The organism is Streptomyces sp. NPDC005017 (genome assembly GCF_042873115.1).
Classification (GTDB): Bacteria; Actinomycetota; Actinomycetes; order Streptomycetales; family Streptomycetaceae; genus Streptomyces.
Window position 1 is genome coordinate 1 of sequence record NZ_JBIALD010000002.1, and the last position, 56,201, is coordinate 56,201.

The 56,201-nt window shown below is 72.9% G+C and carries 45 protein-coding genes, 1 tRNA gene and 1 pseudogene; 20 read left to right on the forward strand and 27 right to left on the reverse strand.

What is annotated here, in order from left to right; all coding sequences use genetic code 11:
* Positions 1-314 precede the first annotated feature (314 nt).
* On the forward strand, positions 315-2,108 hold the full coding sequence (locus ACFYR0_RS02820; protein WP_389321149.1) for a coagulation factor 5/8 type domain-containing protein: 1,794 nt from the start codon (positions 315-317) through the stop codon (positions 2,106-2,108).
* Positions 2,109-2,357: 249 nt separating this feature from the next.
* Here the strand turns inward: ACFYR0_RS02820 and fusA are convergent, their stop codons facing one another.
* From fusA to ACFYR0_RS02845, 5 genes are all read right to left on the reverse strand, one after another.
* Positions 2,358-4,421 (reverse strand): elongation factor G, encoded by a 2,064-nt coding sequence (gene fusA / locus ACFYR0_RS02825; protein ID WP_389321152.1) that lies wholly within the window; start codon positions 4,419-4,421, stop codon positions 2,358-2,360.
* Positions 4,422-4,767: 346 nt separating this feature from the next.
* Positions 4,768-5,469, reverse strand: coding sequence for a DNA polymerase beta superfamily protein (locus tag ACFYR0_RS02830; protein WP_389321155.1), 702 nt, complete (start codon positions 5,467-5,469; stop codon positions 4,768-4,770).
* Positions 5,470-6,136: 667 nt separating this feature from the next.
* Positions 6,137-6,224: transfer RNA gene (locus ACFYR0_RS02835), tRNA-Leu, on the reverse strand.
* 370 nt (positions 6,225-6,594) lie between these two features.
* Complete coding sequence (locus ACFYR0_RS02840; RefSeq protein ID WP_389321158.1) at positions 6,595-7,272, reverse strand: GntR family transcriptional regulator; 678 nt, start codon at positions 7,270-7,272, stop codon at positions 6,595-6,597.
* 102 nt (positions 7,273-7,374) lie between these two features.
* Entirely contained in the window at positions 7,375-8,322 is a 948-nt protein-coding gene (locus ACFYR0_RS02845; RefSeq protein WP_389321161.1) for a beta-ketoacyl-ACP synthase III, read from the reverse strand.
* 411 nt (positions 8,323-8,733) lie between these two features.
* On the opposite strand from ACFYR0_RS02845, the gene fdhD reads away from it, so the two are divergent.
* Together fdhD and ACFYR0_RS02855 are read left to right on the forward strand one after the other, a co-directional pair.
* On the forward strand, positions 8,734-9,579 hold the full coding sequence (fdhD, locus tag ACFYR0_RS02850) for a formate dehydrogenase accessory sulfurtransferase FdhD (RefSeq protein ID WP_389321164.1): 846 nt from the start codon (positions 8,734-8,736) through the stop codon (positions 9,577-9,579).
* Between the two features lie 101 nt (positions 9,580-9,680).
* Positions 9,681-10,907, forward strand: coding sequence for a DUF4185 domain-containing protein (locus ACFYR0_RS02855; RefSeq protein WP_389321167.1), 1,227 nt, complete (start codon positions 9,681-9,683; stop codon positions 10,905-10,907).
* On the opposite strand, the gene ACFYR0_RS02860 is transcribed toward ACFYR0_RS02855, so the two are convergent.
* Positions 10,843-11,883 carry a bile acid:sodium symporter family protein gene (locus ACFYR0_RS02860; RefSeq protein ID WP_389321170.1) on the reverse strand — a complete coding sequence of 347 codons (1,041 nt, stop codon included), beginning with the start codon at positions 11,881-11,883 and terminating at the stop codon, positions 10,843-10,845. The two genes, ACFYR0_RS02855 and ACFYR0_RS02860, sit on opposite strands and share 65 nt — an antisense overlap.
* Positions 11,884-12,038: 155 nt before the next feature.
* Here ACFYR0_RS02860 and ACFYR0_RS02865 point away from each other — a divergent pair, with 155 nt between their 5' ends.
* The 3 genes from ACFYR0_RS02865 (at position 12,039) to ACFYR0_RS02875 (ending at position 16,116) form a co-directional block, all read left to right on the forward strand.
* Entirely contained in the window at positions 12,039-12,920 is an 882-nt protein-coding gene (locus tag ACFYR0_RS02865; protein ID WP_389321173.1) for a LysR substrate-binding domain-containing protein, read from the forward strand.
* A gap of 426 nt (positions 12,921-13,346) precedes the next feature.
* Positions 13,347-15,173, forward strand: a complete 1,827-nt coding sequence (locus ACFYR0_RS02870; protein WP_389321176.1) for an AMP-dependent synthetase/ligase — start codon at positions 13,347-13,349, stop codon at positions 15,171-15,173.
* A gap of 106 nt (positions 15,174-15,279) precedes the next feature.
* Entirely contained in the window at positions 15,280-16,116 is an 837-nt protein-coding gene (locus ACFYR0_RS02875; RefSeq protein ID WP_389321178.1) for an aldo/keto reductase, read from the forward strand.
* A gap of 48 nt (positions 16,117-16,164) precedes the next feature.
* On the opposite strand, the gene ACFYR0_RS02880 is transcribed toward ACFYR0_RS02875, so the two are convergent.
* Entirely contained in the window at positions 16,165-17,079 is a 915-nt protein-coding gene (locus tag ACFYR0_RS02880; protein ID WP_389321181.1) for a class I SAM-dependent methyltransferase, read from the reverse strand.
* A gap of 203 nt (positions 17,080-17,282) precedes the next feature.
* A complete protein-coding gene (locus tag ACFYR0_RS02885; protein ID WP_389321184.1) occupies positions 17,283-19,013 on the reverse strand; it encodes a glycoside hydrolase family 6 protein in 1,731 nt (576 codons plus the stop codon).
* A 712-nt stretch (positions 19,014-19,725) separates the two neighbouring features.
* On the opposite strand from ACFYR0_RS02885, the gene ACFYR0_RS02890 reads away from it, so the two are divergent.
* Both ACFYR0_RS02890 and ACFYR0_RS02895 read left to right on the forward strand, forming a co-directional pair.
* A complete protein-coding gene (locus ACFYR0_RS02890; protein WP_389321954.1) occupies positions 19,726-22,563 on the forward strand; it encodes a glycoside hydrolase family 48 protein in 2,838 nt (945 codons plus the stop codon).
* A 170-nt stretch (positions 22,564-22,733) separates the two neighbouring features.
* The gene (locus tag ACFYR0_RS02895) at positions 22,734-23,066 is read left to right on the forward strand and encodes an SCO0607 family lipoprotein (protein WP_389321187.1); all 333 of its coding nucleotides are present in this window, start codon (positions 22,734-22,736) and stop codon (positions 23,064-23,066) included.
* Positions 23,067-23,231: 165 nt separating this feature from the next.
* On the opposite strand, the gene ACFYR0_RS02900 is transcribed toward ACFYR0_RS02895, so the two are convergent.
* Positions 23,232-24,200 carry a helix-turn-helix transcriptional regulator gene (locus tag ACFYR0_RS02900; RefSeq protein ID WP_389321189.1) on the reverse strand — a complete coding sequence of 323 codons (969 nt, stop codon included), beginning with the start codon at positions 24,198-24,200 and terminating at the stop codon, positions 23,232-23,234.
* A gap of 40 nt (positions 24,201-24,240) precedes the next feature.
* Here ACFYR0_RS02900 and ACFYR0_RS02905 point away from each other — a divergent pair, with 40 nt between their 5' ends.
* On the forward strand, positions 24,241-24,720 hold the full coding sequence (locus tag ACFYR0_RS02905) for a hypothetical protein (RefSeq protein ID WP_389321191.1): 480 nt from the start codon (positions 24,241-24,243) through the stop codon (positions 24,718-24,720).
* A 32-nt stretch (positions 24,721-24,752) separates the two neighbouring features.
* On the opposite strand, the gene ACFYR0_RS02910 is transcribed toward ACFYR0_RS02905, so the two are convergent.
* Both ACFYR0_RS02910 and ACFYR0_RS02915 read right to left on the reverse strand, forming a co-directional pair.
* On the reverse strand, positions 24,753-25,490 hold the full coding sequence (locus ACFYR0_RS02910; protein ID WP_389321193.1) for a class I SAM-dependent methyltransferase: 738 nt from the start codon (positions 25,488-25,490) through the stop codon (positions 24,753-24,755).
* Between the two features lie 39 nt (positions 25,491-25,529).
* Positions 25,530-25,835, reverse strand: coding sequence for a 4a-hydroxytetrahydrobiopterin dehydratase (locus tag ACFYR0_RS02915; protein ID WP_389321195.1), 306 nt, complete (start codon positions 25,833-25,835; stop codon positions 25,530-25,532).
* A gap of 68 nt (positions 25,836-25,903) precedes the next feature.
* Here ACFYR0_RS02915 and ACFYR0_RS02920 point away from each other — a divergent pair, with 68 nt between their 5' ends.
* Complete coding sequence (locus tag ACFYR0_RS02920; RefSeq protein WP_389321198.1) at positions 25,904-26,734, forward strand: helix-turn-helix domain-containing protein; 831 nt, start codon at positions 25,904-25,906, stop codon at positions 26,732-26,734.
* Here ACFYR0_RS02920 and ACFYR0_RS02925 read toward each other — a convergent pair.
* Positions 26,716-27,141, reverse strand: a complete 426-nt coding sequence (locus ACFYR0_RS02925) for a hypothetical protein (protein ID WP_389321201.1) — start codon at positions 27,139-27,141, stop codon at positions 26,716-26,718. The genes ACFYR0_RS02920 and ACFYR0_RS02925 overlap by 19 nt on opposite strands.
* A 384-nt stretch (positions 27,142-27,525) precedes the next feature.
* Between ACFYR0_RS02925 and ACFYR0_RS02930 the strand changes: the two genes are divergently transcribed.
* From ACFYR0_RS02930 to narI, 6 genes are all read left to right on the forward strand, one after another.
* Positions 27,526-28,389: a helix-turn-helix domain-containing protein gene (locus tag ACFYR0_RS02930; RefSeq protein ID WP_389321204.1), complete on the forward strand. Its 864-nt coding sequence runs from the start codon at positions 27,526-27,528 to the stop codon at positions 28,387-28,389.
* A gap of 204 nt (positions 28,390-28,593) precedes the next feature.
* Positions 28,594-29,394, forward strand: a complete 801-nt coding sequence (locus ACFYR0_RS02935) for an SAM-dependent methyltransferase (protein WP_389321207.1) — start codon at positions 28,594-28,596, stop codon at positions 29,392-29,394.
* A 138-nt stretch (positions 29,395-29,532) separates the two neighbouring features.
* Positions 29,533-33,204, forward strand: coding sequence for a nitrate reductase subunit alpha (locus ACFYR0_RS02940; protein WP_389321210.1), 3,672 nt, complete (start codon positions 29,533-29,535; stop codon positions 33,202-33,204).
* A complete protein-coding gene (narH, locus tag ACFYR0_RS02945) occupies positions 33,204-34,823 on the forward strand; it encodes a nitrate reductase subunit beta (protein ID WP_389321213.1) in 1,620 nt (539 codons plus the stop codon). Before ACFYR0_RS02940 ends, narH begins: the two co-directional genes overlap by 1 nt.
* Positions 34,823-35,317: a nitrate reductase molybdenum cofactor assembly chaperone gene (narJ, locus tag ACFYR0_RS02950; protein ID WP_389321216.1), complete on the forward strand. Its 495-nt coding sequence runs from the start codon at positions 34,823-34,825 to the stop codon at positions 35,315-35,317. The genes narH and narJ overlap by 1 nt, the downstream gene beginning before the upstream one ends.
* The gene (gene narI, locus ACFYR0_RS02955; protein ID WP_389321219.1) at positions 35,314-36,036 is read left to right on the forward strand and encodes a respiratory nitrate reductase subunit gamma; all 723 of its coding nucleotides are present in this window, start codon (positions 35,314-35,316) and stop codon (positions 36,034-36,036) included. The genes narJ and narI overlap by 4 nt, the downstream gene beginning before the upstream one ends.
* Before the next feature lie 59 nt (positions 36,037-36,095).
* Here the strand turns inward: narI and dnaK are convergent, their stop codons facing one another.
* The 7 genes from dnaK to ACFYR0_RS02990 form a co-directional block, all read right to left on the reverse strand.
* Entirely contained in the window at positions 36,096-37,961 is a 1,866-nt protein-coding gene (gene dnaK / locus ACFYR0_RS02960) for a molecular chaperone DnaK (RefSeq protein WP_389321221.1), read from the reverse strand.
* 134 nt (positions 37,962-38,095) lie between these two features.
* Positions 38,096-39,502, reverse strand: a complete 1,407-nt coding sequence (locus tag ACFYR0_RS02965; protein ID WP_389321224.1) for a hypothetical protein — start codon at positions 39,500-39,502, stop codon at positions 38,096-38,098.
* A 70-nt stretch (positions 39,503-39,572) separates the two neighbouring features.
* Complete coding sequence (locus tag ACFYR0_RS02970) at positions 39,573-39,998, reverse strand: OsmC family protein (RefSeq protein WP_389321226.1); 426 nt, start codon at positions 39,996-39,998, stop codon at positions 39,573-39,575.
* A 74-nt stretch (positions 39,999-40,072) separates the two neighbouring features.
* Positions 40,073-41,860, reverse strand: a complete 1,788-nt coding sequence (locus ACFYR0_RS02975; protein WP_389321229.1) for a hypothetical protein — start codon at positions 41,858-41,860, stop codon at positions 40,073-40,075.
* On the reverse strand, positions 41,857-42,918 hold the full coding sequence (locus ACFYR0_RS02980) for an ATP-binding protein (protein ID WP_389321956.1): 1,062 nt from the start codon (positions 42,916-42,918) through the stop codon (positions 41,857-41,859). Before ACFYR0_RS02980 ends, ACFYR0_RS02975 begins: the two co-directional genes overlap by 4 nt.
* Before the next feature lie 174 nt (positions 42,919-43,092).
* On the reverse strand, positions 43,093-45,141 hold the full coding sequence (locus ACFYR0_RS02985) for a phage holin family protein (RefSeq protein ID WP_389321231.1): 2,049 nt from the start codon (positions 45,139-45,141) through the stop codon (positions 43,093-43,095).
* Between the two features lie 270 nt (positions 45,142-45,411).
* Positions 45,412-45,849: a hypothetical protein gene (locus ACFYR0_RS02990; RefSeq protein WP_389321234.1), complete on the reverse strand. Its 438-nt coding sequence runs from the start codon at positions 45,847-45,849 to the stop codon at positions 45,412-45,414.
* 84 nt (positions 45,850-45,933) lie between these two features.
* Between ACFYR0_RS02990 and ACFYR0_RS02995 the strand changes: the two genes are divergently transcribed.
* Both ACFYR0_RS02995 and ACFYR0_RS03000 read left to right on the forward strand, forming a co-directional pair.
* Positions 45,934-46,707: an MBL fold metallo-hydrolase gene (locus ACFYR0_RS02995; RefSeq protein WP_389321237.1), complete on the forward strand. Its 774-nt coding sequence runs from the start codon at positions 45,934-45,936 to the stop codon at positions 46,705-46,707.
* Positions 46,704-47,324, forward strand: a complete 621-nt coding sequence (locus ACFYR0_RS03000; protein ID WP_389321240.1) for a DedA family protein — start codon at positions 46,704-46,706, stop codon at positions 47,322-47,324. Before ACFYR0_RS02995 ends, ACFYR0_RS03000 begins: the two co-directional genes overlap by 4 nt.
* Positions 47,325-47,360: 36 nt before the next feature.
* On the opposite strand, the gene ACFYR0_RS03005 is transcribed toward ACFYR0_RS03000, so the two are convergent.
* The 5 genes from ACFYR0_RS03005 to ACFYR0_RS03025 all read right to left on the reverse strand — a co-directional run bounded on the left by ACFYR0_RS03005 (position 47,361) and on the right by ACFYR0_RS03025 (position 51,790).
* Complete coding sequence (locus tag ACFYR0_RS03005; protein WP_389321243.1) at positions 47,361-48,461, reverse strand: MBL fold metallo-hydrolase; 1,101 nt, start codon at positions 48,459-48,461, stop codon at positions 47,361-47,363.
* Positions 48,458-49,705, reverse strand: a complete 1,248-nt coding sequence (locus tag ACFYR0_RS03010; RefSeq protein ID WP_389321245.1) for an aminotransferase class I/II-fold pyridoxal phosphate-dependent enzyme — start codon at positions 49,703-49,705, stop codon at positions 48,458-48,460. Before ACFYR0_RS03010 ends, ACFYR0_RS03005 begins: the two co-directional genes overlap by 4 nt.
* A 130-nt stretch (positions 49,706-49,835) precedes the next feature.
* Positions 49,836-50,540, reverse strand: a complete 705-nt coding sequence (locus ACFYR0_RS03015) for a hypothetical protein (protein ID WP_389321247.1) — start codon at positions 50,538-50,540, stop codon at positions 49,836-49,838.
* 139 nt (positions 50,541-50,679) lie between these two features.
* A complete protein-coding gene (locus ACFYR0_RS03020) occupies positions 50,680-51,468 on the reverse strand; it encodes an RNA polymerase sigma factor SigF (protein WP_389321249.1) in 789 nt (262 codons plus the stop codon).
* 172 nt (positions 51,469-51,640) lie between these two features.
* Positions 51,641-51,790, reverse strand: a complete 150-nt coding sequence (locus ACFYR0_RS03025) for a hypothetical protein (protein ID WP_389321251.1) — start codon at positions 51,788-51,790, stop codon at positions 51,641-51,643.
* 136 nt (positions 51,791-51,926) lie between these two features.
* Here ACFYR0_RS03025 and ACFYR0_RS03030 point away from each other — a divergent pair, with 136 nt between their 5' ends.
* The gene (locus ACFYR0_RS03030; RefSeq protein ID WP_389321253.1) at positions 51,927-52,316 is read left to right on the forward strand and encodes a DUF2795 domain-containing protein; all 390 of its coding nucleotides are present in this window, start codon (positions 51,927-51,929) and stop codon (positions 52,314-52,316) included.
* A gap of 74 nt (positions 52,317-52,390) precedes the next feature.
* Here the strand turns inward: ACFYR0_RS03030 and ACFYR0_RS03035 are convergent.
* From ACFYR0_RS03035 to ACFYR0_RS03045, 3 genes and pseudogenes are all read right to left on the reverse strand, one after another.
* Positions 52,391-52,707 (reverse strand): annotated as a pseudogene (locus tag ACFYR0_RS03035) (DUF6158 family protein).
* Between the two features lie 101 nt (positions 52,708-52,808).
* On the reverse strand, positions 52,809-54,428 hold the full coding sequence (locus tag ACFYR0_RS03040) for an ABC-F family ATP-binding cassette domain-containing protein (protein ID WP_389321255.1): 1,620 nt from the start codon (positions 54,426-54,428) through the stop codon (positions 52,809-52,811).
* 42 nt (positions 54,429-54,470) lie between these two features.
* Positions 54,471-55,124, reverse strand: a complete 654-nt coding sequence (locus ACFYR0_RS03045) for a histidine phosphatase family protein (protein WP_389321257.1) — start codon at positions 55,122-55,124, stop codon at positions 54,471-54,473.
* 204 nt (positions 55,125-55,328) lie between these two features.
* Between ACFYR0_RS03045 and ACFYR0_RS03050 the strand changes: the two genes are divergently transcribed.
* Entirely contained in the window at positions 55,329-56,150 is an 822-nt protein-coding gene (locus ACFYR0_RS03050; RefSeq protein WP_389321259.1) for a class I SAM-dependent methyltransferase, read from the forward strand.
* Positions 56,151-56,201: the final 51 nt, after the last annotated feature.

Here is a 56,201-nt window from a genome sequence, read left to right on the forward strand (position 1 = left end):
ATCGTCCGACCCGCCGCCCGAGGACGAACCGCCCCCACAGGCCGCGGTGACGAGAGCGAGAGACAAGGTGACGGCACCTGCGGCCGCGGCTCTGAGGTTGCGCATGGTTCGGCTCCCGAATGCCATCATGGCTTAATTTAGGACGTGAGTTAAACCCTCGGAAACAGCCGCGTCAAGGGTTACGACAGGATCCGCGCGGATCCGTGAGGTCGCGTCACAGCCCTTGACGGATGCGTTCGAACAGTTGAAACATCATCGGCGAGAGAGCGCTCTCACAGCACCCTCCGTTCACTTTCTGAACCAGGAGCCGTCCCATGTCCGATGCCTCCCCGCAACCGCACGACCTGCGCCGATCCACCGTCGGCCGCCGCGCCGTGCTGGCCGCCGCGGCCGCCGCGGCACCCGTTCTCGCCGGTGTCACCACGCCCGCCTCGGCGGCCCCCCGCGCCCGCCGCCGTGCCCTGCCCGGCGGCGGGGACCTCGGTCCCAACGTCCTGGTCTTCGACCCGTCCACACCGGACATCCAGGCCCGGCTGGACGAGGTCTTCCGCCTTCAGGAGTCCGCGCAGTTCGGCTCCGGCCGCTACGCGCTGCTGTTCAGGCCCGGCACCTACCAGGGCCTGAACGCACAACTCGGCTTCTACACCTCGATCGCCGGACTCGGCCTCTCCCCCGACGACACCACCATCAACGGCGACGTGACGGTCGACGCGGGCTGGTTCGGCGGCAACGCCACGCAGAACTTCTGGCGCTCCGCGGAGAACCTCGCGCTCGTGCCCGCGAACGGCGCCAACCGCTGGGCCGTCGCCCAGGCCGCGCCCTTCCGCCGGATGCACATCCGCGGCGGCCTGAACCTCGCTCCCTCCGGCTACGGCTGGGCCAGCGGCGGCTACATCGCCGACAGCCGCGTCGACGGCCAGATCGGCCCGTACTCGCAACAGCAGTGGTACACCCGCGACAGCTCGATCGGCAGCTGGCTCAACGCCGTGTGGAACATGGTGTTCTCCGGCGTCGAGGGCGCTCCGGCGCAGAGCTTCCCGAACCCGCCGTACACCACGCTGGACACCACGCCCGTCTCACGGGAGAAGCCGTTCCTGTACGTCGAGCGCGACGAGTTCCGGGTGTTCCTGCCGGAGAAGCGGGTGAACGCACGCGGGGTGTCCTGGGGGAACGGCACCCCGCGCGGGACCTCGCTGCCGCTGTCGCGGTTCTACGTCGCCCGGCCCGGCGTGTCCGCCGCCACGCTCAACCAGGCGCTCGCGCAAGGGCTGCACCTGCTGCTGACACCGGGCGTCTACCACCTGGACCGGACGGTCCGGGTCGACCGCGCCGACACCGTGGTGCTGGGCCTGGGTTACGCGACCCTGGTGCCCCAGGGCGGGGTCACCGCGCTCAAGGTCGCCGACGTCGACGGGGTCCGGCTCGCCGGGTTCCTGATCGACGCGGGGCCGGTCAACTCCCCGACCCTGCTGGAGGTAGGCCCGCGCGGCGCCAAGCGCGACCACTCCGCCAACCCCACCACCGTCCAGGACGTGTTCATCCGCATCGGCGGCGCCGGCCCCGGCAAGGCCACCACCAGCATGGTGATCAACAACCGCCACACCATCGTCGACCACACCTGGGTCTGGCGCGCCGACCACGGCGAGGGCGTCGGCTGGGAGACCAACCGCGCCGACTACGGCGTCGTCGTCAACGGCTCCGACGTCCTCGCCACCGGCCTGTTCGTGGAGCACTTCAACAAGTACGACGTGCAGTGGTTCGGCGAGCGCGGCCGCACGGTCTTCTTCCAGAACGAGAAGGCGTACGACGCCCCGGACCAGGCCGCGATCCAGAACGGCGCCGTGCGCGGCTACGCCGCCTACCGGGTCGGCGACCGGGTCACCACGCACGAGGGCTGGGGACTGGGCAGTTACTGCTACTACAACGTCGACCCCACGATCGTGCAGGAGCACGGCTTCGCCGCTCCGGTGCGGCCCGGTGTGAGGTTCCACGGCCTGTCGGTCGTGTCCCTCGGCGGCAACGGCCAGTACGCGCATGTCATCAACGGCATCGGCTCGCCGACCTCGGGCACGTCCACGGTGCCGTCGACGGTGGTGTCCTACCCGTGATGTGACGGCCGACTGGTCCGCCGGTGGCTCGGGGGCGGGTGGTGGATCGGGTACGGCTGGTGGCTGGGGTACGGGTGGCGGCTCGGATACGGGTGGCGGCTGGGGTACGGGTGGCGGCTGGGGTATGGGTGGCGGCTGGGGTATGGGTGGCGGCCCCGCCCTTGGGGGTGGGGCCGCCGCCCATGCGCGGGTGTGCCGGGGCGATGGCGGCCTCTCCTTGGGGGGTGGGGCCGCCTGCCCGGCTGTGGGCTAACGCGTCGCGGTGGCCGTCGCCGGGGCCTGTGCGTAGCCGGTCGGGCGGGCCGTGAACGTGCCACGGCCCTGGGTGCGGCCGCGCAGACGCGTCGCGTAGCCGAACAGTTCGGCCAGCGGCACCGTCGCGGTCACGACCGCCGCCCCGCCGCGCTGCGCCTGGCCGGTGACCCGGCCGCGGCGCGCCGCGAGGTCGCCGAGCACACCGCCGACGGCGTCCTCGGGGACCGTGACGGTCACCTCGGCGACGGGTTCGAGCAGCACCATGTCGCAGGCGCGCAGGGCCTGGCGCAGCCCGAGCCGGCCCGCCGTGCGGAAGGCCATCTCCGAGGAGTCCTTCACATGGGTCGCCCCGTCGGTCAGCGTGACCCGCAGCCCGGTGACCTGATGCCCGTCGAACGGCCCCGCCGCGAGCGCGTCACGACAGCCCGCCTCCACGGCACGGACGTACTCCTGCGGCACCCGGCCGCCGACCACCGCCGAGCGGAACTCGAAGCCGGTGCCGCCCGGTTCACCTGACAGCGGCTCCACGTCCAGCACGACATGGGCGAACTGGCCCGCGCCACCGTCCTGTTTGACGTGCCGGTACACCGAACCGGACACGCCTCGCACGACGGTCTCGCGGTAACTCACCTTCGGACGGCCCACGTTGACCTCCAGTCCCAGTTCGCGGCGCATCTTCTCCACCGCGACCTCCAGATGCAGTTCGCCCATGCCGGACAGCACCGTCTGCCCCGTCTCCGCATCGGTGCGCACCCGCAGGGACGGGTCCTCCTCGGCGAGCCGGGCCAGCGCGGCGGACAGCCGGCCCGAGTCACGGGAGGTGAGCGCCTCCACGGCCACGGACACGACGGGGTCGGCCACACCCGGCGGTTCGAGGACGACCGGGGCGTCCGGCGCGCAGAGCGTCGAGCCCGGACGGGCCGCCTTCAGCCCGACCACGGCCACGATGTCACCGGCCACGGCCTGGTCCAGCGGAGCGTGGCGGTCGGCCTGCACCCGCAGGATGCGCCCGATCCGCTCGGTGCGCCGGGTGCCCGGGTCCCACACCGTGTCGCCCTTGTCCAGCGTGCCCGAGTACAGCCGCAGGAACGTCAGCCGCCCGGTCGGGGTGGCATGCACCTTGAACGCCAGCGCGGCGAGCGGTGCCGCCGGGTCGGCGGGGCGCTCCCGTTCCTCGCCCTCGTGCTCACCGCGTACCGGCGGCACGTCGAGCGGGGACGGCAGATACGCCACCACCGCGTCCAGCAGCGGTTCGATCCCGCGGTTGCGGTAGGCCGAGCCGCACAGCACCACGACCCCGTCCCCGCCTCGGGTGAGGTCCCGCAGCGCCGCGGTCAGCGTCGTCGCCGACAGCGTCTCCCGGTCGCAGAACTCCTCCAGCGCGGCCGGGTGGCGTTCGGCCACGGCCTCCTCCAGCAGGCGACGTCGTCGTACGGCCTCCTCGTGCAGTTCGGGTGGCACCGGGCCCTCCTTCGGCGCCTCGGCGCCTTCCGCCCAGACCAGGGCACGCATCGCAACCAGGTCGACGACGCCCCTGAAGCCGTCCTCGGCGCCGATGGGCAGCTGCACCACCAGCGGGGCCGGGTGCAGCCGGTCGCGGATGGAGTCCACGGCCCGGTCCAGGTCGGCGCCCGCGCGGTCCAGCTTGTTGACGAAGGCGATCCTCGGTACGCCGTAGCGCTCGGCCTGGCGCCACACCGACTCGCTCTGCGGCTCCACGCCCGCCACCGCGTCGAACACCGCGACCGCGCCGTCCAGCACCCTCAGCGAGCGCTCCACCTCGTCGGCGAAGTCGACGTGGCCCGGGGTGTCGATCAGGTTGACGCGGTGGCCGTCCCAGGCGCAGCTGACGGCGGCGGCGAAGATGGTGATGCCACGGTCGCGTTCCTGCGGGTCGAAGTCGGTGACGGTGGTGCCGTCGTGGACCTCGCCGCGCTTGTGGGTGGTGCCGGTGGCGTACAGGATCCGTTCGGTGACGGTGGTCTTGCCCGCGTCGACGTGGGCGAGGATGCCCAGGTTGCGGACGGTGGCGAGAAGGTTGGTGACGTTGGCGCGCACGGCCGTTGCCTTTCGGGTGTCTCCGAGTGGGTGCGGCGCGATTCACCATGACGACGGCATGGCCTGACGATCGGTCAGAGTCGTTGTCGAACCGTGGTGGTGGTCGTCACGGCGTCCGGTGGCCGCCGCGCAGCGGGCACCGGGCGGACGGAGACACCAGGATCACCTCGGACCGGGAGGGGGGAACGACGACAGCGGTGCGGTTGCGCACGGCCCGGCTCCCCTCGCTCGACACGGTGGCGCGCCGCCGGTGTGGGGGCGGCGCGCGTTGTTGCCGTGAGTGTAGGGAACCGGGGCGGGTGTCGGCATCCGGTTTTCCGGTCCGGGTGCGTGAACTTGGTCCAAGTCACACGGACTTGGCGTCCGGCGCGTAGAAGTGCCGGCGTACCCGGCGCAGCCAGGCGTCCGCCGGGGCCTCGTCGGGGCGTTCGGGCAGGGCGCTCGCCGTGTCGTCGAAGGCCTGCTCGAAGTGGTTGAGCAGCGGTACGGCTGCCTCGGGGTCCGACGCGACCCGGTCGCCGAAGTCGTGGTAGCCGTCCGGGTCCTCGACCGGGACGGTCAGCGCGCCGGTGCGGTACAGCTCGTAGCCCTGCTCGCACAGGCGCTTCAGGTGCCGGGCGTTCTTGGCGATCCGTCTGCGGGTGTCGGCGTCGGGGGTGCCGTCGCCCCGGCCGAGCAGCTTGCGGCACTGCTGGGTGGCGTAGCCGAGGTAGGCGTCCCTGACGCGGCGGGCGCTGAGGAAGGAGGCGCGGATGCCGATGAGTTCGTCACCGAGGGGGGTTCTGACCTCGTACAACTCGTCCGGGAGCCAGACGAGTTCCATCACGGTGGGGTTGCCGCCGAGGGCCAGTCGGCACCACTTGGCGGCCTCGTGGAGGGTGCGGTCGGGGGACGTGCTGACGTGGGACTCCTTGGGGGTGTGCAGGCCGTGGAGTTCCTCGGTGGGGGCCGCGAACATGCCCAGCCTGTCGACGTCCGAGCCCTCGCGGGCGAGGCCGTACGCGGTGGAGCCGACCACGCCGGACAGGAGGATGTTGGTGACGGTCATGGGAGCCCCCTGGTTCCGGGTGTGCGGGTTGTGGCCTGCCCATGATGGCCCGGGGGGTGCCGGGGTCACCTCGCATTATTTACGACGCGAAGCGACCACGGACGGGGGCGTCGGTCGCCCGCGGCGGGGACGGGACGGGACGGGGGGTGTCCGCCCGCAGCGGCCGCCGTCAGACACCAGAACCCCCGTAGGAGGCCAGCCCGGCGGACCGAGGACGGACACCCCCCGGCCCGGCCCCGCACCCCCACAAACCGCAGGCGCTACCGCAGCCCCCACCGAACACCGACAGGCCGCCGCAGGCGACGCAGGGGCGGGACCCTCTACGGCGACGATCCGCTCGGCGCGCCCGCCACCCACCGGGACGGCCACCGCCTGTCGATCGGGTTCGGGGTGGACGGCGGCGAGATCGCCGTCGTCTCCGCGATCATGCCCGAGGTGGCGGAACGCCGGGCCACGGACAAGGCGCTGCGGATGCGGTCGGCGGAACTGGAACGGATGCCGCCTCAGATCTCACCGCCCCGACGGGGCCCGGGCGAGGAGCCGTTGGGGTGTGGCCCCGCCGAATGCCGGCGCCCGGCTGCCGGTGCCCCGTTGAGGAGTGCGGGGCGCAGCCGGGGTTCCGGCGACACGAAGGGCCGGCCGGGAGTGATCCCGGCCGGCCCTTCGATGGTGTCCGAGGGGGGACTTGAACCCCCACGCCCGATAAAGGGCACTAGCACCTCAAGCTAGCGCGTCTGCCATTCCGCCACCCGGACAAGGTGTCTGCCGCCTGGCGCGGAGGTGTTCCCCGCGGCGACATGGACAACAATACCAAGCTTTCGGAGTGCCTTTCACCTGCGTTTCCGCCCGCTAACCTGGCCTGGTCGGCCCGTACGCCGCGAGCGGGCCGTCTCACCGCGCGTGACGCCGGGCGACCCCTCCCCCGACCGGCGCCCCGCCGCGCGCCGGCGCACGAGCCGCCGCTCGTCCGCCGGGCCCTGCCTCACGGTCCGCAGGGCCAGGCCGACGCCCATGAACACCCCGCGCCAGGACGCCCCCGAGGCCGCCGGGACCCGGCAGGCTCTCCCGGGCGTCAGGGAGGTCCTGCCAGTCCGCCGGGCGCGAGAAGCGCGTTCCCGACCGGCGTCAGGACGTGCCGCGGGCGTGGTACGACTTCCGGGTGTGCTCGGTGTGCTCGCGCATCAGCCGGCCGGCCAGCTGCTCGTCGCGTTCGTCGATCGCGGCGATCAGGGCGCGGTGCTCGATCCAGGACTGTGCGCCGCGCTGGCGGGCGACGGGCGTGTAGTACCAGCGCACGCGACGGTCGACCTGCCCGGCCAGTTCGGCGAGGACGGCGTTGCCCGCCAGCTCCATGATCTTGGCGTGGAACCGGGCGTTGAGGGCGACGGCGGCGTCGACGTCGTCGGCCGCGACCGCGCGCTCGCCCTCGGCGCAGAGCTCCTCCAGCGCGCTCACCCCGGCGGCGTTCGCGCCCGCGGCGGCGAGCCGGGCGGCCTCCGCCTCCAGCAGTGTGCGCACGGTCAGGAGCTGGTCGGCCTCCTGCTCGGTCGGCTCGTGCACGAACGCGCCCTGGGCGGGCCGCAGATCGACCCAGCCCTCGGTGTTGAGCCGCTGGAGCGCCTCGCGCACCGGCTGCCGGGAGACGCCGAGGTGCCCGGCGAGTTCGCTCTCGACGAGGTGCTGGCCCGGCTGGAGGGCACGGGTGCTGATCAGCTCCAGCAGTGCCTCGTAGACCCGCTCGCGCAGCGGCCCGGGCCGTTCGAGCTTCGGCACCGTCCCCTGGGGCAGTCCGGTCGACAACATGCGTCCCTCCTCGGCGGAGCCGTGCACCGCAGGCCGAAGCCGGTACGGATCGGCTTTCGTCTACAGCCTACGGCGCACAATCGAGGCCCGCCCGGAAGGGGCTCAGGGGCAGCGCACGACCTGCCCGGCGTAGGACAGGTTCCCGCCGAAGCCGAAGAGCAGGACCGGGTCGCCCGTGGAGATTGCGCCCTGCTCCACGAGCTTGGAGAAGGCCAGCGGGATGCTCGCGGCGGAGGTGTTGCCCGAGTCGACGACATCGCGGGCGACGACGGCGTTGACCGCGCCGATCTTCCCGGCGAGCGGCTCGATGATCCGCAGGTTGGCCTGGTGCAGCACGACCGCGGCGAGCTGTTCCGGGGTGAAGCCGGCCCGCTCGCAGGCCTGCCGGGCCAGCGGCGGGAGCTGCTGGGTGGCCCAGCGGTACACGCTCTGCCCCTCCTGCGCGAACCGCGCGGGCTCCCCCTCGATGCGCACGGCGTGTCCCATCTCGGGGACCGAGCCCCAGAGCACGGGTCCGATGCCGGGCTCGTCGCTCTCCGGGCAGGCCTCGACGACGGCGGCCCCCGCTCCGTCGCCGACGAGGACACAGGTGGTGCGGTCGGTCCAGTCGGCCACCGCGGACATCTTGTCGGCGCCGATGACCAGCGCGCGCTTCGCCGCGCCCGCGCGGACGGTGTGGTCGGCCGTGGCCAGCGCGTGGGTGAACCCGGCGCACACCACGTTGACGTCTATGGCCGCGGGCCCCGGGACGCCGATGCGGGCGGCGACCCGGGCGGCGGTGTTCGGGGACCGGTCGACGGCCGTGGAGGTGGCGACCAGCACGAGGTCGATGTCGGCGGGGGTCAGCCCCGCGGCCGCGAGCGCCTTGGCGGCGGCGTGGGCGGCCAGTTCGTCCACGGGCTCGTCGGGCCCCGCGATGTGCCGGGTACGGATGCCGACGCGGCTCCTGATCCATTCGTCACTGGTGTCGACCTTCGCCGTGAGCTCCTCGTTGGTGAGCACTCCGGCGGGCTGATAGTGACCGACAGCGGCGATGCGCGAGCCGTACATGTGTATGGACCCCCTATGACCTCAAGTTGCGGGATCCACCAGTCTTGTCAGTGACTGATCGGTAGCCGGACAGGTGATGTCACAGGAATCTCGTGCCCGCGTTGTCGGCTTCCGTCAGAGCCCGGCGCTCTGCGCGAACCCTTGCCGACCACTCGTCCATACCGTAGACAATATTTCGTCGACCAGATGCTGTCGTCGACGCGATCCGGCCGTTTCCAGCTCTGATCCGGCCGTTCCCGGCCTGCCGGGCATCCATGGCGGACCCGGGCCACCTCCGCGGTACTCCCCCGACCGGACGGAGCGTCCCCACGGTGAGACTCTCCCCGCGGACGGCCGCATGATGGGCGGGACCGTGCGGGACGGTGCAGGACAATGAACGCGTGAACCGACGGAACCGGGACTGATGGGCGCATGGGACGAGTCACGGAACGACGCAAGGTGATCCGGATCCGGGACGGGGTGGTCTCCGCCCGCCCGGACACCCTGGTCGCCGAGGAACCCCTGGAGATCCGGCTGAACGGCCGGCCGCTGGCCATCACCATGCGCACACCCGGCGACGACTTCGCGCTCGCCGCCGGGTTCCTGGTCAGCGAGGGCGTGCTCGCCGAGCGGAAGGACCTCCAGAACATCGTCTACTGCGCGGGCGCCACCGCAGACGGTGTGAACACCTACAACGTGGTCGACGTGCGGACCGCCCCGGACGTGATGGTCCCGGACATCACGCTGGAGCGGAACGTGTACACCACGTCCTCCTGCGGGCTGTGCGGCAAGGCCAGTCTGGACGCGGTGCGCACGACGGCACGCTGGTCCCTCTCCGACACTCCCCCGCTGCGGATCGGGCCCGGGCTGCTGGCCTCGCTGCCCGACCGGCTGCGCGCCGCCCAGCACGTGTTCGACCGCACGGGCGGCCTGCACGCGGCGGCGCTGTTCTCCGAGGACGGCGAGCTGATCGACGTACGCGAGGACGTCGGCCGGCACAACGCCGTCGACAAGCTGGTCGGCCGGGCGCTGCAGGACGGGCGGCTGCCGCTGTCCCGGGCGATCCTGCTGGTGTCGGGGCGGGCCTCGTTCGAACTGGCGCAGAAGGCGGTCATGGCCGGCATCCCGGTGCTCGCGGCGGTGTCCGCGCCGTCGTCGCTCGCCGTGGACCTGGCCGCCGAGACCGGGCTGACCCTGGTGGGTTTCCTGCGGGGAAGCTCCATGAACGTGTACGCGGGCGAGGACCGCCTCGCCCTGCGGTCGGCGGCCGGGTCCTGACGGTCCGGACCCCGGGGCGAGAAGCCCGGGCGTGACCGGTCGGGCCGCCGGATCCGGGGCCCCATGGACCCGGCGCGCCGCACCGGCTAACGTCGCCGGGGATGTCCGTCGACGCCCGCGCACGACAGCGCACGGGGGCCGGGATCGGCCTGCTGCTCGCCCTGGTGCTCGGGGCGGTGCTGCTCGGCGTGCTGCCCGAGGACGGTGACGGGAGCGACGACGGCTGCGCGCCCCGCGTCGTCGGGTCCTGGTCCGCCGACGACGCGCTCACCGGCGAGTTCGCCCGCTACGGCGACGACCCGGCCCGCGCCGACGACTGGACCGGCGGCGACGGCACCCACTCGGTGCGGCTGCCCGACGGCCGGCTGCTCTGGCTGTTCTCGGACACCTATCTCGGCCGGGTGTACGCCCCGCCCAACCCCTCCGGCGAGTCCGCCTCCTGGCGCGACGCGAGCACCCCCCTCGTGCGCAACTCGGCCGTGCTGATGCGCGACGGACGCCTGGAGAGCACCCTGCCCGCGCCCCTCTTCCCGGACCCCGCGCCCGGTCAGTGGCGCTGGCCGGTGGCCGCCCGGGTCGAGCCCCGGTCCCCCGGCGCCACCGAACAGGTGCTGCGCGTCCTGCTGTGGGTGCGCGCCGCCGGACAGCCGCCCTGGATCTACGGCACCCCCCTCGCCACCGAGGTCGCCACGCTCTCACTGCCCGGCCTGCGCGTGGAGTCCACCGTGCGGGTGCACGACGAGCAGGGCGTACCCGATCCGTCCCGACGCGTGCTGTTCGGGACGACGCTCGTCGAGGAGGACGGCTGGACGTACGTCTACGGCGGTGACGACGGCCGCCCCGCCGGACGCCCGGTGTCCTCGGCGTACGTCGCCCGGGTGCCCGAGGGCGGCCTCGGCGACCCGTCGGCCTGGGAGTACTGGACGGGCGAGGAGTGGTCGGCGGGGGTGCGGCCGGGCGCGGTGCTCGGGGACCGGACCCGCAGTGGTGTGGGCAGTGCCTTCTCGGTGGCGCGCGACGGGCGGACGTACGTGCTGTTCACCATGGCCGCGGGGACGGCCGGGCTGGCCACCGTGACCTCGTACTGGTCCTGCTCCCCCACCGGGCCCTGGCACGGTCCGGCCAAGGGCTTCGGGCCGCCGCTGCCGGGCTCCGGGGTCGCCGCGTACAACCCGCAGACGCATCCCGAACTGGGCGGCGGCGGGCGGCTCGTGCTCAGCTACGACGTCAACTGGCTCGACCCGGCGGGCGCCGCCGTCCAGCTCAGCGGGAATGTCGCCCTGTATCGACCGCGGTTCGTGACCCTGCGGCTGAGGAACGAGCGCTGACCGGTTCGACGGGGTCGCGGGAGCGGCGCCGGGCGATCACCGCGCACACCATCAGCTGCATCTGGTGGAAGAGCATCAGCGGCAGCACGGCCAGCGAGGCCTGCGCGCCGAACAGCACGCTCGCCATGGGCAGCCCGGCTGCCAGGGACTTCTTGGAGCCCGCGAACTGGATCGCGATCCGGTCGGCCCGGCCGAAGCCCAGCGCCCGGGAGCCGTACCAGGTCAGCGCCAGCATCACCGCGAGCAGCACGGCCTCGACCAGCAGCAGGCCGCCGAGCCGCAGCGGGCTGACCTGGTGCCAGACGCCCTGGACCACGCCCTCGCTGAACGCGGTGTAGACGACCAGCAGGATCGAGCCGCGGTCGACCAGGCCCAGCACCTTCTTGTGCCGCTTCACGAAGGCCCCGATCCAGGGGCGCAGTAGCTGCCCCGCGAGGAAGGGCACGAGCAGGTGCAGCACGATCCCGAGCAGCGCGTCGGCCGAGAACCCGCCCGTGCCGCCGCCCAGCAGGGAGGCCGCGAGCAGCGGGGTGAGCACGATGCCCACGAGGGAGGAGAAGGAACCGGCGCAGATCGCGGCGGGCACGTTGCCGCGGGCGATCGAGGTGAAGGCGATCGAGGACTGGATGGTCGAGGGAACGAGGGTGAGGAAGAGCAGGCCCTGGTGGAGCGGCTGGGTCAGCAGCAGCGGGACGAGGCCGCGGGCGGCCAGGCCCAGCAGCGGGAAGACCATGAAGGTGCAGGCCAGGACCGTGAGGTGCAGCCGCCAGTGGCGCAGGCCGTCCAGCGCCTCACGGGTGGACAGGCGCACGCCGTACAGGAAGAACAGCAGCGCGATCGCCACGTCGGAGGCGCCGGACGCGATGTCCGCGCCCACTCCGCGCGCCGGGAGCAGGGCGGCGAACCCGACGGTCCCGAGCAGCAGCAGGACGTACGGATCGATCGGCAGCCGACTCGGCCGGGTCAGGCGTCTCACGGTGCTCGGTCGCTCCACTTGTGTTCGGTCACTCGCCTTGCCTTCCGCCCCGTCCGCGCCGACGGGTTCCCCGCTCCATCCTGCCCCTCCCCCGGCCGATCGGGAATCCCGTACACCGCACTTACTGTCATCACGTTCCGCGATAGCCTCGGCCCATGTACGAGCCCGCCCATCTGCGCACGTTCCTCGCCGTGGCCCAGACGCTGAGCTTCACCCAGGCGGCGCGGCGGCTGGGGCTGCGCCAGTCGACGGTGAGCCAGCACGTGCGGCGTCTGGAGGAGGCGGCCGGCCGGACCCTGTTCAGCCGGGACACCCACTCGGTGGAGCTGACCGAGGACGGGGAGGCGATGCTCGGCTTCGCGCGGCGGATCCTGGAGGCGCACGAGCAGGCGGCGGCGTTCTTCACCGGCACCCGGCTGCGCGGGCGGCTGCGCTTCGGCGCCTCGGAGGACTTCGTGCTGACCCGGCTGCCGGAGATCCTCGAACGGTTCCGGCACGACCATCCCGAGGTCGACCTGGAGCTGACGGTGGAGCTGTCGGGCACGCTCCACGAGCAGCTGGGGGCCGGGAGGCTGGATCTGGTGCTGGCCAAGCGGCGGGCGGGTGATCCGCGCGGGCAGCTGGTCTGGCACGACCGGCTGGTGTGGATCGGCGGCGAGCGGCTGCGGCTGGACCCGGGCCGGCCGGTGCCGCTGATCGTCTATCCGCCGCCCGGCATCACCCGGGCGATGGCCCTGGAGGCGCTGGAGCGGGAGGGCCGCGAGTGGCGGGTCGCCTGCACCAGCGGCAGCCTCAACGGGCTGGTCGCCGCCGCCCGCGCGGGCCTCGGCGTGATGGCCCACTCCCGCGGCCTGATCCCGCCCGGCCTGGTCCGGGTCCCGGACCGGGCGGGGCTGCCCGAGCTGGGCAGGGTCGACTTCGTCCTGGTCCACAACCGCCGCCGCGCCTCGGCCCAGGGCCCGGCGGACGCCCTGGCGGCGGCGGTCCTCGCGGGCGGGGTACGGCCCGAGCGGGGCGGGCGGCGGGAGCCGGTGTGAGGGGCGGGCGAGTCTGAGGAGTGGGCCGGGCGCGAGGGCGTGGGCGCCGGAGCGGCCCGCAGCGGCCTGCGGCGAACGGGAGCGGCCCGGAGAGAAGGTCCGGAGAGAACCGGAGTGACGGATTCAGTCGATCCGGCGCTGACGGGAGAGAGGCCGGCGTCCACGTCCGGCCGACGGGCCGGGGAAGGGCCGCGTCGGCGGGGCCGGAAGGCGGGGCTCGGGTCGTACAGATTCCGTGGAGATTACGGCCCGGAAACTTACTGGCTCGTCAGGAAGCTGTCCGTCCCTTCCCCATCTGCACGGTTTTTCCCCCGCCGACCGGTGCGGACCTGAGCACCGCTCCGCTTTCGGGGCCCTGCCGCTCTCCGATGCTGGTGGGGTAGCTTTCACGGCGCTGCGAGGCGCCACATCGAGGCGGGAGCGGGTTTGCGCGAGTTCACCAACCCTCCGTTGGCGTTGGCACCGCCGGTGGGCGGCCTTGCCGACGTCGTCTTCGAGCGCGCCCAGGAGGACCCGCACCATGTCGCGCTCGGCCGCAAGGACGAGTCCGGGCAGTGGCGGGACGTGACCTCGGCGGAGTTCCGTGACGAGGTGCTGGCGCTGGCCAAGGGCCTGCTCGCCCAGGGCGTCCGGTTCGGCGACCGGGTCGCCATCATGTCCCGCACCCGCTACGAGTGGACCCTGTTCGACTTCGCGCTGTGGACGATCGGCGCCCAGGTGGTGCCGCTGTACCCGACCTCCTCGGCCGAGCAGGTCTTCTGGATGCTCCACGACGCCGAGGTGACGGCCGCGGTCGTGGAGCACGAGGACCACGCCATGACCATCGCCACGGTCATCGACCGGCTGCCCCGCCTCGACCGGCTGTGGCAGCTCGACGCGGGCTGTGTGCAGGAGCTGTACGACGCCGGGGCGCATCTGGAGGACGACGTGGTGCACCGGCACCGTCGCGCGGTGACGCCCGACTCGGTGGCCACGATCATCTACACCTCGGGCACGACCGGCCGCCCCAAGGGCTGTGTCCTCAGCCACGGCAACTTCATGTACGAGGCGGACACCGTCAGCGAGCGCTGGGAGCCGGTGTTCCACTCCCGCAAGGGCGACGAGGCGTCCACGCTGCTGTTCCTGCCGCTCGCGCACGTCTTCGGACGGATGGTGGAGGTGGCGGCGGTCCGCGGCGGGGTCCGCTTCGGGCACCAGCCGAGGCTGGACGCGGCCGCGCTGCTGCCGGACCTGGCCGCGTTCCGGCCGACGTTCGTCCTGGCCGTGCCGTACATCTTCGAGAAGGTGTTCGCGGCGGCCCGCCGCAAGGCGGAGAAGGAGGGCAAGGCCGGGCCGTTCGAGAAGGCCGTCGAGGTAGCGGTGAAGTACGCCGACGCCGTGGAGGAGAAGGCCTGGGGCATCGGGCCGGGGCCGTCGGCGGGACTGCGCATGCAGCACCAGTTCTTCGACAAGCTCGTCTACGCCAAGGTGCGCGCGGCGATGGGCGGCCGTATCCGCAACGCCATGTCGGGCGGCTCGGCGATGGACCGGCGGCTCGGACTGTTCTTCGCGGGCGCGGGCGTACAGATCTACGAGGGCTACGGCCTGACCGAGTCCACCGCCGCCGCCACGGCCAACCCGCCCGAGCGCACCCGCTTCGGCACGGTCGGCCGGCCGGTGCCCGGGGTGACCGTGCACATCGCCGAGGACGGCGAGATCTGGCTGCGCGGCGACAACGTCTTCCAGGGCTACCTCAACAACCCCAAGGCCACCGACGAGACCCTGCACGACGGCTGGCTGGCCACCGGCGACGTCGGCCAGGTCGACGAGGACGGCTATCTCACGATCACCGGCCGCAAGAAGGAGATCCTGGTGACCTCCGGCGGCAAGAGCGTCTCCCCCGGTGTGCTGGAGGAGCGGGTGCGCGAGCATCCGCTGGTCCACCAGTGCGTGGTCGTCGGCAACGACCGCCCGTTCGTCGCGGCGCTGATCACCCTCGACCAGGAGGCCGTCGAGCACTGGCTCGCCATGCAGAACAGGCCCCGGCTGACGGCCGCCGACCTGGTGCACGACCCGGATCTGGAGGCCGAGGTGCGCAGGGCGGTGGTGGCAGCCAACACCCTTGTGTCACAGGCCGAGTCCATCCGCACCTTCCGCATCCTGGCGCAGCCCTTCACCGAGGAGCACGGACTGCTCACGCCCTCGCTGAAGCTCAAGCGCAAGGCGATCGAGAAGGCGTACGCGTCGGAGGTCGACGCGCTGTACGAGGTGTGAGGCCCGGCGTCACCGCCGCACGGGTTCCCCGGTAAGGAATGCGTCCCGCTCCGTGGTCGTTGACCATGGGCGTACCACCGGACAGCGGACGACGAATCGAGAGCCCGTGAGCAGCAAGGTCCCCCCGATCATCCTCAACAACGGTGTCGAGATGCCCCAGCTGGGCTTCGGCGTCTGGCAGGTGCCGGACGCGGAGGCGCAGAACGCGGTCGCGACGGCGCTGGAGTTTGGGTACCGCAGCGTCGACACCGCGGCGATCTACGGCAACGAGGCGGGCACCGGCAAGGCCATCGCCGCCTCCGGCGTCCCGCGCGAAGAGATCTTCGTGACCACCAAGCTCTGGAACAGCGACCAGGGCTACGACTCCACGCTGCGCGCGTTCGACGACTCCGCCGCCAAGCTGGGCCTGGAGTACGTGGACCTGTATCTGATCCACTGGCCGGTCCCGGCGCGCGACCGCTACGTCGACACCTACCGGGCTTTCGAGAAGCTGCTCGGTGACGGGCGGGTCCGGGCCGTCGGTGTCTCCAACTTCCTGCCGGAGCACCTGGAGCGCCTCATCGGCGAGACCTCGGTGATCCCGGCGGTCAACCAGATCGAGCTGCACCCGCACCTGCAGCAGCACGCCGCCCGCGCCTACCACGCGGAGCAGGGCATCCGCACCGAGGCCTGGTCCCCGCTGGGCCAGGGCAAGGGCCTGCTGGAGGTCCCGGCGATCGTGGCCGTGGCCCAGAAGCACGGCCGCACCCCGGCGCAGATCGTCCTGCGCTGGCATCTCCAGCAGGGCACCATCGTGATCCCGAAGTCCGTGACCCCGTCCCGGATCAGGGAGAACATCGAGGTCTTCGACTTCACCCTGGACACCGAGGACCTGGCCGCGATCGGCGCCCTCAACGAGGACCGCCGTCTGGGCCCGAACCCGGCGACGTTCGACATGGCCTGACCCGGGGGGTCTCCCGCCGGGCCCGGCCGGCCGCCCCGGCCGTCGGTGTCACAGCGTCCGCGTCGCCGTGTGGACCGTGTGAGCCGCGAGGACGAACACGTCGGGGCGGTGGTGGACGCTCGCGCCGTCGGCCGGGTCGACGAGGCGGTCGAGGGTGGCGCGGTCCTCGGCGTCGAGTCCGTCGGCCATCGCCTCGCGGAGGCGGGAGAGGGTCGCGGCGACGTAGGCGCGGGCCCGGTCGGTGGCGGGGGCGGGAAGGTCGAGCAGGAAGGTGCGGGTGCCGGTGGGCTTCAGTCCCGCCGAGGCGAGCAGGGCGGCCCAGTCCTCGGTCTCGTCGACCACGCCGGGCAGCGAGGCGCGCATCCGGGCGAACCACTCGGACTCGACGGCGTCCAGCCGGTCCTGGAGGCCAGGGCGGCCGATGCCGATGTCGCGGGGCAGGAAACGGGCCGGCAGTCCGCCCTCCATCAGGGCGAGGGTGCCACCGGGCGCGAGACACCCGGCGAACTCGGCGAGAGCGGCGCGCTGGTCGCCCAGGTGGTGCAGGCTGCGGCTGGCCCACAGCAGGTCGGCGGGGTAGTCGAGATCGCCCAGGGCGTCGGGCAGTTCACCGGCCAGGGTGCCGAAGCGGTCGGCGACACCCAGCCGCTCGGCACGGGCGCGGGCCCGCTCCAGCAGGGGCTCGTTGCCGTCGACGGCAACGACCCGGGCTCCGGGGAAGGTGTCGGCGAGCAGACAGGCGACCACACCGGGGCCGCTGCCCGCGTCGACGACCAGGCCGGGATCGGTCTGCCGCTTGCCGAGCCAGGCCAGGGCGTGCTCGTACAGCGGTGTGAACAGTTCCGCCTGCGACTCCAGCAGCGGGCCCATCTCGGCCCAGTCGATGTCGGTGGTGTCGTGGTGATGGTGTCCCGGGCCCTCGTGCGGGTCGTGCTCGCCGTGCTGGTGGTGTGCGTGCGCCATGGTGGTCAGCCTCTCCTCCGGATGCGGCCAGCGTGCGCCGACGCACCGGGGCGGGGCCAGTCCTGTTGCCGGAACCGCAAAACCGGCGGCCTTCTGTTGCCGCGCGGGACGCGGCGGGCCACCCGCCGAACCGGGCCCGGCGGGTGGGGTCCCGCCGGGACCGGGGCCACTCCCGGTCCCGGCGGGGCGTACCCTCCGGCCGGTCAGGACAGCGGCGGGTACGCGTTCTGCATCAGCTGCCGGAACTGTGCCGAGAACCACTGCCCGGAGAGGGGCGCGTCCGGCAGGGAGCCCGACATGCTGTTGCCGTTGCGGGCGTTGCCGGTGTACGTCGGGTCGCACATCCGGTCGAAGCCCTTGCCCTCGTCGTTCGGGATCTCCTTGCTGGCGCCGTCGGACTCGCCCGGGGGCTTCATCCAGACGTACGCGTCGATCCCGGCCGCGGGCGCGGCCTGCGGGCGTTCGCCGAGGCCGGCTCCGGCCTGGTTGCACCAGTTGCCGAGGTGGATGCGGCGGTCGTAGCGGCCGCCGTTGACATAGGTGTCGACGCTGGTGGTCGCGCCGGGGCCGGTCGGCCGCTGGGTGCCGCCCCAGCCGTTGCGGGAGGTGTCGATGAGCATGCCCAGCTTCGAGTCGAAGCCGATGGAGACCAGCTTGTCGCGCATGGCCTGGGCGTAGGACAGCTCGTCGGTGTAGCGGTTCCAGTCGACCCACTTGGACTGGCGCACGGAGGTGCCGTTCACCGTGTCCGTGATCTTGAAGTTGTCCTCCTTCAGCGCGCTGTAGTTGGCGGTGTTGACGATGAAGCCGTGCACGTCGGCGACGGTCGCGCCCTCCGAGACGGCCGCGGACTTGAACATGTCGGCGGAGGCGCCGAAGTTGTCGTCCCAGCCGAGCCAGCCGTGGTGGCCGGCGTCGATGTAGTTGTAGACGTTGCCGATGTCGCCCAGCTTGTTCAGGGCGTAGCCGACGCCCTTCTGGTAGTTGCCGTTGGCCTTCATCACGTCGCAGTTGGGCGTGGCGGTCGGCCGGCCGGAGACGTTGGTGACGAGGTTCGGCAGCGAGTCGATCTCGACCGTGGTGACGATCCGCAGCCCGCTGTACTTGGAGTCGGCGAGGATCGCGGCGATCGGGTCGATGTACTGGGTCTTGTACCTGCCGATCTCCGTCGGGCCCAGCTCGCCGTTGGAGGCGAGGGCGGCGCAGTCACGGCCGGGCAGGTTGTAGACGACGAGCTGGACGACGAGTTCGCCGGAGCCCTTCTGCCGCAGCGCCTCGTCGAGGTGGGCGCGCAGGCCCATCCCGCCGTTGACCCCGTTGATCGCGGCGATCCGGTCCAGCCACACACCGGTGGGCTGGTTGGAGACGCGGCTGCCGCCCGGTTCCGCGGCGGCCTTCGCGGCCCACTCGGGGTTCACGTACACCTTGGCGCCCGCGTAGGGGTTGTCCACCCGCCCGGAGGGGGTTCCGGGGTCCGTCGGGCCGGGGTCCGTTGGGCCGGGGTCGGTGGGGCCGCCGCCGTCGACGTTGCAGGTGACGCCGTCGAGGGTGAAGGCCGCCGGTACCGCGTTGGAGCCGCTGTAGGCGCCCTGGAAGCCGAAGCTGACCGAACCGCCGGTCGGCAGGCTGCCGTTGTAGCTCTCGTTGGCCGCCGTGACGGCCGTCCCGGACTGCGTGATCTTCGCGTTCCAGCCGTTGGTGATCCGCTGGTTGCCGGCGTACGACCACTTCACCGCCCAACTCGACTTGGCGGCCGAGTTGTTGGTGACGGTGACATTGGTGGTGAAGCCGGAGCCCCAGTCGTTCTGCACCTGGTAGTCGACGGTACATGCGGCCGCGGCCGCGGCCGCGCCGGGGACGACGGCCAGGGCCGTGCCGGAGGCGCCGGCGACGAGCGCCAGTGCGGCCAGCAACGCCATTCTGTTACGGCTCATGAGTGCGGGTTTCCTTCTCTGCGGGGGGAGTTCACTGACGGTCGGAACGCAGGTGATCGCGCGGCCCGATCCCGGCCGGCGTGGAGGTGCCTTCGTGCGCGGAGATCGGGGCAGGTCCGGTACCGCGGTTCCGGGGTGTTCCAGGTCCGGCCCGGGCGGCGGAGTGCGCGCACGCCGACCGCGCCATGACGCGGCCGATGCCGAGGTGCGCACGGGTGACTCACCGTTCCGTCGGCGGCCGGGGGACCCGGGCGGCGTCGGGAGCGGGGGTGGAGTCCCAGCAGCTCTCACTGGAACGGGAGTCGAGGGGGTGGGCCTGCCCGACGGCCCACGGCGGCGCCGGCAGGTGAACGAGCTGAACGCGGGGGGTGTCGCATGAGCGATTCCTTGCGGGCCGGGTGTGCCGTGACGGCACACGTCGACTGATGGAAGCGCTCCCACTGGTGCGTTGGAAGGTAGCGCCAAGCGACGGTGGATGACCAGAGGGTTGCCTTGACTTTCCGCAAATGGCGTCTGTCGAATCTTTTCGACTGTCCACACGCCTTGACCGGATACCACCCCGTCCTCACTATGGGAGCGCTCCCACTGGTTCAACCCTTGACTTCGTCTCCGAGCCGCAAGGAGGAACCAGCACGTGAGACCCCCACACCCGCGCAGAGCCGTCCGAAGGCTGTGGACCGCCGTCGTCGCAGCTCTGGCGCTGCCCCTGACCATGCTGGCGACGGGTTCGGCCCCCGCACAGGCGGCCGCGCTCCAGTGCGGCGTCGACTACAAGACCAACGACTGGGGCTCCGGCTTCACCGCGGACCTGACGATCACCAACCGCGGTACGGACGCGATCGACGGCTGGACGCTGACCTACGCCTACACCGGCAACCAGCAGCTCTCCAACGGCTGGAACGGGACCTGGTCCCAGTCCGGCAAGGCGATCACCGTGCGCAACGCCGGCTGGAACGGCACGATCGCCGCCGGGGCCGCGGTGACGACCGGCGCCCAGTTCGCCTACAGCGGCACCAACGCCGCCCCGACGTCGTTCGCCGTCAACGGCACCACCTGTGCCGGCGCCCACCAGCCGCCGGTCACCGTGCTGACCAGCCCGGCCGCGGGCGCGGTGTACTCGCGAGGAGACGCCGTCCCCCTTGCGGCCACCGCCGCCGCGGCCGACAACGCCACCATCGGCAAGGTCGAGTTCTACGACGACACGACCCTGCTCGGCACCGACACCAGCGCGCCGTACTCCCTGTCGGTGTCCACGCTCGCCGTGGGCGGCCACTCGCTGGTGGCGAAGGCGTACGACAGCCTGGGTGCCTCCGCGGCCTCCACGCCGGTCGGCATCACCGTCGCCGCGGGGCCCGCCGTGGTCGCCTCACCGGCCCAACTCCCGGTCCAGCAGGGCAAGTCGGGCACGTACGACGTGAAGCTTTCCACGCGGCCCAGCGCCGACGTGACCGTCACCACCGCCCGGGTGAGCGGCAACACCGGACTGTCGGTGACCGCCGGCGCCTCGCTCACCTTCACCCCGTCGAACTGGAACACCGCCCAGAAGGTGACCGTCACGGCCGCCGCGAGCGGTACCGGCTCGGCCGTCTTCGAGTCGACGGCCGGCGGGCACGCCAAGGCGAGCGTCACGGTGACCCAGATCGCCGCGACGAAGGAGTACGACGCCCGCTTCCTGGAGCTCTACGGGAAGATCACCAACCCGGCGAACGGCTACTTCTCCCCCGAGGGCATCCCGTACCACTCGGTGGAGACGCTGATCGTCGAGGCGCCCGACCACGGCCATGAGACCACCTCCGAGGCCTACAGCTATCTGCTGTGGCTCCAGGCCATGTACGGCAAGGTGACGGGCGACTGGTCCAAGTTCAACGGGGCCTGGGAGATCATGGAGAAGTACATGATCCCCACCCACGCCGACCAGCCGACCAACTCCTTCTACAACGCCTCCAAGCCCGCCACCTACGCACCCGAGCTGGACACGCCGAACGAGTATCCGGCCAGGCTGGAGACGGGCGTGTCGGTCGGCCCCGACCCGATCGCGGCCGAGCTCAGGAGCGCGTACGGCACGGACGACGTCTACGGCATGCACTGGCTCCAGGACGTCGACAACGTCTACGGCTACGGCAACTCCCCCGGCAAGTGCGAGGCGGGTCCGGCGGACACCGGCCCGTCCTACATCAACACCTTCCAGCGCGGCGCGCAGGAGTCGGTGTGGGAGACCGTGCCGCAGCCGACCTGCGACGCCTTCAAGTACGGCGGCAGGAACGGGTATCTGGACCTGTTCACCGGTGACTCCAGCTACGCCAGGCAGTGGAAGTTCACCAACGCCCCCGACGCCGACGCGCGTGCCGTACAGGCGGCGTACTGGGCGGACGTGTGGGCCGAGCAGCAGGGCAAGGGGGCGGACGTCTCCGCGACCGTGGCCAAGGCCGCGAAGATGGGCGACTACCTGCGCTACGCGATGTACGACAAGTACTTCAAGAAGGTGGGCAACTGCGTCGGCCCGACGGCCTGCCCGGCCGGCACCGGCAAGGACTCGTCCCACTACCTGCTGAACTGGTACTACGCCTGGGGCGGAGCCACCGACACCTCGGCGGGCTGGGCCTGGCGCATCGGCTCCAGCCACGCGCACGGCGGCTACCAGAACCCGCTGGCCGCGTACGCGCTGGCCAACTACGCCGATCTGAAGCCGAAGTCGGCGACCGGTCAGGCGGACTGGGCCAAGTCCCTCACGCGTCAGGTCGAGTTCTACCGCTGGCTCCAGTCCAGCGAGGGCGCGATCGCGGGTGGAGCGACCAACAGCTGGGCGGGCCGCTACGCGACCCCGCCGGCCGGGACGTCCACGTTCTACGGCATGTACTACGACGAGAAGCCCGTCTACCACGACCCGCCGTCCAACCAGTGGTTCGGCTTCCAGGCGTGGTCGATGGAACGGGTCGCCGAGTACTACCAGCAGACGGGGAACGCGGCGGCGAAGTCGGTGCTCGACAAGTGGGTCGACTGGGCGCTGTCCAAGACGACCGTGAACCCCGACGGCACGTTCCGGATCCCCTCCACGCTCGCGTGGTCGGGGCAGCCCGACACCTGGAACGCGTCGAGTCCCGGAGCCAACAACGGACTTCATGTCTCCGTGGTCGACTACACCGACGACGTCGGTGTGGCCGCCGCGTACGCCAAGACGCTGACGTACTACGCGGACCGCTCGGGTGACACCGAGGCGGCGACCACGGCGAAGAAGCTGCTGGACGGCATGTGGAACCACCACCAGGACGCGCTGGGCATCGCCGTGCCGGAGACCCGGACCGACTACAACCGGTTCGACGACACGGTGTACGTCCCGAGCGGGTGGACGGGCACGATGCCGAACGGTGACGCGATCAACTCGTCGTCGACGTTCGCGTCGATCCGGTCCTTCTACGAGAACGACCCGTCGTGGTCGAAGATCGAGGCGTATCTGGCCGGTGGGGCCGCGCCGACGTTCACGTATCACCGGTTCTGGGCCCAGGCGGACATCGCGCTCGCCATGGGGGCGTATTCCGAGTTGCTCGAGTAGCTCGGGGCTTCTGCCGGTTGTCGGGCGCGGGTGGGCGCCGACCGCGTTCGGGCTGGGTGATCGGAACTGCACGGTCGTCCGATCACCCAGTACGGCTGAGTACACCTACTCATGAGGAGGTGCCCTCCCGTCGCGCAGGCTGGTCGCACACCACCGAGAGGGAGTCACCCGTGCACACGACCAGCCGAGCCCGTCTGCTGCCGCTCCTCGCCCTGGCCGGCCTGACCGCCGCCCTGACGACCGGGTGTTCCCTGGAGCAGGACGCCGTCTGCTCCGGCGGTCGGTACCCGGTGCTGGCCGTGAACGACGCCGGGAGCGACTGCGTCGACGACGGCCGGGAGCCGGCACCGGGCTGGGCCCGCTACCCGCAGGGCAAGGTCCCCGAGCGCGTCGGCGACAAGTGGTACGAGTACTGGCAGACCCGGACCCTCGACGAGAACGGGGCCGTGGTCCCGGCGCCCGAGTTCCCGGTGTCCGAGGCCCCGGCGCCCGGGGTCCGGTGAGCGGCCGCCGCCCCCGGGACCGGGGCGCGGCCGCCGCCCGTGCTCACGGCGTGCGGACGGCCGGCCGTGGGGCCGTCGCCATTCCGCTGCCCAGGGAGAAGCTCGGGTGCGGCGGCTGGTTCGGCCTCACGGGACGAACCTCCCGAGGAAGACGGATGTTCCCCCTCAGTCGCCGCCGGGCGCCGGCGGGTTGCCGTACCGCCGCGCCAGTTCCCCGACCGTCGCCGCCAACCGCGCCCGTAGTTCCGGCGGTTCGAGGACCTCGATGCCGGTGCCCAGGCGCAGGAACTCGTCATGGGCGTCGTCCAGGGACTCGACGGGCACGGTGGCGACGGTCCGGCCCGCCGCGTCCGTACGCCCGTTCGCGCGTACGGCGACCCCGGCCGGCCCTGTCAGGACGACACCGGGCTGGAGCCTCACGACGGCCTCGGCGCGGTGCAGCCGCGCCAGGAAGTCGCGCTGGTACGCGGCCCAGTGGGCGGCCAGGTCGAAGCCCCCGGGGCGGGTGAACTCATCACCGGGCACGGTCAGTTCGAGGATCTTGGCGACGCGGAAGGTGCGCGGACCCGGTCCGGCGACGACGTACCAGCGGCCCGCCTTGAGCACCAGCCCGTACGGCTCCAGACGGCGCCGTACGTCGGTGGGCTCGCGCCAGCGGCGGTACGTCACCTCCAGCACCCGTCCGTTCCACACGGCGTCGGCGACCTCGGGGAGGAAGCGGGTGTCCTCGGGGTCGGTGTACCAGCCGGTGGCGTCCAGGTGGAAGCGGCCGCCGACCCGGTCGGCGTGCGCCCGCAGCTCCGCCGGGAGGGCGGCGCGCACCTTGAGCTGGGCCGCGGCCAGCACCGCGCCGAGGCCGAGCTGCGCGGCGGGACCCGGCGCCCCGGCGAGGAACAGTGCCTCGGCCTCCTCGGCGGTCAGGCCGGTGAGCCGGGTGCGGTAACCGTCGAGCAGCCGGTACCCGCCGGCGTGGCCCGCGTCGCCGTACAGCGGGACTCCGGCCGCGGCGAGCGCCTCGGTGTCCCGGTAGACCGTGCGCACCGACACCTCCAGCTCCGCGGCGAGCTGGGCGGCGGTCATCCGGCCCCGGGTCTGGAGCAGCAGGAGGATCGAGACGAGTCGGCTGGACTTCACTGCCACAGGATGTCAGTGAAGCGCCCTTAGCGTGCGCGTCATGGCCTTCGAGGAGAAACTGCTCACCGTCCCGCCGCCGATCGAGGTCGCCGGGCGGCACATCAAGCGCTACCACGTCACCTCCGACCCGGCGGGCATCGCGCCCGAGGTCGCCGCGGCCGCCTACGCGATCCTGCCGAAGCTGCTGCCGGACCCCGACGGCACGCCGCCCGCGACCTTCGTCGTGCTGCACCGGGGCGGCGACGACGGCGCCTATCTCAACGCGTACAGCTGGGTCTGGGACAACGTGATCCACTTCCGCGGCGCGGCCGCCGGACAGCCCGTGCTGGGCTGCCCCGACCGCGACCCGGCCCACTTCGTGACGCTGGACCGGCCGTGGATCGGCTGTGTGTGGGAGCTGCCGCCGATCCGGCACGAGCGGGACGCCTGGGTACGGCATCTGCTCGCCCCCGCCGCCCCCGACCTGGCCTCCTATCTGGCCGACAGCATGGCCGAGGGCACCACGGGAGGGCGTGCGTGAGCGGCCCGTGACCGGCGCCGTCGAAGGCGTCGCTACGTTCTGCGGTACGCCCGCACGCTGAACACCGGGTCCGGGCGGGGGCGGTCCTGGTCGGGGAGGGCGGCCAGGCGGGCGGCGAAGGTCTCGGTGAGGGCCTCGCCGGGGGCGAGGGTGACGAACCAGCCGCGGCGCAGGTCGGCGATGGTGCGGCGGGGGCTGCGGCCCTGGCCGCGGCCGGGGAAGCGGGCCCGTCCGGCGGGCACGAGCCCGTGCGCGGCGGCGAGGGCCGTGACGTGCCCGGCGGTGTCGTGGGCGGGGCTGCGCGGCCGGGCGGCGAGGACCGCGTCGATGTCGCTGCCGACGTTGTGCGCGGCGGCCTTGTCGACCGTGGTGACGTACACCCCGCCGGGCCGCAGCACCCGGGCGCACTCGGCGACCGCCCGCCGTACGTCGGCGTCGTCGAGCAGGTGGAGCAGCCAGACGCTCACCACCGCGTCGAAGGAGGCGTCCGGGAAGGGCAGCCGGCGGCTGTCGCCGACGACGACCGTGCCGGGCATCCGGGCATCGGCCGTACGGGCCATGCCGAGGGCGAGGTCGACGCCGGTCACCCGGGTTTCCGGGCGGGCGGCGGCCAGGCGCCGGGTGACGATGCCCGTGCCGCAGGCCACGTCCAGCAGCCCGGGGCACCGGGGCGGCAGAAGGCCCAGGACGGCCTCGGCCGCGGCGGCGGCCCGGGGCTCACCGCCGCGCAGGGCGTCGTAGGCACCGGCTTCCTTGTCGTAGTCGAGCACACGCCACCCCCGGGGGCATCCGCTGATCGATCAGCCGGATCAGCTTGCCCCATGGGCGGGCGCGAGGTCTTCGACTTTTCTCGCCAGGTCGAAGTCCAGCGCGGTGACCTTGGAATCGGCGCTGTGGGTGTTCACCGAGAGACGGACGGTGTTGTAGCCGAGGGTGAGGTCGGAATGGTGGTTCAGCTCCTCCTGGACCCGGGCGATGTGCACCACGAGCGCGGTCGCGGCGGGGTGGGAGGCGAGCCGGTAGGTGCGCACCAGGCGGTCGTCCTCGACCGCCCAGCCCGGCAGCTCGGCCAGCCGCTCCTCGATCTCCTTCTGCGACAGGGGTTCGACGGCCACGGCATGGCTCCCTTCCTCGGGGGGACGCGTACCTGTCCAGCGTGCGCGGCTCGACTACGGTCGTCCACATGACCACACCCCTGTCCGCCGCCGTGTCCGCCTCCGCCGCCACCGACAACAGCGTCGGCACGCTGCTGCGGGCCTGGCGCGAGCAACGCCGGGTGAGCCAGCTGGAGCTGGCACTGCGCGCCGGCTCCTCCGCCCGGCACATCAGCTTCGTCGAGACCGGCCGCTCCCGGCCCAGCGAGGAGATGGTGCTGCGGCTCACCGAGCACCTCGACGTGCCCGTCCGCGAGCGCAACGCCCTGCTGCTGGCGGCCGGTTACGCCCCGCGCTACTCCGAGACGCCGCTGGACGACCCTGCGCTGCGCTCGCTGCGCGAGGGCATGGAGCGGCTCATCCAGGGCTACGAGCCCTACCCGGCGCTGGTGGTCGACGCGACGTACGACGTGGTGGCCGCCAACCGGGGCATCCTGATGCTGATGGACGGGCTGCCCGAGGAGCTGCTCGCGCCGCCGCTGAACGCGATGCGGCTGACCCTGCATCCGCGGGGGCTCGCGCCGCGCATCCGCAATCTGCCCGAGTGGCGCGGGCATCTGCTGGCCCAGATGGAGCGGCAGATCGCCCTGCACCGCTCGCAGCCGCTGCGGGAGCTGTACGAGGAGGTGTCGGCGTACCCGGTGCCCGCGGGGGCCGCCGGCGGTGCGGAGCCGGAGGAGCCGGTGCCGTACTTCGCGCTGCCGCTCCAGGTGGAGCACGAGGGGCGGGTGCTGTCGTTCATCTCCTCGATCTCCACGTTCAACACCCCCATGGACGTGACCGTCGCCGAGCTGGCCATCGAGACGCTGCTCCCGGCCGACCCGGCGACGGTCAAGTACCTTCACTCGCTCATGGCCTGACGGTTCCTCAGGGACATGTGCTGCAGGAGGGCGAACCCGGCGACGGTGACGGCCTGGAGCACGGTCCACACCGCGCCGGTGGTGGTCGGGGTCAGCCACAGTCCGAGTGCGGCGAAACTCAGGGCCGCCCAGGCGAGGTTGGTCTCCACGACGGCCTTGACCGGCAGCGCGGCGGGGCGGGTACGGGTGGCGAGTACGGCCACCGCGAGGGCGTACACGGTGAGGATCGCGCCCAGTTCCAGGAGCAGCGTTCCGTCGACGCCGAGCAGTCGGCCGAGCGGGCCGGAGGCGGCGAGGTAGGCCAGGCCGTTGGCGCCGGTCACGATCGCGTCCAGGGCGAGGAAGCGGCGGAGTGCGGTGTTCGGCTCGGCGGTGCGGGCGAGGGCGGTGAGTGTGGTTGCGGACATGGGAGTCACCCTCCGTCGGGTCGGGTCGGGTCGGGTCGTGGTGTGGGTGTGGTGGGGCTGTGGGCGGGGTCCGGCCGGAGTGCGCCGGCCGGAGCCCGTGGCACCACGATGTCCCTGCGGGGCGGGGCGGGTCGATTACCTGGGGGGTAATGGGGTGCGCCGCACGGGGGTGGGGGGTGCTCTTTGTCGGCGGCCACCGGGTTGCGGGGGCTTGTCGCGCCCGCGCGGCGGTAGCCGCAGATCGACACAGTCCCGTGCCCCTGAAAACGGGGCGCTGGCGTCCAAGTCCGTTGCGTGGTGAAGGACTCATGGCCGTACTCCTGAGCGGAGCGGGACGGCATGGCAGACTGCCCTCAGGCTTTCGGCGCGTAGGGGAGGCGTGGCGTGAGTGAGCGGCGGGCTGCGCCCACTGTGGGGCAGGTGGTGCTCGGCAAGCGGCTCCAGGAGCTGCGGGAGAAGGCCGGGCTGAGGCGCGAGGAGGCGGCCCAGGTCCTGCGGGTGGCGCCGGCGACGGTGCGCCGTATGGAGATGGCCGAGGTCGCGCTCAAGATTCCTTATGTACAGGTGCTGTTGGAGACGTACGGCGTGGCGCCGGGCGAGGCCGCGGCGTTCGTGGCGCTCGCCGAGGACGCCAACAGGCCTGGCTGGTGGCAGCGTTACCACGACGTGCTGCCCGACTGGTTCAGCATGTACGTCAGCCTGGAGGGCGCCGCGCGCCTGATCCGCTCCTACGAGCCGCACTTCGTGCCCGGCCTGCTCCAGACCGAGGACTACGCCCGTGCGGTGCTGGACGCGGGGACGATAGGGCAGACCGGGCCCGACACCGTGGAGCGGCACGTGTCACTGCGCATGGAGCGGCAGCGGCTGCTGGAGCGGGAGAACCTGCCCCATCTGTGGGTGATCATGGACGAGACCGTGCTGGCCCGGCCGGTGTGCAGCCGCGCCCAGGTGATGCGCGGCCAGCTGGACCGGCTGCTGGAGGCCGCCGAGCACGACCGGATCACGCTCCAGGTCGCCGAGTTCGCGAGCGGCCCGCACCCGGGGACGTACGCGCCGTTCTCGCTGTTCCGCTTCGCCGAACCGGAGCTGCCCGACATGGTGTTCACCGAGTATCTGACCGGCGCGCTGTATCTCGACTCGCGGCGGGAGGTCTCCGCCCATCTGGAGGTCCTGGACCATGTCACCGCGCACGCGGCCTCGGCCCAGCGCACCAGGAAGATCCTCCGCGAGTACCGCGAGCGCTACTAGGGTCCTTCTGATGGATCTCCGTGGGAGAAGGAGCGGCGTCCGGTGCGTGCGATCGGCGTGCGGTGCGGAGGGTCATGTGCGGAGCCGGCTGTCCCTCCGCACCGCACGCCTAGGGTGCGTGCCGGGCGTCGCGACGCCGCGGAGATCCATCAGAAGGACCCTGGTTCCGCACCACCCCTACCGTTATCGAGGAGTACACCCCGCATGACCGGATCCGACGCCGCAGCCCCCCGTATCGACACCAGCCGGCCGCACCCGGCCCGGGTGTACGACTGGTGGCTGGGCGGCAAGGACAACTACCCGGTGGACGAGGAGCTGGCCCGCCGCATCCTCGCCGTCGACGGCACGGTGGTGCGCGGCGCGCGCGCCAACCGGCGCTTCATGCAGCGTGCCGTGCGCACGGTCGCCGAGGCCGGGATCCGCCAGTTCCTCGACGTCGGCACCGGCATCCCCACCGAGCCGAACCTGCACCAGGTAGCCCAGCGCGTCGCCCCGGACGCCAGGGTCGTGTACGCCGACAACGACCCGATCGTGCTGCGGCACGCGGAGGCCCTGCTGGGCGGCACGGCCGAGGGCAGCACCGACTACGTGCACGCCGACGTACGGGACGTGGACGCGCTGCTGGAGCGGGCCCGGCAGTCCCTGGACCTGGCCGAGCCGGTCGCGCTGTCGCTGGTCGCGCTCACGCACTACCTGGACGACGAGGCGTACGACCTGCTGAAGCGGTACGTGGACGCGCTCGCACCGGGCAGCTATCTCATCCTGTCCCAGGTCACGCCCGACCTGAACCCGGCGGCCATCGAGCAGGCGGCGGAGAACTTCCGGCGCAGCGGCACCCCGTTCTTCCCGCGCACGGTCGGCGAGTTCGCCCGGTTCTTCGAGGGCCTCGAGCTGCTCGGCCCCGGTCTGATCCCGGTGCACGGCTGGCGTCCGGAGGCCGAGGACGTGGAGTCCCAGGCCGAGGGCATCGTGCCGGTGTACGCGGGAGTGGCGCGCAAGCCCTGACGCCCGGGTCCACGGCCCCGGCGGTCGCGGACGCCGCCCGCCGCGCCCGTACGGCGTGACCCGTACGGGCGCCGTGGACGGGTGCGCTCCCCCGCTCGCCTCTAGGTTCGAGTCACGAGGCGAGCCGAGGGAGCGCACGTGACCGAGACGCGGACCCCGCCCACCGAACCGGGCGCCGCCCTGTTGCGCGCGGGACGGTTCTTCCGGCCCGGTACGGCGGCCCCCGATCTGCACAGCATCGGCCTGGTGGGCGGCCGGGAGGCGGACGCCTTCTACCGGGACCGCTGGAGCCACGACAAGGTCGTGAACTCCACGCACGGGGTGAACTGCACGGGCTCGTGCCGGTGGAAGGTGTACGTCAAGGACGGGATCATCACCTGGGAGACCCAGCAGACGGACTACCCGTCGGTGGGCCCCGACCGCCCCGAGTACGAGCCGCGCGGCTGCCCGCGCGGCGCCGCCTTCTCCTGGTACACCTACTCCCCCACCCGGGTGCGCTACCCGTACATCCGGGGCGTGCTGCTGGAGATGTACCGCGAGGCGAAGGCGCGGCTGAAGGACCCGGTGCTGGCCTGGGCGGACATCCAGGGCGACCCCGAGCGCCGCGGCCGCTACCAGCGGGCCCGCGGCAAGGGCGGCCTGCTGCGGGCGACCTGGGACGAGGCCGTGGAGCTGGTCGCGGCCGCGCATGTGCACACGATCAAGGAGTACGGCCCGGACCGGATCGCGGGCTTCTCCCCCATCCCCGCGATGTCGATGGTGTCCCACGCGGCGGGCGCCCGCTTCCACTCCCTGATCGGCGCGCCGATGCTGTCGTTCTACGACTGGTACGCGGATCTGCCGGTCGCCTCCCCGCAGGTGTTCGGGGACCAGACGGACGTGCCGGAGTCCGGGGACTGGTGGGACGCGGCGTATCTGATGATGTGGGGCTCCAACGTGCCGGTGACCCGCACCCCGGACGCCCACTGGATGGCGGAGGCCCGCTACCGCGGCCAGAAGGTGGTGGTGGTCGCCCCGGACTACGCGGACAACGCCAAGTTCGCCGACGAGTGGCTGCATCCGCACCCCGGCACGGACGGGGCGCTGGCCCTGGCGATGGGGCATGTGATCCTCAAGGAGTTCTTCGTCGACCGGGAGACGCCGTTCTTCTCGGACTACGTACGGAAGTTCACCGATCTGCCGTTCCTGGTGACGCTCGCCGAGCGGGACGGGGCGTATGTGCCGCACAAGTTCCTGCGGGCCTCCGACGTGGGGCAGGGCGGGGAGGGCGCGGAGTGGAAGACGGTCGTGCTGGACGAGGTGAGCGGGCGGCCCGAGGTGCCGAACGGCTCGCTGGGCTTCCGCTGGACGGAGTCGGGCAAGGGCCGCTGGAACCTGCGACTGAACGGCATCGAGCCGCACTTGACCCTGCTGGGCCAGCCCGGCGTGGAAGTGCTGCTGCCGCGCTTCGACACCGAGGGCGGTGAGCACGGGCAGGGCCGCGGAGAGGTCGTCCGCCGTGGCGTCCCGGCGGTGCGGCTGCCCGGCGGCGGCCCGCTGGTGACGACCGTGTTCGACCTGCTCCTCGCGCAGTACGGTGTCGGGCGCCCCGGGCTGCCGGGCACCTGGCCGGCCTCCTACGAGGACGCGTCGGCCCCCGGCACACCCGCCTGGCAGGAGGCGCACACCTCGGTGCCGGCGGCCAAGTGCGTGAAGATCGCACGGGAGTTCGCGCGGACCGCAGAGCGGTCGAAGGGCCGCTGCATGATCCTGATGGGGGCGGGCACCAACCACTGGTTCCACTCGGAGACCATCTACCGCGCGTTCCTGGCCCTGCTCAAGCTCACCGGCTGCCAGGGCCGCAACGGCGGCGGCTGGGCGCACTACGTGGGCCAGGAGAAGTGCCGTCCGGTGACCGGCTGGGCCACGCTGGCCGCCGCGAGCGACTGGTCCCGGCCGCCGCGCCAGATGATCGGCGCCGGGTACTGGTACCTCAACACCGACCAGTGGCGCTACGACCGGTTCACCGCCGACGTACTGGCCTCACCGCTGGGAGAGGGCCGCTTCGAGGGGATGACGGGCACCGACTGCCTCGCCCTGTCGGCGCGTTCGGGCTGGATGCCGTCGTATCCGACCTTCGACCGCAATCCGCTGGAGCTCGGCGAGACGTTCGGCGACCCGGTCGCCAAGGCGGTGGCCGAACTGCGCGCCGGGACGCTGAAGTTCGCGTGCGAGGACCCCGACGCCCCGGAGAACTGGCCGCGCGTGCTGAACCTGTGGCGGGCCAATCTGCTCGGCTCCTCCGCGAAGGGCGCCGAGTACTTCACCCGGCATCTGCTCGGCACCCACTCCTCGCTGCGCGCCGAGGAGGCCGGCGAGGACGTCCGGCCGAGGGACGTGAAGTGGCACGAGCGGGCACCCGAGGGCAAGCTCGACCTGCTGCTGTCGCTGGACTTCCGGCAGACCTCCTCCACCCTGCTGTCGGACGTCGTCCTGCCGGCCGCGACCTGGTACGAGAAGCACGACCTGTCCAGCACGGACATGCACCCCTACGTCCACTCCTTCACCCCGGCCGTGGACCCGCCCTGGCAGGCGCGCACCGACTTCGACGCCTTCAAGGCCCTCGCCGAGAAGCTGAGCGAGCTGGCCGTGGACCATCTGGGCGTGCGCAAGGACCTGGTGGCCGCGCCGCTCCAGCACGACACCCCGGGCGAGACGGCCCAGCCGGGCGGTGTCGTCAGGGACTGGAAGCGCGGCGAATGCGACCCGGTGCCGGGGAAGACCATGCCGAACCTGGTGGTGGTGGAGCGCGACTACACCGCGATCGGCGCGAAGTTCGCGGCGCTCGGTCCCCTCGTGGAGCGACTCGGACTGCCCGCCAAGGGCATCGCGCTGAAGCCGGACGAGGAGGTCGCCCATCTGCGCGAGCTGAACGGGACCGGTTACGAGGGCCGTCCCTCGCTCGACACGGCCGTGAAGGCGGCGAACACGATCCTCGCGCTGTCCGGCACGACCAACGGCCGGCTCGCCACCCAGGGCTTCCACACGCTGGAGGGCCGGACCGGGCAGGAGATGGCCCATCTGTCCGCCGAGCACGAGGGCAAGCGGGTCACGTACGCCGACACCCAGGCGGCTCCGGTGCCGGTGATCACCTCGCCGGAGTGGTCCGGCAGCGAGTCGGGCGGGCGCCGCTACACGGCGTTCACGCTCAACACCGAGCATCTCAAGCCCTGGCACACCCTCACCGGACGGCAGCACTTCTTCCTCGACCACGACTGGATCCACGAACTGGGCGAGGCGCTGCCGGTGTACCGGCCGCCGCTGGACATGAACCGGCTGTTCGGCGAGCCACGGCTCGGGGCGGACGGGCAGCGGGAGGTGACGGTCCGCTACCTCACCCCGCACAACAAGTGGTCCATCCACTCCGAGTACCAGGACAACCTGTTCATGCTGGCGCTGTCCCGGGGCGGCCAGTCCATCTGGATGGCCCCGCAGGACGCGGACGCCATCGGGGTCGAGGACAACGACTGGATCGAGGCGGTCAACCGCAACGGCGTGGTCGTCGCCCGCGCGATCGTCTCGCACCGGATGCCGGCCGGCACGGTCTATATGCACCACGCGCAGGAGCGCACGGTGAACGTGCCGAGGACGGAGACGACCGGAATGCGCGGCGGCATCCACAACTCGCTGACCCGCGTGCTGCTCAAGCCGTCCCATCTCGTCGGCGGCTACGCCCAGTTGAGCTGGGCGTTCAACTACCTGGGGCCGACCGGCAACCAGCGCGACGAGGTGACGGTGATCCGCCGTCGTGCCCAGGAGGTCGAGTACTGATGCCCCGTGGTGACGCCCCCGTCGGACGCTGCATGGCGCAGGTCGCGATGGTCATGAACCTCGACAAGTGCATCGGCTGCCACACCTGCTCGGTGACCTGCAAGCAGGCGTGGACCAACCGGCGCGGCATGGAGTACGTCTGGTTCAACAACGTCGAGACGCGGCCCGGCCAGGGCTATCCCCGCCGCTACGAGGACCAGGACACCTGGCGCGGCGGCTGGGAGCTGAACCGGCGCGGCGCGCTGCGGCTGAAGGCGGGCGGCCGGTTCAGGAAGCTCGCCGGGATCTTCTCCAACCCGAAGCTGCCGGAGATCAAGGACTACTACGAGCCCTGGACGTACGAGTACCGCAACCTCACCGACGCCCCGTTCGGCGACGACTACCCGGTCGCCCGTCCCGTCTCCCAGCTCGACGGCAAGCCGATGAAGATCGAGTGGTCCTCCAACTGGGACGACAGCCTGGGCGGCGCCCCCGCCTACGGCGACCTCGACCCGATGGTGGAGCGGACCCGGCAACAGGCCTCGGACAAGGTGCGGTTCGAGTACGAACAGGCCTTCATGTTCTATCTGCCGCGCATCTGCGAGCACTGTCTCAACCCCTCGTGCGTCGCCTCCTGTCCGTCCGGCGCGATGTACAAGCGCAGCGAGGACGGGATCGTGCTGGTCGACCAGGACCAGTGCCGGGGCTGGCGGATGTGCGTGACCGGATGCCCCTACAAGAAGGTCTACTTCAACCACTCCACCGGCAAGGCCGAGAAGTGCACCATGTGCTACCCGCGCATCGAGGTGGGCCAGCCGACGGTGTGCTCCGAGACCTGTGTGGGCAGGCTGCGCTACATCGGGGTCGTCCTGTACGACGCCGACCGGGTCACGGCGGCCGCCGCCACACCGGACGAGAAGGACCTGTACGAGGCCCAGCTGGACGTGTTCCTGGACCCCGAGGACCCGGCGGTGCGACGGGCGGCCGAGGAGGCCGGCATCCCCCACGACTGGATCGAGGCGGCCCGCCGCTCGCCCGTGCGCACGCTGATCAGCGACTACCGGGTGGCGCTGCCGCTGCACCCGGAGTACCGGACCCTGCCGATGGTCTGGTACATCCCGCCGCTGTCGCCGGTGGTGGACGCGCTCAGCGAGAGCGGGCACGACGGGGAGGACGCGGGCAACCTGTTCGGCGCCATCGACACCCTGCGGATTCCGCTGGAGTACCTGGCGGAGCTGTTCACGGCCGGCGACGTGGGGCCCGTGCGCGCCTCGCTGGAGAGGCTCGCCGCGATGCGCGCCCATATGCGGGCGGTCAACCTCGGCGAGGAGCCCGACCCGTCGGTCGCCGCGGCCGTCGGCATGACGCCGGACGGGATAGAGGAGATGTACCGGCTGCTGGCGATCGCCAAGTACGAGCAGCGGTACGTCATTCCGACCGCAGCCGTGGGCGACGCGCGCCGGCTGGAGGAGTCGGCGCTGCCGGAGGGGTGCAGCCTGGACTACGAGGGCGGGCCGGGGATGGGCGGCGACGGACCGTTCGGCCAGGACTCCGGCCGCAGACGGCTGCCGCTGGTGCCGGTGGAGAACTTCCATGTGCTGCGCAGGCGGCAGACCTCCGACGACCCCGAGGAGGCCTGATGCCCTCCGACGCCGTGCTGTACCAGGCGGCCGCGCTGTGCCTGACCTACCCGGACGACGACTTCCGGGCGCGGCTGCCGCTGCTGCGCGAAGCCGCCCCGCAACTGCGGGAGTTCACCGACCACGCGGCCGTCACCCCGGACCGTGAACTGGCGGAGCACTATGTGCGCGTCTTCGACTTCAAGAACCGGCACAGCCTGTATCTGAGCTGGTGGCAGGACGGGGACACCCGGCGGCGCGGAATGTCGCTGGTGCGGTTCAAGGACGTCTACCGCGCCCACGGACTGGAGTTCACCGGCGAGGAACTGCCCGACTACCTGCCCGCGGTGCTGGAGTTCACCGCCCGCACCGGTGACACCGGCCTGCTGGTCGGTCACCGCAGCGGCCTGGAGCAGCTCCGCTCCCGGCTGACCGCCTTCGGCACCCCGTACGCCCGCGTCCTGGACGCGGTGTGCGCCACGCTGCCGCCCGCACCCGTTGGAGCGCGCCCATGACCCTCTTCCTCTGGGGCGTCGTGCCGTATCTCGCGTTCGCCCTGCTGGTCGCCGGGCTGATCTGGCGCTACCGCTACGACAAGTACGGCTGGACGACCCGCTCCTCGCAGGTCTACGAGTCGAAGCTGCTCGGCATCGCCTCGCCGGCCTTCCACTACGGCATCCTCTTCGTCCTGGTGGGTCATCTCGTCGGGCTGTTCATCCCGATGTCCTGGACGGACGGCCTGGGCGTCAGCGAGCACACCTACCATCTGTTCTCGCTGTACGGCGGCACCGCGGCCGGGGTGCTCACGGTCGTCGGGATCGTGCTGCTGATCTACCGGCGCCGCACCAACGCCCCGGTGTTCCGCGCGACGACGGCCAACGACAAGGCCATGTACGTGTTCCTGCTGGGCGCGATCGTGCTCGGCATGGTCGCCAAGCTCTCCCACTCCTCCGGCGACGGCTACAACTACCGGGAGTCCATGGGCCCCTGGGCGCGCAGTCTGTTCACCCTGAGTCCGGACACCGCGCTGATGACGGACGTGCCGGTGCTGTACCAGGTGCACGCGGCGATCGGCATGGTGCTGATCGCGATGGTGCCGTACACGCGGCTGGTGCATATGTTCAGCGCGCCCGTGCAGTACCTGTTCCGCCCGTACATCGTCTACCGCAGCCGCGACCCGAAGCAGCTCGGACCGCGGCCGGAGCGGCGGGGCTGGGAGCGCGCGGGTTCCTAGCCGGGGCCGGGGAACGCGGGGTCGCAGGCCCGCTCGTCGCGTTCCCCGGCCCGTCGCATCTAGGCCGCTCCCCCGCGCCGGTCGCGGTCCTCGTCGACGATCTCGGCGTCGACCACGCCGTCCTCGCCCGGCGGGGGCCCGGTGGGCTGTTCGGTGCCGGTCCCCTGTCCGGCCCGGGCGCTCGCGTACATGGCCTGGCCCATCCGCTGGCTGACCGAGGCCAGCTTCTCGATGCCGGCGCGCAGGGGGGCGGTGTCGGCGCCCTGGTCCAGCAGGGTCTTGAGCGCGGTGACGGCGGCCTCGACCTCGGCACGGGTGTCGGCGGGCACCTTGTCGCCGCTGTCGCGCAGGAACCGCTCGGTCTGGTAGACGAGCTGCTCGGCCTGGTTGCGGGCCTCGGCGGCCTCGCGGCGGCCGCGGTCCTCCTCGGCGTACTGTTCCGCGTCCCGCATCATGCGGTCGATGTCGTCCTTGGGCAGCGCCGAGCCGCCGGTCACGGTCATCTTCTGCTCGCGGCCGGTGGCGAGGTCCTTGGCGGAGACGTGCATGATCCCGTTGGCGTCGATGTCGAACGCGACCTCGATCTGCGGCACGCCCCGCGGCGCGGGCGGCAGTCCGGCGAGGTCGAAGGTGCCGAGCTTCTTGTTGTACGCGGCGATCTCGCGTTCGCCCTGGTAGACCTGGATGCCGACGGAGGGCTGGTTGTCCTCGGCGGTGGTGAAGATCTCCGAACGGCGGGTCGGGATCGTGGTGTTGCGCTCGATCAGCCTGGTCATGATGCCGCCCTTGGTCTCGATGCCCAGGGACAGCGGGGTGACGTCCAGCAGCAGCACGTCCTTGACGTCACCGCGGATGACACCGGCCTGGAGGGCGGCGCCGACGGCCACGACCTCGTCGGGGTTGACGCCCTTGTGCGGGTCCTTGCCGGTGAGCTCGCGCACCAGGTCGGTGACGGCGGGCATCCGGGTGGAGCCGCCGACCAGGATGACGTGGTCGATCGCGGAGAGCTTGAGGTTCGCGTCCTTCACCGCCTGGTCGAAGGGCCCCCGGCAGCGGTCGAGCAGGTCGGCGGTGAGCTCCTGGAACTGGGCGCGGGTGAGCTTCTCCTCCAGGTGCAGGGGGCCTTCGGCGGAGGCGGTGACATAGGGCAGGTTGATGTTGGTCTCGGTGGAGCTGGACAGTTCGATCTTGGCGCGCTCGGCGGCCTCGCGCAGTCGCTGGACGGCCATCTTGTCCCGGCCGAGGTCGACGCCGTGCTGCCCCTGGAAGCGTTTGACCAGGTACTCGACGATCCTCTGGTCCCAGTCGTCGCCGCCGAGGCGGGTGTCGCCGTTGGTGGCCCTGACCTCGATGACGCCGTCGCCGATCTCCAGCAGGGACACGTCGAAGGTGCCGCCGCCCAGGTCGAAGACCAGCACGGTCTGCTCCTCGCCGCGGTCCAGGCCGTAGGCGAGGGCGGCGGCGGTGGGCTCGTTGATGATCCGCAGCACCTTCAGGCCCGCGATCTCCCCGGCCTCCTTGGTGGCCTGCCGCTGGGCGTCGTCGAAGTAGGCGGGGACGGTGATCACGGCGTCGGTGACGTCCTCGCCGAGATAGGCCTCGGCGTCCCGCTTGAGCTTCTGGAGCACCCGGGCCGACAGCTCCTGGGCCCGGTAGCGGGTGCCGTCCACGGAGCCCTGCTCCGGGAAGTGCCACCGGGTGTCGCCCATGTACCGCTTGACCGAGCGCGCGGTGCGCTCGACGTTGGTGACCGCCTGCCGCTTGGCGACCTCCCCGACCAGCACCTCGCCGTTCTTGGCGAAGGCCACCACCGACGGTGTGGTCCGCGCGCCCTCCGCGTTCGCGACGACGGTGGCCTCACCGCCCTCCAGTACGGCCACCACCGAGTTGGTCGTTCCGAGATCGATCCCGACCGCGTGTGCCATCGTCGTCCCCTTCCGCCAGGGCCTCCCCGATCGCCTGCCACCTCCAGCACAAAACTTGAGTGCCTTCTTGTCAATGGGGCATCGGGGGCGCGGGGGTGGTCAGGGGGGCATCGCGCCGGTCGCGGCCCTGGCGGTCACGGCCCGGCCGGGGTGCGGGGCGCGGGCAGCGGCGAGGCGGGAGAGGGTGAGGCGGGCGGGGTGCCCGGGGGGCCGGGCGAGGGGACCGGGGCCGGGTTCCGGCCGGGCCGGTGGCGCAGCCGCAGCCACCCGACGGCGACCAGCATCACGAAGGGCAGCCAGGCCGCGATGTACGCCCACCCGTAGACGCCCACGTCGAGGACGGAACGGGTGTCGTCGACGTCGGAGGCGTTGGCGCCGAGGAAGGCCAGCAGCAGGGTCGGCGGCAGGGCGATCAGCGTGGCCACGGCGAGCAGACCGGAGACGATGCCGTCGCGGCGTTCCTTCTCGTCGGCGAGGGCGGCGTCATGGCTCGCCGAGCGGGCGGCGATGACGGAGGTGAGCCGCTCGATCATGCGGGCGGAGTTCTCCAGGCTGTCGCGGATGCCGAAGGACTCGCCGAGGGAGGACTGGAAGGCCTCGGTGAGCATCTCCGGGATCAGCAGGGAGTCGACGTAGGCCTCCACGCCGAACGCCAGGTCCAGCTGGAGCTCGTTGACGCCCGCCGACAGTTCGGAGATCAGCTCGCGGGCCGCGCGGGGCGAGCGGGGAGTCGCCTGCTGGTTGAGCCGCATCATCCCGAACGACTTCAGCCGGGTGCGCTGGAGCACGGCGAGCGCGGACAGCATGCCGACGGCGACCAGGGTGAGGGCGTTCTCCACGTGCGGCGCCCAGCCGGCCTGCACGGACACCCCGCGGCCGTGCGCGGCCAGCGTCACGCCCTGGATGTACAGGTTGGGCGGCACGCTGATGTCGGGCCGCGGGGCGCCGGGCAGCTTGCCGCGGTAGATCAGCTCGTTCAGCGGTTCGGCGAGGGCGTCCTGGCCGGAGGCCGCCGCGGTGAGCAGCTCGGTGAGCAACTGACCGCCGGGCTGGACGAGTTGGTGGACGTTCTGGCCGAAGGCGAGCGGCTCGGGCAGGTTCAGCCGGGCCTGGACCACGTCGAGCAGGGGCCGCCCGCCGAGGGTGAACGCCGCGCGTTCGAAGCAGGTGGCCGCGAGCCAGGGGGCGAGGGCGGCGGTCGGGGTGCCGACGGCGAAGTCGCAGTCCAGGATCAGGGTGGCGTCCCCGCGCGGGGTCGTGACGACGACCATCCCGGCACCGGCGAGGGGCAGTCCGTGGTCGCCGCCCGGCAGTGCCAGGTCCGCCGGGTCGACGGACTCGGCGAGCACCGGCACGGGCAGTACGGCGTCCCCGGAGCGCAGGTGCGGTCCGAACCGCCCGAAGTCCAGCCGGTCGACGAGCCCGCCGATGGCGAGGGCCGGGTCGATCCGCCCGGTCAGGCTGAACAGCAGCCGTACGCGGGTGGCCGTGCGTAAGGCGGAGTCGAGCGCCGTGGTCGAAGCGGATATGCCCTGGACCATCGCCGAGCCCTTCTCGTGGAAGCGGCGTGCGGCCCGCCGGACCGGCGGGCCGCACGGGAGTCGTCCGGACTCAGGCGAGCTTGGCGTCCAGCGTGATCGGCACTGCCTTCAGGGCCTGGCTGACCGGGCAGTTGGCCTTGGCGTCCTGGGCGGCGGCGACGAAGGCGTCGTTGTCCAGGCCCTCCACCGTGCCCTCCACGGTCAGGTGGATGCCGGTGATGCCCTCGCCCGGCTGGAACGTGACGTCGGCCGAGGTGACCAGCTTGGTGGGCGGGGTGCCGGCACCGGCCAGGCCGTGCGACAGCGCCATGGAGAAGCAGCTGGAGTGGGCCGCGGCGATCAGCTCCTCCGGGCTGGTCTTGCCGTTGGCCTGCTCGGCGCGCGACGGCCACGACACCGCCTGCTCGCCGATGCCGGAGGAGTCGAAGGTGACGACGCCGTTGCCCTGGAGCAGGTTGCCTTCCCAGACGGTGTGTGCGGAGCGCGTGGTTGCCACGATTGTTCCTTTCGCGAACTCTGGATGCGGTCCCGCTTCCGGGGGCCCTGCCCCCTATCCGATCACATTCCGGCTCAACGCACCCGGAACACCGGCCCACGCGCGGTGAACGGCAACCGGGCGTTCGGGGGAACGAGATAGGCGTGCTCGCGCCGCACCCGCAGGACGTCGCACCAGCCGTCGGTGATCACCAGGACCGGCGCGCCCGGCGGGAAGTCGTCGGCGCGGTGCAGCAGGTCGATCCCCGGTTGCAGGACCGTGCCGCCGCGGCCGCGCACCTGTACGCGCCCGGCGATCTCGGTGACCGGCAGATAGCCCGCGTCGTGCGGGGCGGCGTCGCAGAACACCACGCGCGCGGCGGGCACATCGCGGGCCTCGGCGTACGAGGCGATGGCGCCGAGCGCCTTGCCGAGCAGGACCCGGTCCATGGAGCCGGAGGTGTCCAGGACGACGCCGAACGTGCAGCGCGCGACCTCCTCCGGCGGGAAGTACCGGCCCGCGCGCGGGATGCCGGGCGTGGACGCCTGGCGCCGGGACGGACGGGCGTAGGACCGCAGCGGCTCGGGGCGGGGCACGAACTCGTCGAACCAGCGGGCGAGTTGCGCGTCCCAGGGCAGCGGCGGATGGCTGAGGGCGCGGATCTCCTCGATCAGGCCGCCGGGCAGGAAGCCGCGCTCCTGCCGCTCGTGCAGATCGAGTCCACGGGCGAGGCCCCGGCGGTAGAACTCGTCGAGGTCGACGTAGTCGCCGGGCGCGCCCAGCGGGCCGCCGAGGATGTCACCGGCGCCCTTGCCGCGCAGGGTGGCGAGCCTGCGGGCCCGGCGCAGGTCGCCCGCGATGCGGTCGTAGACCTCCTCGGCGGACAGGCCGGCCAGCTCCGGGTCGTACAGCAGTCCCTCGGGCATGGTCCCGACGCGCATCTCGCGCAGCCAGCCGTTGACGACGTAGTCGCAGGCGATGTTGAACAGCAGCGGGTCGCGGGTGCCGGAGCGGTCCTGGTGGCGCAGGGCGGCGTGCAGCATCTCGTGGCCGAGGACGAACCGCCATTCCTCGTCGTCGTAGCGGCACAGCGGGTTGATGTAGATCTCCCCGGCGAGGGCGTCCACGGCGGCGACGGCGATGCCGTGCGCGCGGGCGAACTCGGCGTCGGCGACCAGCTCGATACCGGAGGCGATGCCGCCGAGCAGCGGGTAGGAGGAGACGAACCAGCTCAGGGCCCGCTCCCAGGGCTGCCGGCTGGTGGGGCCGCCGAACATGGAGTCACGGCGGCCGCCGGCCATGTCCATGGCGGTGGACAGCGTGCGGGTGAGGGCGTGGGCGAACCGGAGCTGCCAGTCGGGCGGCCGGCCGTTCCAGGCACCCCAGGAGACCAGGAGCTGGTCCCGCTCGTCGCGCTGGTAGACGGCGGGCACGCCGTCGCGGCGCCACAGCGCGGCGATACGCTCCTCGTCGCCGTCGGGGTAGGCGGTGGGCAGGTTCTCGGGCGGGCGGCCGACCTTGAAGGTCAGCAGGAAACGGTCGGCGACCGCGCAGCGCGCGGCCAGTTCGAAGGGGTCCAGCGGGGTGCGCGGGCCGTCCGCGGCGGGGACGTGCCCGAAGCCGAGGTGGATCAGGGCGTGGGCGACGGCCCAGGCCCAGTCGGCGGGTTCGGCGAGCGCGGTGGGGTGCAGATGAATGACGCCGTTGGAGTCGACGCGCGCCAGGCCCTGCCGGGGCGAGGCCCGGCACTCAGGGTCACGGCAGGTCTTGGCCTCCAGCGCGGCCAGCGCCGGGTTGGCCCACACCAGCCGCAGCCCGTCGGCGCACGCCTCGGCGGCCGGGTCCGGTTTGGCCTGCTGCTTCCTGCGCGTGGCACGGCTCATCGCCGGGCCTCGACCAGCCGGGGCATGTCACGGGCGGCCTCGACGAGGAACCAGGCGGGCAGGACGGGGTTGCCGTCGTCGTCGGAGGCGATGACGCTCTGGGCGACCTCGACGGAGATCTCGGCGAGCTGCACCAGCAGGGACTTGGCGCGGTAGGCGGTCTGGCGGCCGTTCGCCGACAGATGCTCCTTGGAGCCGGGCAGGTCCTTGACCAGACGGCCGCGGAACGACTCGGCGAGGTAGTACAGCAGGTCACGGTCCTCGACCCGGCCGGGCCAGCGGGCGTCCCCCTTGAGGATCGCCTCGATGCCGAAGCGGCTGCGCACGATCTTGACGTAGCCGCAGAAGGCGGTGGCGTGCCGGGGGGTGAGCGTGCCGTGCGCGAGGACCTTCAGCGTCTCCTCGTCCAGGTCCGCGCCGAAGGAGTGCAGGGCGTCGGAGAGCATGTGCCAGGAGCGCGGGGTGGAGAACGGCTCCTCCGTCTTGGGCGGCTTGGACCACAGATGGTCGGGCCGGTCGGTGAGGTGGTCCAGTATCCAGGGGTGGATGCCGTTGCCGGCCGCCCACATCAGCCAGTCCTTCGGCGAGGCCTCCAGATGCACATGCGTGAGCCGGTTGACCAGCGCGGAGGCGATGGGGCGGGCGAGGGCGTTGTCGGTGGAGCGGTTGCCGGCGCCGATGACGATCGAGCCCCTCGGCAGCTCGTAGGTGCCGATACGGCGGTCCAGGATCAGCGAGTAGAACGCCTTCTGGACGTCCGGCGTGGCCGCGTTGAGCTCGTCGAGGAACAGACAGTACGGCTCGTCACGGGCGATGGCCTCCGGCGGGCAGAACACCGAGCGCCCGTCGCGGATCTGCGGCACCCCGATCAGGTCCTCGGGCGCGAGCTGCGTACCCAGCAGGCTCACGCACTCCAGCCCCAGCGACTCGGCGAACTCCCGTACCAGGGAGGACTTTCCGATACCGGGCGCTCCCCAGAGGAACACCGGCCGCACGGTGGCCAGGCCGAGCAGCAGCTCGGGGACACGGGCGGGGGTGACGGTGACGGCTGCCTGCAACGCGGGCACGCTCCCTTTTTGCGCCTGAACCGGCGCGTTCTTTGCGCCTGAACCGGCGCCGCTCTCGCGGACGTGGTTACTCGAATTTGAGCTTCTCAATTGATGGTTACGGTCGTCACCTGAATTTGTCGGCCCCCGCAGCTTGTGCGGCGCCCGTAGCCGGGAACGTCCCGGTCAGGCCGCCTGGTCCTCCGGTGCTGTGTCCAGGGGGATCTGGGGGCCGTCGGTTTCGCGGAGCCAGGTGCGGAGGATGTGGTGCAGCCGCTCCGCGCCGACCAGGGGCTCGCCGTCCGCAACGGGTGGCGAGAGGGTCGTCGGTGACAGGAGGAACGGCCGGCCCTGGTCGCCGCCGAGTCCGCCGTGCGAGCCGATCTGCTCCTCGAAGGCGAGCACCTCGCCGTCGTCCGGGTCGTGGAAGGAGTTGACCATGACGTCGGCGGTGTGCGGGAAGGTGTGCGTGCGCCGGACCGCGTCGGCGGCGCCGGGCCCGAAGGGGGCCAGCGGGCCGCGTCCGTCGGCGAGTTCCGCGACCGGGATCTCGGCGCCGTACGCCCCGAGGAGCACGCCGCCGTGCCGCTCGCTGCGCACGAGGAGGAAGCCGATGCCGGGGTGGTTGGCGAGGGTCGGCAGCAGCGCCGGGTGGCGGGCGTCGATCTCCTCCTTGGTCATGCGGTGCGCCACGTCCGGGAAGGAGACCAGGCCGAGGTTGCCGGAGGCCAGCACGATCGGCTCGGTGCGGCGCGCGGACGGGAACGGCTCGGCCCGCTCCTCCACCGGCCGGCGCAGCGCGGCGCGCACCGCCGCGCGGGCCTCGGCGCCGCTGTGGGTGCGGCTCGCCTTGCGCGGCACCGGCAGTCCGCAGCCGGCCCGGACGAGGTCGGCGAGGGTCAGACCGTAGCGGGCGCGGAAGGTCTCGCCGGGGCTCTGGCCGTGGTCGGAGAGCAGGACCAGCCGGTAGGGCCGTGGGGCGTGCTCGGCGACCTTCTCGATCAGCGCGACAGACCGGTCGAGCCGGGCGAGGACCTTCTCGGCGTCGCGGCTGCGCGGTCCGGAGTGGTGGGCGACCTCGTCGTAGGCGACGAGATCGGCGTAGACGGCGGTGCGGCCGGCGAACAGGTCGCCGGTGACCGCCGCGACGACGACGTCCCGCTCCACGACGGTGGCGAAGGCGCGGACGAGGGGGTAGAGCCCGCCGCGCCCGACCCTGGGGCGCTGGCGCCGCAGCCGGGCCCGCACGGACTGGCCGGTCTCGCGGCCCACCTCGGCGACGAAGGACAGGGCGGTGCGCACGGCGTTGGCCGGGTCGGAGAAGTAGGCGAAGTACCCGGCGCGCGAGCGGTTCTCGCGGCTGCGCCGGCGCACCGCGATGGACAGCACCAGGGCCTGCTCGTCGGCGCCGCCGCTGAACAGGTTGCCCCGGCTCGCCCCGTCGGCGGTGAGCAGTCCGCCGTCCCCGGTGCGCTCGACCGCGCGGCGCTGGAGCTCGGTGGCGCTGGTGGGCCGGTTGCAGACCATGACGATCCGGCTGTCCTTCTCGTACCAGCGGAAGGCGGGCACGTCGAAGGTGCTGCCGTGCAGGATGCCGAGCTGGCTGGCGCCGGTCTGGCTGGACCAGTCGGTGCGCCAGGGGGTGAGGCGGTGGGTGGCGGGCGAGCCGGGCCCGCCGTTCAGCCAGCGCGCGACGGTCGGCATCAGGCCCTTGTCCACGGCGTCCACGAGCACGTCGTGGCCCACGCCGTCGAGTTGGAGGAAGAGCGTGCCGGGGGTGACCGGGCCGGCCGGCCGGTCTCTTCGGCGGCGGTCGGCGAGCCGGTACAGACGGCGGCGGTAGGCGTCGTCGTCGCGCACGGCGAGCGCTGCGCCGGTCGCCGAGGCGACCGCGGACATCACGGCGGCCACCACGACCGCGGTCTCCCAGGACGCGCCGCCCTGCTCGGCCGGGTTCAGCCGCAGCGCGACCAGCAGCAGGGCGCCGTTGAGGAAGAACACGAGAAGGCCGAGCACCAGCGCCGGGACGAGCAGCAGCAGCCGTACCAGCAGCGGCCAGACCAGCGCGGACAGCAGACCGAAGGCGCCCGCGCCGAGGGCGGCGGTGACGGCGATGCTGGTGGCGCTGTCGCCGTCGGCGGACTGGAGCTGGAAGTCGGGCAGGACGCCGGCGAGCACGAGCATGGTGAGGGTGGACACGGCCCACACCGCGGTGCTCCGGCCGATCTGGCTCATGACCCGCCGCCAACGCCGTCCCAGCACCCCGTACACCTCACGTCCCGGCCCGTCGCCGTCGCGGGCTCGCTGTCCAGCGTGTCACACCGCTTCGCGGAAACGGTTCGCGAGCAGGGCGGGTGTTGTCCCGCCCAGTACGGGGACGGGGTTCAGCGGCCGTCGACCCCACGGTCGCCCGGGTGTCGCCCCGCGCGGTACGGGGACGGGACCCAGCGGCCGTCGTATCCCGCGGTCGCCCGGGTGTCGCCCCGCGCGGTACGGGGACGGGGCTCAGCGGCCGTCGTATCCCGCGGTCGGCATCGACAGTCTGCGGTGGACCATCGCCTTCATCCGGGCGTCGTAGGCGGGCTCGGCGCGGTCCACCGTCTCCAGGCGCACCCCGCGCCGGGCGCACTCCGCGGTGAACTCCTCCAGGGAGGCGAGCGCGGACTCCAGTACCCGGGGGCTGGGCGCGACGAACAGGTCGAGCCCCGGCCGGACCCCGTCCCACAGGGCGCGGTGGTCGGGCCGCAGCCCCCGCCCGAGCAGCTCGCGCGCGACGACGTACCCGCGCTCGGCCGCCCAGCGGGCGCACATGGCGTGCTGGCCACGGGAGTCCACCAGGAACGGATCGGCCTCCAGCTCCTCCAGCGGCGTCAGGCTCGCGATGGCCGTGACCTGGACGACCCCCGCGTCCGGCCGGCCGAGAACACCCCGCGGCTTTCCCATGGCGTCCCCCTCACCTCCGGGTTTCGCCGCCGACCCTACTCCTGCACGTAGGCTTCGGGGGAGTCGCGCGAAAGGGGCGGAGGAGTGCCGGTGGAGATCACCTGGTGGGGCCACGCCACCTGCACGGTCGCGGACTCGGACATTCGCGTGCTCACCGATCCCCTGTTCGCCCGCAGGCTGGCGCATCTGCGCCGCCGCCGGGGGGCGTTGCCGCCGCCCGGGGCGTGGACGGCGGACGTGGCGCTGGTCTCCCACCTGCACGCGGACCATCTGCATGTGCCGTCGCTGGCGCGCCTCGCGCCCGGCACTCGGCTGCTCGTGCCCCGGGGCGCGCCCCGGTCCGTGCCCGCTCTGCGCCGGCTCAGCCACCTGTCCATCAGTGAGATGGCGCCGGGCGACGAGACTCGGGTGGGTGACGTGGTGGTGCGGGCCGTGCCCGCCGCGCACGACGGGCGGCGGCTGCCGCTGGGACCGCACCGCTCCCCCGCGCTCGGCTATGTCGTCGAGGGCGAGGGGCGCACCTACTTCGCCGGGGACACAGGGCTGTTCGACACGATGGCCAAGGAGGTCGGGCCGGTCGACGTGGCGCTGCTGCCGGTGGGCGGCTGGGGGCCGTACCTGGGCGACGGGCATCTGGACGCGCGGCGGGCGGCGCAGGCGCTGGCGCTGCTGGGGGCGGGCAGCGCGGTGCCGGTGCACTACGGCACGTACTGGCCGATCGGGATGGACGCCGTGCGGCCGCACGAGTTCCACGCGCCCGGCCAGGAGTTCGCGCGGCTGGCCGCCGAGAGCGCGCCGGACGTGACGGTGCACCGGCTCGGGCACGGGGAACGGGTGCGGGTGGAGGTCCCGGGGTGACCTGGCTCGCGGCGGCCTCGTCGTCCGTCTCGACCGGGTCGGCGCCGCAGGCCATCGGCTATCCCACGCTGTTCCTGCTGGTGCTGGTCGGGGCGCTGGTGCCGGTGGTGCCCACGGGGGCGCTGGTGTCCTCCGCCGCGGTGGTGGCGTTCCATCAGACCGCGCCGTTCTCGCTGGCGCTGGTGTTCGTGACCGCCTCGCTGGCCGCGTTCCTGGGGGACGTGGCGCTGTACTGGCTGGGTCGGCGCGGGATCGGGTCGAGGAACGGCTCACGGTGGCTGGAGGCGATCCGCTCGCGCGCGCCCGAGGACCGGCTGGAGCGGGCGCAGGGCAAGCTGGCCGAGCACGGGGTGGCCGTGCTGGTGCTGTCGCGGCTGGTGCCGGCCGGGCGGCTGCCCGTGATGCTGGCCTGTCTGCTGGCCGAGTGGCCGCTGCGGAGGTTCGTGCGGGGGAACCTGCCCGCGTGTCTCGCCTGGGCGCTGACGTACCAGCTGATCGGGATCCTGGGCGGGTCGCTGTTCCCCGAGCCGTGGCAGGGTGTCGTCGCGGCGGTCGCGCTGACGCTGCTGATCAGTGTGGTGCCGAGCGTGTGGCGGCGGGTGCGGGCGGGGAGCTGAGGACGCGGGGGCGTCCGCAGGAGGGTGCGGGATGCTTCAGGCCGCTCCCCCGTCCGCCGCCGCCAGCACCCGTGAGCCGCCGATCGGCAGGTCCCACAGGTCCGCCCGGTCCAGGCCGGCCTTGCGCCACGCCTCCCGCACCCGGGCCAGCGGCTCCAGTACCGGCTCGGCCGACAGGATGAAGGTGCCCCAGTGCATCGGGGCCATCCGGCGGGCGCCCAGGTCCTGGGCCGCCCGGACGGCCTCCTCCGGGTCGCAGTGGACGTCGCTGAGCCACCAGCGGGGGTCGTAGGCGCCGATGGGCAGCAGGGCCAGGTCGATGCCGGGGTAGCGGCGGCCGATGCGGGAGAACCAGTGGCCGTAGCCGGTGTCGCCGGCGAAGTGGACGCGCCGGCCCTCGGGCGAGGTGAGGACCCAGCCGCCCCACAGGGAGCGGCAGGTGTCGGTGAGGCCGCGCTTGGACCAGTGGTGGGCGGGGACGAAGTCGAAGCGTACGCCGTCGAGTTCGGCGGCCTCCCACCAGTCCAGCTCGGTGACGGTGGTGAAGCGGCGGCGGTGGAACCAGCGGCCGAGCCCCGCGGGCACGAACACCGGGGTGTGGCGCGGGAGCCGGGCCAGCGTGGGCGCGTCGAGATGGTCGTAGTGGTTGTGGCTGACGACGACCGCGTCGACGCGCGGCAGGGCGCTCCAGGGGATGCCCACGGGCGTGATCCGGGCCGGGGTGCCGAGGATTCGGCGGGACCAGACCGGGTCGGTGAGGACGGTCAGGCCCCCGATCCGCAGCACCCAACTGGCGTGTCCCGCCCAGGAGACGGCGACGGCGCGGGCGTCCACGCGGGGCAGGGGGCCGGGTTCGCAGGGCAGCCGGGGGATGTCGGCGAGGCCCTCGCGACGGGGGCGCACGGAGCCCTCGCGGGCGAAGCGGGCCAGTGCCTTCAGGCCGGGCAGCGGGGCGGTGAGCCGGTCGTGGAAGGTGCGCGGCCAGACCCTGCGGCCGCCCAGGGGCCTCGGTTCGGCCAGCGGTGGAAAGGGCGGGGCGAGGGGGGACTCGGTCAGGGGTGACACGGCGGCAGGGCTCTCCCGGGTGTCCGCAGATGAGGCGGCACTCGTGGTGGTCGACTCGGACTGCCGCGTCATCGAGGCGGCTCCCGTCGCCGGGCGTCGTCGCGGAGTTCGTCGAGGACCGTGGTCACCCTGGTCAACGCGGCTTGCGCGTGCGGCAGTTCCAGCGGCACGGGGGAATCGAGGCTTTGCGCCCGCTCCTCGGCGGTGCCGCCGAGCACCGGGCCGGTGGCGAGCCGGACGCGCAGGGCGGCCAGGTCGTCCCCGAAGCGCTGCCCGCCGGGGGCGGACATGCCGAGCCGGGCGGAGAGGAAGTCCTCCAGTTCCTGCGCGTCGCCCACGCCGCGCGCGGACAGGGCGGCGCGCAGGGGGCCGAGGTCGGCGTAGAGATGGCGGCCGGCCTGCGGCGGCCTGGCGAGGGCGCCGGCCCCGACGACGGCGGAGTGCAGCTCGGCGGCCACGCGCGCGTGCAGGCGTACGGCGGCCGTGACGCGCTCGGTGACGGGCTCGGGCTCGCCGAGGGCGTAGGCGGCTGCGGCGGCGACGGGTCCGGCCACGCGGGCGCCGAGGGCGGTGAGGACGTCGAGCACGCGCGCGTGCAGGGCGGCGCCGTCGGGCCCGGCGGGGAAGCGGGCGACGGCGGCCGGCCAGCCGGGGGGCAGCAGGGCGCCCGCGAGGTCGGTCACGACGACGACCCGGGCGGGGAGCATCTCGGCGGGGCTGAGCAGGACGGTGGCGGCGGGGTCGTGCAGGGTGTCGCGCCAGGTCTCGTCGCTGACCAGGTGCAGCCCCTCGCCTGCGGCGGCCTCGACCGCCTCGTGCACCACCTCGGGCGGGGCGACCGTGCCGGTGGGGTCGTCGGCGACGGACAGCACCAGCAGCCGCGGGTCGCCGCCCTCCTCGCGCACCCGGCGGACGGTCTCCAGCAGGGCGTAGGGGTCGGGGACGCCGCCGCACTCGGCGGGGGTCGCCACATGGAAGGCGGGTCTGCCGAGCAGCCGGGCGTAGGGGGCCCACCAGGCGGCGCACGGCCGGGGCACGAGCACGTCGCCGCCGAGCGCGGCGGTCAGCGCGAGCAGCAGCGAGGGGGCGCCGGGGCCCGCCGTGACCTGTTCGGGCGCGGTCTCGAGGCTGCGCCGGTCCCAGTAGCCGCAGGCGGCCTCCAGCAGGTGCTGTCCGCCGCCGACCGGTTCGGCGCCGCCCAGGCCGGCCGCCGCCGCGAGGACGGCGCACAGCTCGGGCAGTACCGGAAGTCCGTCGTCGGGCAGCGGGGGCCCGTACCGGACGGGCCCGTGTCCTTCCGTGTCCGTCCGCCGCATGCCCGCCTCCGTGTGCCGCTGCCGTGTCGTCTGCCTGCCGTGCCGCTCGACGGGGCCGGGCCGCGGGTCCGGTGTGCCGTACGGGGCGCCGTAGGTCTCTCGGGGTTGTGCGTACCCGGGCGGGGGCCGGTCAGGCGTCCCGGGCGAGGGTCTTGCGGCGCAGCCGGTACACGGCGCCGCCGAGGGCGGCCGCGATGAACACGCCGCCGGCGGCCAGGGCCGGGACCGAGTCGGTGAAGGTGCCGCCCTCGCCGGCCCGCACGCCGCGCTGGACCGGGGGCGCGGGCGGGCAGGTGCCGGTGTGCGGCTCGGGGCAGGGCTCGGGCGGGCAGGGGGCGCCGTGGGAGCCGGGGCAGGGCTCGGGCGGGCAGCCGGAGCCGTGGGAGCCGCCGGTGCAGAGCGGTTCGGGCACCTCGACGGTGACCGTGAAGGTGGCGCTCCAGGGCTTGCCCTGGCCGCCGGGCGCGGCCGGGCAGGTGCCCTCGACCGTCCAGGCGGTGTCCGGTCCGGTGCCGGCCGGCTCGCTCTCCAGGGCGGCGGCGGGCGCGATCGCGGCGGTGCCGCGGTAGGCGGGGCCGGCGTCCGCGCCGAGGTCGCCGGGGATCAGGTTGAGCGCGACGGTGCCCTCCTCGAAGGCCTCGGACGTGGCGTCCAGGCTCTGCGGCGGGCTGCCGCCCCCGGGGTCGCAGGTGACGGAGACGGTGACGGTGGCGCCGGGCCGGACGGAGGCGGGGTTCAGCTCGGCGGCCGGGTCGGCCCACACCAGCGGGGCGGCACCGGCCAGGACGGCGCCGGTGAGGGCGGCGACGGAAAGGACACGGGCGGTGCGGCGCATACGAAGGGCTCCTCGGCCTGCGGCTGCGGGGCGCGGCGTTCGCGCCCCGCAGTCATCACAGCCCGCCCCGTCGTGCCCCGCGCGCGGCCGGGCACCATCAGTGGGACACACGCGCCCGACCGGGTGAACCGGCGTGGGTCTACGCCGCGTCGCGCATCACCTGGTCGCGCAGCCGGGTGCAGCAGCGGCTGATCAGCCGGGAGACGTGCATCTGGGAGATGCCGAGCTCCTCGGCGATCCGGCTCTGCGTCATGTCGTCGAAGAAGCGCATGTAGAGGATGGCCCGCTCCCGCTCGGGCAGGGCGGCCAGCCGCGGTTTAACGGCCTCGCGGTCGACGACCGTGTCGAGGGCGGGGTCGGGCGAGCCCAGGGCGTCACCGAGGCGGGGGCCGTCCTCGCCGCCGGGCGGGGCGGCGTCGAGCGACAGGGCGTTGAAGCTCTCGAGCGCCTCCAGCCCGGCCTTGACCTCGTCCTCGCCGAGGCCGGTGTGCCCGGCGAGCTCGGCGACCGTGGGGGTACGGCCGGAGTGGCCGAGGTCCTGCACGGCGAGCCGGACCCGGTTGCGCAGGTCCTGGACCCGGCGCGGCACGTGCAGGGTCCACATGTGGTCGCGGAAGTGGCGCTTGAGCTCGCCGGTGATGGTGGGGACGGCGTAGCTCGCGAAGGCGTGGCCGCGCGCGGGGTCGTACCGGTCGACGGCCTTGACCAGGCCGAGTGCCGCCACCTGGCGCAGGTCCTCGTAGGACTCGCCGCGGCTGCGGAAGCGTCCGGCGAGACGGTCGGCCATGGGCAGCCAGGCCTCGGTGATCTCCTTGCGCAACGTGTCGCGCCGCGGGCCCGGAGGCAGCCCGGCGAGCGTGCGGAAGGCCCCTGCGGTGTCAGGGGCGTCGTCGTGCGGATGGTGCTTCGGGGGCGCTGTGGTTCGCATGATGCGTCGCAACTCCCTTGCGGGTGTGCTGGATGGGACGGTCCCCGTGACGAGCCGTCCGCGGGCCCGGCAGGACGCGCGCGGGCAGGCGGACTCGCTCCCACGGACGTGCCTCCGGTCCGAAGCACTGTGTGTCCGCCTGCCCGCGCGCCGTGGTCGCAAACGTCGCGGTTCAGGGCGTGGACGTGGAAGTCCGCGCCGGGGTCCGCGTGGCGGGGGGTGCGGCGGCGGGCTCCTGGGGCAGCAGCAGGTCCTCGTACCAGCCGAGCGCCAGCAGGACGCCGAGCAGGAGAACCGGGATCAGCACCGCGAGTACGGCCATGGGCATTCCTTCCCCAGGGGGTTTCCGTGGGGGGTGCGGGCCGGGTCTCCCGGGATCCGTGGGGCAAACCCCGGTGTCGCGCGTACCCGGCCGGGTACGCGGTCGGCGACCGCCGACGAGATGGAGGAGTTCCGCCATGCAACGAGGCAGCGACCGGATGAGCGCGAGCCGCGACGACGAGATGAAGCACCAGCTCAAGGAGCTGCTCAGGTCGGGTCGTCCCACGCGGGTCGAGGAGTGGCACGATCCGGAGCCCGTCGCCGAGGACGATCCGCGGCTGGCCGGCGGACCCGTGGCCCCGGCGTCGACGCCCGAGGCGCGTCTGGAGCTGGGCCGGGTGCTGGGACGCTCCGCGTTCCCCGCGGGGCCGCGGGAGCTGATCGGCGTGCTCCGTGACCGGCACGCCCCGGACGCCCTGGTCGAGCCTCTGTACGACCTTCCCCGCTCGGCGCGCTACCGCAACGTCCAGGAGCTCGCGGAGGCCCTGACCGGCGGCGAGGGAGCACACGGAGGCCGCGGACGCTGACCCGCCCGCGACGGCCCGCCGCAGAAGCGGGGACGGCGCCCGGGGACGTCACCGGCCGCCGTCCCCGCCGGGTGTCAGGTGCCGGCGCCGTCCGGCCCGGGGCCCCACTTGCCCACGGGTGCGCCCGTCGCGCGGCCCGCCGTGGCCCGGTCGCGGGCGCCGTCACGGGTGCGGCTCGCGATGACGGACCGGCCCGGGTTGCGGCGCAGGTACTCGCCCTCCAGCTGGGCCATCCGCTCGTTGTGGACGCGCAGGGCGTCGTTCGAGCCGTACAGCAGGGTGTCGTGGCGGGTGCGGTGGATCGTCGCCAGCTCCTTCATGAGTTGCTGGTCGTCCAGCCGGCCCGGGTCGACTCCGGTCATGTGGTGCCCCGCTCGTCGTGGTCGTCCATGTGGTTCGGGCTCCCGTCCGGTGCGAGTGGCGCCGGGCGACGCCCGGCACGGAGCCATGGACCTCGCTGTTCTGCCTCCACTGTACGAACAAACCGGCGCCCTAGCGCGCCCGCTCCACCCGGCGTTCGTCCCACACCGGCTCCGCGGTCTCGCGGACCCGGCCGTCGCTGCCGAAGACCAGGTAGCGGTCGAAGGAGCGGGCGAACCAGCGGTCGTGGGTGACGGACAGGACCGTGCCCTCGAAGGCCTCCAGCCCCTCCTGGAGCGCCTCGGCGGACTCCAGGTCGAGGTTGTCGGTGGGCTCGTCGAGGAGCAGGGCGGTGACGCCCTCCAGCTCCAGCAGCAGGATCTGGAAGCGGGCCTGCTGGCCGCCGGAGAGCCGGTCGAAGGTCTGCTCGGCCTGCTGGGTCAGCTCGTAGCGGCGCAGCCGGGACATCGCCGCGCCCCGGTCCTGGGAGTGCTCCTGCCACAGGATGTCCAGCAGGGTGCGGCCCTGGAGCTCGGGGTGGGCGTGGGTCTGGGCGAAGTGGCCGGGCACGACCCGCGCGCCCAGCTTCCACAGCCCGGTGTGGGCCACGGTCTCGCCGGCCAGCAGCCGCAGGAAGTGCGACTTGCCGGAGCCGTTGGAGCCGAGGACCGCGACCCGTTCGCCGTAGAAGACCTCCAGGTCGAACGGTTTCATCAGGCCGGTCAGCTCAAGTCCCTCGCAGGTCACGGCCCGTACGCCGGTGCGGCCGCCCTTCAGGCGCATGGTGATGTCCTGCTCGCGCGGCGGCTCGGGCGGCGGTCCGGCCTCCTCGAACTTGCGCAGCCGGGTCTGGGCGGCGGCGTAGCGGGAGGCCATCTCGTGGCTGACGGCGGCGGCCTGGCGGAGGTTGAGCACCAGCTTCTTCAGCTGGGCGTGCTTCTCGTCCCAGCGCCTGCGCAACTCCTCGAAGCGGGCGAAGCGTTCACGGCGGGCCTCGTGGTACGTGGCGAAGCCGCCGCCGTGCACCCAGGCGTCGGCCCCGGCCGGGCCGGGCTCGACGGAGACGATCTTCTGGGCGGCGCGGGCGAGGAGTTCCCGGTCGTGGGAGACGAACAGCACGGTCTTGCGGGTCTCCGCCAGCCGCTCCTCCAGCCAGCGCTTGCCGGGCACGTCGAGGTAGTTGTCCGGCTCGTCGAGCAGCAGCACCTCGTCGGTGCCGCGCAGCAGCGCCTCCAGCACCAGCCGCTTCTGCTCACCGCCGGACAGCGTGCGCACCTGCCGGAACTGCGCCTTGTCGTACGGCACGCCGAGCGCGGCCGTGGTGCACATGTCCCACAGCGTCTCCGCCTCGTAGCCGCGCGCCTCCGCCCAGTCGGAGAGCGCCTGGGCGTAGGCGAGCTGGGCGGCCTCGTCGTCGACCGTCATGATCGCGTGCTCGGCGGTGTCGACGGCCTTCGCCGCCTCGCGGATACGCGGTGTGGCCACGGAGACCAGCAGGTCACGGACGGTGGTCTCGTCGCGCACCGAGCCGACGAACTGGCGCATCACACCGAGGCCGCCGCTGACGGTGACGGACCCGCCGTGCGGCTTGAGCTCGCCGGAGATCAGCCGCAGCAGGGTGGTCTTGCCGGCGCCGTTGGGTCCCACGAGGGCGACGACGGCGCCCTCGCCGACCCGGAAGGAGACATCGCCGAGCAGCGTCCTCCCGTCGGGGAGGTGGTACTCGAGGTGTGCGGCTTCCAGATGTCCCATGGTCCGGCATTGTGCGGGCGCCCGGCACGAGGGGGCAAACCGTTATCGGGGCTCCTCCAGCGGCAGACCCGCAGGTCCGGTCCCGGGGGCGGGCAGCGGGGCGCCCGCCCAGGACAGCAGCTTCCAGCCGTCGGCCGGGGAGCCCTCCAGGACGACGACACCGGTGTTGTCCAGCCCGTGGGTGGTGGCGAAGGACAGATCGGCGTTGGTGGCGCGCACGCCCGTCCATAGCCTGATGACGGCGCCGTGGCTGACCACGGCGGCGGTCCCGGCCCCGCTGTCGGCGGCCTCCTCGATCACGGCGTCGTAGCGCGCGAGGACCTCCTCGCCGCTCTCCCCGCCGGGCATCCGCAGCGCGGTGTCGCCGTGCATCCAGGCGACCACGGTCCGGAAGTAGGCCTCCCCCTCACCCGTCAGTCCGGGCAGCATCTCCATGTCGCCGGCGGACACCTCGCGCAGTCCGTCGCGCACCCGCACCTCCAGGCCCAGGGCGTCGGCCAGCGGTGCCGCGGTGCGCCGGGTGCGGGTGAGCGGGGAGGCGTACACCGCCGTGATGTCCTCCTCCGCGACCGACTCGGCCAGCGCGGCCGCCTGTCTCTCGCCCAGCTCGGTGAGCGGGGCTCCGGGGAAGGCGGTGTCGAGCAGGTAGTCCAGGTTCGCGGTGGTCTGGCCATGGCGTATCAGCAGCAGGCGCATACGGGGTTCTCCTCGCTCGGCGGTACGGCGGGAGCGGCCGTACGACCGTCCCAGCGTACCCGTGTCAACGGCGCGCAAGCCTGAATATGACCAACCGTCAGTCCGCATAGCGAAATGGGTATCTCAGGATTCGGCCGGTTCGGCGTACGGTGGAATCAGCCGCCCGGGGTGCCGCCCCGGGGGCCGGACGAGAGGGGTACGGCCATGCCGCGAGCATGGGAGACCGCCGTCTACACGCACGGGCACCACGAGTCCGTGCTGCGTTCCCACACCTGGCGCACCGCCGCCAACTCGGCGGCGTACCTGCTCGGTTCGATCGAGCCCGGGATGCGGGTGCTGGACATCGGCTGCGGTCCCGGCACCATCACCGCGGACCTGGCCGCCCTGATCCCCGACGGTCATGTCACGGGTGCCGACAGCGCGCCGGACATCGTGGCGACCGCCCGCGCCACGGCCGCCGAACGGGGCCTGGCCAACACGGACTTCACCGTCGCCGACGTCCACGCGCTGGACTTCGCCGACGGCACCTTCGACGTGGTGCACGCCCATCAGGTGCTCCAGCACGTGGGCGACCCCGTGCAGGCGCTGCGCGAGATGGCGCGGGTGACCAGGCCCGGCGGGATCGTCGCCGCCCGCGACTCGGACTACGCGGCCATGACCTGGTACCCGGCCGTGCCGGGCCTGGACGACTGGGCGGACCTGTACCAGCGGGTGGCCCGCGCCAACGGCGGCGAGCCGGACGCGGGCCGGCGCCTGAAGGCGTGGGCGCTGAAGGCCGGGCTGGCCGACGTCACCGCGTCCTCGGCCACCTGGACCTTCGCCACGCCCGGGGAACGCGCCTGGTGGAGCGGGCTGTGGGCGGACCGCACCCTGGCCTCGGCCTACGCCGACCGCGCCGTCGAGGGCGGCCATGCCACCGTCGAGCAGCTGAAGGCGGTGTCGCGGGCCTGGCGGGAGTGGGGCGAGCGGGAGGACGGCTGGTTCGGCGTCCTGCACGGCGAGATCCTCTGCCGCAAGCAGGGCTGAACCGCCGGCTGCCCCGCGAGGCGGGCGCAGCCGGCGGCTCCCGGCGGCGGT

What these genes read in the sequence shown, in the direction of transcription:
- ACFYR0_RS02935 (WP_389321207.1), top strand. Translation starts at nt 28,594, where the DNA reads ATGACCGGATCCGACGCCGCAGCCCCCCGTATCGACACCAGCCGGCCG.
- narJ (WP_389321216.1), top strand. Translation starts at nt 34,823, where the DNA reads ATGCCCTCCGACGCCGTGCTGTACCAGGCGGCCGCGCTGTGCCTGACC.
- ACFYR0_RS02820 (WP_389321149.1), top strand. Translation starts at nt 315, where the DNA reads ATGTCCGATGCCTCCCCGCAACCGCACGACCTGCGCCGATCCACCGTC.
- narI (WP_389321219.1), top strand. Translation starts at nt 35,314, where the DNA reads ATGACCCTCTTCCTCTGGGGCGTCGTGCCGTATCTCGCGTTCGCCCTG.
- ACFYR0_RS02975 (WP_389321229.1), bottom strand. Translation starts at nt 41,860, where the DNA reads ATGAGCCGTGCCACGCGCAGGAAGCAGCAGGCCAAACCGGACCCGGCC.
- ACFYR0_RS03050 (WP_389321259.1), top strand. Translation starts at nt 55,329, where the DNA reads ATGCCGCGAGCATGGGAGACCGCCGTCTACACGCACGGGCACCACGAG.
- dnaK (WP_389321221.1), bottom strand. Translation starts at nt 37,961, where the DNA reads ATGGCACACGCGGTCGGGATCGATCTCGGAACGACCAACTCGGTGGTG.
- narH (WP_389321213.1), top strand. Translation starts at nt 33,204, where the DNA reads ATGCCCCGTGGTGACGCCCCCGTCGGACGCTGCATGGCGCAGGTCGCG.
- ACFYR0_RS02830 (WP_389321155.1), bottom strand. Translation starts at nt 5,469, where the DNA reads ATGACCGTCACCAACATCCTCCTGTCCGGCGTGGTCGGCTCCACCGCG.
- ACFYR0_RS03030 (WP_389321253.1), top strand. Translation starts at nt 51,927, where the DNA reads ATGCAACGAGGCAGCGACCGGATGAGCGCGAGCCGCGACGACGAGATG.
- ACFYR0_RS02880 (WP_389321181.1), bottom strand. Translation starts at nt 17,079, where the DNA reads ATGGCGCACGCACACCACCAGCACGGCGAGCACGACCCGCACGAGGGC.
- ACFYR0_RS03020 (WP_389321249.1), bottom strand. Translation starts at nt 51,468, where the DNA reads ATGCGAACCACAGCGCCCCCGAAGCACCATCCGCACGACGACGCCCCT.
- ACFYR0_RS02965 (WP_389321224.1), bottom strand. Translation starts at nt 39,502, where the DNA reads ATGGTCCAGGGCATATCCGCTTCGACCACGGCGCTCGACTCCGCCTTA.
- ACFYR0_RS02920 (WP_389321198.1), top strand. Translation starts at nt 25,904, where the DNA reads ATGACCACACCCCTGTCCGCCGCCGTGTCCGCCTCCGCCGCCACCGAC.
- ACFYR0_RS03015 (WP_389321247.1), bottom strand. Translation starts at nt 50,540, where the DNA reads ATGCGCCGCACCGCCCGTGTCCTTTCCGTCGCCGCCCTCACCGGCGCC.
- ACFYR0_RS02905 (WP_389321191.1), top strand. Translation starts at nt 24,241, where the DNA reads ATGGCCTTCGAGGAGAAACTGCTCACCGTCCCGCCGCCGATCGAGGTC.
- ACFYR0_RS03010 (WP_389321245.1), bottom strand. Translation starts at nt 49,705, where the DNA reads ATGCGGCGGACGGACACGGAAGGACACGGGCCCGTCCGGTACGGGCCC.
- ACFYR0_RS02885 (WP_389321184.1), bottom strand. Translation starts at nt 19,013, where the DNA reads ATGAGCCGTAACAGAATGGCGTTGCTGGCCGCACTGGCGCTCGTCGCC.
- ACFYR0_RS02925 (WP_389321201.1), bottom strand. Translation starts at nt 27,141, where the DNA reads ATGTCCGCAACCACACTCACCGCCCTCGCCCGCACCGCCGAGCCGAAC.
- ACFYR0_RS02985 (WP_389321231.1), bottom strand. Translation starts at nt 45,141, where the DNA reads ATGAGCCAGATCGGCCGGAGCACCGCGGTGTGGGCCGTGTCCACCCTC.
- ACFYR0_RS02840 (WP_389321158.1), bottom strand. Translation starts at nt 7,272, where the DNA reads ATGTTGTCGACCGGACTGCCCCAGGGGACGGTGCCGAAGCTCGAACGG.
- ACFYR0_RS02865 (WP_389321173.1), top strand. Translation starts at nt 12,039, where the DNA reads ATGTACGAGCCCGCCCATCTGCGCACGTTCCTCGCCGTGGCCCAGACG.
- ACFYR0_RS02845 (WP_389321161.1), bottom strand. Translation starts at nt 8,322, where the DNA reads ATGTACGGCTCGCGCATCGCCGCTGTCGGTCACTATCAGCCCGCCGGA.
- fdhD (WP_389321164.1), top strand. Translation starts at nt 8,734, where the DNA reads ATGGGACGAGTCACGGAACGACGCAAGGTGATCCGGATCCGGGACGGG.
- ACFYR0_RS03045 (WP_389321257.1), bottom strand. Translation starts at nt 55,124, where the DNA reads ATGCGCCTGCTGCTGATACGCCATGGCCAGACCACCGCGAACCTGGAC.
- ACFYR0_RS03040 (WP_389321255.1), bottom strand. Translation starts at nt 54,428, where the DNA reads ATGGGACATCTGGAAGCCGCACACCTCGAGTACCACCTCCCCGACGGG.
- ACFYR0_RS02855 (WP_389321167.1), top strand. Translation starts at nt 9,681, where the DNA reads ATGTCCGTCGACGCCCGCGCACGACAGCGCACGGGGGCCGGGATCGGC.
- ACFYR0_RS03025 (WP_389321251.1), bottom strand. Translation starts at nt 51,790, where the DNA reads ATGGCCGTACTCGCGGTGCTGATCCCGGTTCTCCTGCTCGGCGTCCTG.
- ACFYR0_RS02890 (WP_389321954.1), top strand. Translation starts at nt 19,726, where the DNA reads ATGCTGGCGACGGGTTCGGCCCCCGCACAGGCGGCCGCGCTCCAGTGC.
- ACFYR0_RS03005 (WP_389321243.1), bottom strand. Translation starts at nt 48,461, where the DNA reads ATGACGCGGCAGTCCGAGTCGACCACCACGAGTGCCGCCTCATCTGCG.
- ACFYR0_RS02990 (WP_389321234.1), bottom strand. Translation starts at nt 45,849, where the DNA reads ATGGGAAAGCCGCGGGGTGTTCTCGGCCGGCCGGACGCGGGGGTCGTC.